Raw genomic sequence first — 43114 nt, 5'->3', positions numbered from 1 at the left:
GGATGGGTGGATTTTATTTTTTATGGAATACCTATAAAAATGCATATAATTACCATCCCTTTAGTAATAATTTAATGGATCCGTTCTTTTTCTTCTTGATTTCCTGTTTGTCTTTTTAATTCTTTAAGCTTTTTATTTCCTAATTTATAAACCATAGACAATAAAAAATACTGACTCCCATCTCCATAATTTTTATAGGTCTGTTTTATATTATGGGTAAATGATGTCCATTTGGCACGATTACTACCTGTAACATCACATCCTCGAAGTGATATTTGCAAATTTTTATTTATGAAAAATAATTTTAAAGCAAAATCTAAACTATTGTAGGAGGTTCCTTTATCCATCTGGTCCGGCCCCTTGGAATTATACCACCAATCAACAGCGAATGCTATTGTTTTATTTTTATTAAGATAAAAGGTATTATCAGTAGAAAAATATAATGTCCAACCTATGTTTCTTCTATTAGATATAAAACTGAGCGGTGATTTATATTCTGCATAGGAAATAGTACATTCATTTACACTTTCCCACCATTTGTATACGAAAAATGAATAGGAGGTTTTATAGCCTAATATTTCCGAATTTAAAGCATTTAAGGGCTTGTTTATTTGTATTCTATTGTCATTATTCAAAATTGTGACCTGCTCATAATCTCCTTCCGTTTTCGAATAGTAAAGTGTATGAGCAAACTCATTACATACATAAGACATTTCTATATTATGACTATAAGTAGGTTTTAGATCAGGATTTCCTGTTAAATAAGAGTAAGGATTCAAATAAAATCTAAATGGATTTAACGAATAAAAACGAGGTCTTTGTATACGTCTTCCATAATTTACGGAAATAGTTGCATCATCTTTTAGCGTATATAAAAGATAAGCCGTAGGGAATAACTTAACATATTTTTTTCTGTCTGTCTGATATAAAGTAAATGATTTTCCTTCTGTCCGGGTAAATTCCGTACGCACCCCTAATTTAAATTCCCATTTTTCTTTTATTTTTTTATTTACTGTAAAGTAAAATGATTGATCATTTTCTTTATAATCAAATTTATCTGTATTTTCCAGATTTAATACAGGATTTCCTGTGGTTACATCATAATAAAAAATATTATTTTTTGTTTTATTAAAAGATATTTTTGCTCCATAATTCATCTCCATCCAAGACAATGGGTGTTGCATATCTATAGTTAGTGAAAAATTATTAACCTCCTGTTCCCCTATATTTTCAAACCCATAATAGTTCCGTAAATTCCCATCTAAACTATAGTTGGTTTGCGAATAATTTTCCTTAGGACTTTTGTTATAAAAATAATCTAAATCAAAAGTTATTTGTTTCCCCTTGGTTGAGTCTATTTTATATATATCATGTAAATTTGCAGAGTGATAATTATATTTATCGGTAATGGTTGAAAGAGAATAAATATGGTTATAGTCTGATCTGTTAGATATTTTTGTAAATGATTTTTCTTGTTCTTTTGGAGTAGATTGCACATAATCATAATCATAGATAAACCCTACCGTATTATTTTTACTTATAAGATAATCTATACTCACTCTTCCTGAATAAGAATTTCCATCTTTAAGGTTTTTATCTAATATATTCCAATTTTCATCCGGATAAAAGTAATTGATATGATTAATATTTTTTACTTTTCTTTTATCATAATTTACACTTGAACTAAAAATAATTTTATTTCTATTAATATTAAAAGATAAACCATTACCATAAGAAGAATATGAAGCTTGCTTTAATTGTTGTCGAATAGACAAACTCCATGTATTTTTAAAAGCCTGTTTCAAATTAATATTTATTAATCCTGAGTTTCCTTCTGCCTCATATTTTGCAGGTGGATTACTAATAATTTCTACATTTTTAATATCATCAGAAGAAACCGATTCTAAATAAGTAATTAATTCCTTTCCTGAGAGAGAAATCATTCGATTATTTACCATAACTTTCATACTACTTTTTCCAATCAAAACCAAACTTTCTTCTTTCACTCTAATTTGAGGAGTTTTCTTTAATATATCTAAAGCTGTTTCCCCTGATGAAAATACTGAATTTTCCACATTAAAAACCATCCGGTCTACTTTGCGCTCTATAAGCTTTCTTTTCCCCGTTACGGTTATTTGCTGTATTTCTTTTTCTACTGCTACTTTTATCTCACCCAGGTCTATATCTTTTTTTACGTCCCAATTTTTTGCATATACTATTTTTCCCCATTGCTTTACTTCTATCGTATAATTTCCCGGTGATAAATGACTGAAGACAAAAAAACCGTCTTCTTCTAAAACGGTACTGTTCAAAAGAGAATCTTGCTTAGATACTATTACCTCTGCTAATTTATCAGAATTTGATTTTTCAAAGGTTACTTTGCCTTGAATTCTTAGGTCTTGGGAAAAGGATATTAAACAAAAAAACAACAATATAGATAAAAGTTTGATTTTCACAACAGATTTACTATTTATTTTAATAAACTTATACTATAATAAATGAAAATAAAAACATTTTATGCATTTTACTTATTTTTACAACTTATACTGATTCTAAATTTTATTAAAATAAGATAAATTCACAGATTTTCGTGCTTACAATTATTATATTCTTATTTTGATCTTGGAATATGTTGAAATATTTTATTTTGACTTACAATGACTGTTTGATAAATGAATGTTATTTTTGTATGAAATAACATTAAAGAGCAAATCAATATAAAAACACTCTTAAAATATTATTTTATAGCTCTATTTTTTTCTTCCTCATTACCAGATTTAAGAGTCTTAGATTTAAGTGTACTATTTCCTAAATTATATTTTATAGTAAACCTTATATATTGAGCATACTGATATAATGTATCTTGGGACTTATTTATTTTAAAATCATTCTTTATTTTTGCCTCAAAAGTTTTAAAAATATCATTGGCATTTAAAGCAAGTATCAACCTTTTATCCAAAAACATAGTTTTTATCCCTACTCCAAAGTTAGAATACGATGATATTTTTTTTGTTCCCATATATTGAGGCAACGCATATTGATAAAGTATGGTTAAGTTAATTGTTTTCCCCTTGTTTAGAAACAAATTGTTATTTATATCAAAATTTGCGCTGAAAATATTATTGGATTTGAATCCTTCTACCTTAGATTTATTTTCTTTGTAATATACATCCAAACTTAAATAACTTTCCAGCCACTTTATGGTTTTAAATGTATAATTTTGACTTAAACCTACTGAATTTTCCGTAACACAATTTTCCGCTTTTCTGAATATATACTCTTCCTTTTCATTTAAATAATAAGCATAATCAATAGCGTCTTTTGCTCGGTAAAAATATATCCCCGTATTCCAATTATTTTTCCACGAATAATTCAATTCCAAATTATCGGTATAAGAGGGGTTTAAGTAAGGATTACCTGATATAATATTACCTTTACTTATACGATTCTTAAATGGATTTAGAGTATTATAGGAAGGTCTATTTATTCGTCTGGTATAAGTAAGATTCAAGGTGTGATTTTCATCTGAATTATAGGTTAAATAAATACCGGGAAATAATTTCGCAGAATGATAGGTATGTTTTTCTTGGGTCAGTAAAGAAATTATTCTTCTTTGAAAGGTTTCTAACCGCAAACCCGCTTGGATTTCCCACTTTTCTGTTATTTTTCCTTTTCCGGACGCATACACAGCTTGCAAATTTTCTTTATATGCGAAAGAATCGTTCGTATCGTCTTGATTAGACGGATCATTAGAAACAAGGGTATAATAACCCGCATTATTGGTGGTTTTTGTGTGTGATGCTTTTACCCCATACTCCAACCTTATTTGTTTAAAATGCTGTTCTCCATCTAAACTTCCCGAATAATTGTAAATTTTAAAATTATTAACATCTCGAGAACTAAAGTCTTGGGTTGGAACATATATTTCAAAGTCCTCATAATCTTTAGAATATAAAATAAAATTTTCTTTACGATCATTTTTAAAATAATCCAGATTAAGTTTAATATTACTTCCTAATGTATCCAATTTATATTGGGAATGAACATTTACATAGGTATTATTTGTACTACTGGGACCAGCTGTATAAGTTTTTGTTAGTATAGAAGAAGTTGGCTTATTAAAATATTCATTAAGATGAACTCTGTACTGTACATCGTATGTGTTATATATAGATTGAAATCCTAAAGAAAATTGTTTTGTCCATTGATAATCCATACCCAAATTTCCATTGAAACGATTTTTCAATCTTGATTTAGCATAAAATTTCGAATGTATATTTTCATCTGAAAATATAATAAATGATTTATCTCTCTGAGCGTAACTTATTCCATTATAAAAATTGATATCCGAATTAATGGTTATTTTTTTATAATTCATGGTAAAGCCTAAATTTTCATTATAAAATTCATATTTGGATTGCTTATAGGTTCCTCCCAGATAACTGTTCCAGTTATTCTTTTTACTTGTTTTTAATACTATGTTTATTAACCCGGAATTCCCTTCTGCATCGTATTTTGCCGGTGGCGCGGTGATTACTTCTATGTTCTTTATGTTATCGGATGAAATGGATTTTAAATAATTAACCAAATCATCTCCTGATAGAGGTATGAGCCTGTCGTTTACCATGACTTTTAAACTACTTTTTCCTATTATGGACAGTTGGTCGTTTTGCACCAAAACGCGGGGCATTATTTTTAATACATCCAATGCATCTCCTCCGGTTGTTGCTGCTGAATTTTCCACATTAAAGACCATCCGGTCTACTTTGCGCTCTATTAATTTTTTATTCCCTGTTACGGTTACTTGCTGTATTTCTTTTTCTACTGCTACTTTTATCTCACCCAGGTCTATATCTTTTTTTACGTCCCAATTTTTTGCATATACTATTTTTCCCCATTGCTTTACTTCTATCGTATAATTTCCCGGTGATAAATGACTGAAAGCAAAAAAACCGTCTTCTTCTAAAACGGTACTGTTCAAGATAGAATCTTGCTTAGATATTATTACCTCTGCTAATTTATCAGAATCTGTTTTTTCAAAGGTTACTTTGCCTTGAATTCTTAGGTCTTGGGAAAAGGATATGAGACAAAAAAATATAAGTACAGATAAAAGTTTGTTTTGGCTATTACTTCTGCTAATTTATCAAACTCTGATTTTTCAAAGTTTACTTTGCCTTGAATTCTTAGGTCTTGGGAAAAGGATATGAGACAAAAAAATATAAGTACAGATAAAAGTTTGATTTTCATAACAGATTTACTATTTATTTTAACAAACTTATACTACAATAAATAAAAATAAAAACATTCTATGCATTTTACTTATTTTTATAATTTATACTGATTCTAAATTTTATTAAAATAAGATAAATTCACAGATTTTCGTGCTTACAATTATTGTATCTTTGTTTTGATCTTGGAATATGTTGAAATATTTTATTTTAGCTTACAATGACTGTTTGATGTGATTTTTATCATATTGGATGGGTGGATTTTATTTTTTATGGAATACCTATAAAAATGCATATAATTACCATCCCTTTAGTAATAATTTAATGGATCCGTTCTTTTTCTTCCTCATTACCAGATTTTATTTTTTTCATATTTAGTTTACTATTTCCTAGTTTATATACTATAGATATTTGAAAAAAATGATTAGTATCACCATACCAACTATAGGTTTGTTTTATACTGTTAGTAAAATCCGTGTATTTTGGTTTATTGGTTTGGAAAATATCTTCTCCTGTTAAAGTAATTTGCAATTTTTTATTTACGAAAAACATTCTAAAAGATAAATCTAAACTTTGATAGGAATTTATTCTACTTAGTTCGTCTATCCCTTTCGAGTTATAATTCCAATTTATATTAAATATAAAATTTTTATTCTTATCTAAATAAAAGGAGTTATCAGTTGAAAAGTAGAATAACCAACCGATATTGCGTATTTTCCCTATTTGTAAATTATCCGACTTATATTCAGAATATTGTATATTCATTTCATTAATACTTTCCCACCCATGAATTCCGGAAAATATATAAGATATATCCAGACTCGAAATTATTGAATTTACAGCATTTAATTGAGTGGATACTTGTGTTTTATCCATATTATTCAACAAGGTAACATCCGTGTATTCATTTTTTGTCCTTGAATAAGATAAAGATAAGGTTAGGTCTTTATAATCATAATTTAATTCTAAATTATGTGTATAGTATGGCTTTAAATCGGGATTTCCGGTTATATAAGAATAGGGTGTTAAATACTGTTTAAATGGATTTAAAACCGTAAACTTCGGTCGATGAATACGCCTTCCATAATTTAAGGATATCACACTTTCTTCATTATTAGTATAGGAAAGATAGGCAGTAGGGAATAATTTCCCATAATTATTTTTGTTTATTTGCTGTAAGGTTTTAGAGTTGCCTTTTACCTGAGTGAATTCTGTTCGTATCCCTAGCTGAGCTTTCCACTTATTGGTAATATCCTTAGATATCGTCATATATATACTTTCTGTGTTTTCTTGATATTTGAAATGATTGCTATTAGTCGAATCCGGTACTGAGTTATTTTTTATATCAATTGTATAATAAGAGATCTGGTTATCGACCCGATTAAAAGAAATTTTCCCTCCGTAATTAAATTTGATTTTCGAAAAAGGATGCTCCATATCTAGTGAAGTGGAATAATTTTTTAATTTTTGATCTAAATTATTTTTTATCGCATCTGTTTGATTAACAAACTGATTGTCTAAACTATATCTTGAATAAAATCTACTGTGAGGTCTCGTATTATAATTAAGATAATTCATATCTAGGGTTAATTGCCTTCCTAAACTATCCATTTTATATAAGATATGAAAATTAGCCGTATGAATTTGTGAATGATCTTTTTTAAAAGTAGGCGTAAAAATGGTGTTATACGCTTTATTCCCTTCCAATTCTGCCAATGACATTCGATTTCCTATGTTATTAGTTTGTGAATACGAATAGTTTCCCCCCAACGTAATTTGTTTATTTAAATTATAATCCAAATTTGCTCGAAATGAAGGTTTTCTGCTTTTATCTGTGCCTTTATAGTTATTTTTCCACAAGCCATCAGGATAATAGTAATGAATATGATTGGTGAAATCATAAAACATAAAATTATTAAATAAATTAAGCGATAACGATAGTTTATTTTTATTAAAATTAAAATCGGCACCCTGATTGTAAAAAGTATGATGCGATTGTGTTAAATTACTTTGAAAAGACAAATTCCATGAATTTTTTTTAGCTTTTTTTAGAAGAATATTAATCAATCCACTATTACCCTCCGAATCATATTTAGAGGGAGGATTCGTAATAATTTCTACACTTTTTATCTGATCCGAAGATATACTTTGAAGATAATTTATTAATGATTCGCCTGACAGTTCGATTAACCTGTTATCAATCATTATTTTAGTTAAACTTTTACCTATAATTTTGATATTAGGATCTTCAATTTTTACTTTAGGAGTCTTCTTTAATACATTTAAAACCGTACCTGATGAGGAGACAATTGAATTTTCCACATTAAAAACCATCCGGTCTACTTTGCGCTCTATAAGCTTTCTTTTCCCCGTGACGGTTATTTGCTGTATTTCTTTTTCCAACGATACTTTTATCTCACCCAGGTCTATATCTTCTTTTACGTCCCAATTTTTTGCATATATTATTTTCCCCCATTGCTTTACTTCTATCGTATAATTCCCCGGCGATAAATGGCTGAAGACAAAAAAACCATCTTCTTCTAAAACGGTACTGTTCAAAAGAGAATCTTGCTTAGATACTATTACCTCTGCTAATTTATCAGAATTTGATTTTTCAAAGGTTACTTTGCCTTGAATTCTTAGGTCTTGGGAAAAGGATATTAAACAAAAAAACAACAATATAGATAAAAGTTTGATTTTCACAACAGATTTACTATTTATTTTAACAAACTTATACTATAATAAATGAAAATAAAAACATTTTATGCATTTTACTTATTTTTATAATTTATACTGATTCTAAATTTTATTAAAATAAGATAAATTCATAGATTTTCGTACTTACAATTATTGTATCCTTATTTTGATCTTAGAATATGTTGAAATATTTTATTTTGGCTTACAGTGGCTGTTTGATGTGATTTTTATTATTGTTAATTTTTAATTTATATTTAACATATGATTTTTTCTTAACAAAAATAACAATGTAAAAAAACAGTATTTTTGCATAATGAAATTATTGAGTTACAATGTTAACGGCATAAGGGCAGCATTAAATAAAGGCTTTATTAACTGGTTAAAATCAGCAGATCCTGACCTGCTTTGTTTACAAGAAATAAAAGCTCAGACCGATCAATTTGATATTTCCTTATTCGAAAATTTAGGTTATCATTCTTATTGGTATCCGGCTGAAAAAAAAGGATATAGCGGCGTAGCCATTTTATCTAAAAACCAACCACTATCCGTAAAATATGGATGTGATAATCAAAAATACGATCAAGAAGGAAGAGTAATTCAAGCAAATTTTGAAAATTTTTCAGTCTTAAGCGTTTATCTTCCTTCTGCAACTAATACGTCACGCTTAGGATTTAAAATGGAATTTTGTGAATATTTACTGGAGTATATAAAAAAACTTGAAAAAAAATTCCCTAACCTTATTATAAACGGGGATATAAACATTTGCCATAAAGCCATAGATATCAATGATCCGATACGTAATGCTAAGGTTTCCGGATTTCTTCCGGAGGAAAGGGAATGGATGGATCGTTTCTTTGATCAATGTAATTTGGTAGATACTCTTCGAGTTTTTAATCATGAACCCAATCAGTATTCGTGGTGGACCTATCGTGTAAAAACCGCCCGAAGCAACAACAAAGGATGGCGTATTGATTATTCTTTGGTTACTACGCCTTTGCTGAAACATCTCCAAAGAGCCTATATTCTTACCCAGGCTGTACATTCTGATCATGCGCCTGTAGGAATAGATTTCGATCTGAATAAAATACAAAATCTTTAATTAAATTATCTAATGATGAAAAAAGCAACTTGTATCATTTCTCTTATGATTCTTGCAGCATCTTGTGTACCTCAGTCTAAATACGATGAATTAGAAAAAAAGTATTATGCTTCATTGCAGGGAGAAAGAAAAAGTCAAAAAGCAATTCAAGAAAAAGAAAACGCTTTGAAATCTTTATCTGACCAATATTCTACATTACAAGAACAACAGGATGCTCTTGCAAAAAAGAAAGCGCAGCTAGACGCTGAATATTCTGACCTTCAAATTGAATATGCTACCCGGCTTAAAGATATGGAAGATCTAAAAGCAAAAAATGCTCAAATTGTTGATCAAGCTCAAACTTCAGAACAATCTCGAAAAAAAATATTAAATGAATTAGAACAAACTCAAGGTCAGCTTCAAGAAAAAATTAAAAGAATCAATGAATTAGAAAGCTTAATTTCTCAACAAAAAGAATCGGTTTCCAAATTAAAAAATAAGCTACAAATCGCATTAAAAAATTATACAGGTAAAGGCATAACTGTTGAAGAAAAAGAAGGTAATATATATGTTTCCATGGAAAATAAACTCCTATTCCCATCTGCAAGTTGGACTGTGGAAGCCGAAGGTATTAAAGCTCTTCATGTCCTTTCAGAAGTTTTATCTAAGGATAAAAATTTAAATATTATTATACAAGGTCATACCGATTCCGATAAATATGCAGGCAGCGGCAATATTAAAGATAATTGGGACTTATCTGTTATGCGTGCAACCGCGATTACTAAAATCCTTCAATCGAAGGGAGTTTCCCCTAAGCAGATGACTGCTTCCGGAAAAGGTGAATATGCTCCTTTAGCCAGTAATTCCACTGCGGTCGGAAAAGCAGCAAATAGAAGGGTAGACATTATTATAGCTCCCAATTTAGGTGAAATAACAAAAATTTTAAATGATTTATAATTTTTAGCTTTTAATTATGCGTGTAGTTATCCAAAGGGTTTTAGAATCTTCTGTAAAAGTAGATGATCAGATTGTCGGCCAAATAGATCAAGGATTATTAATACTTGTGGGTATTGAGGAGACAGATAATCAGGAAGATGTGGACTGGTTAGCTAATAAAATTTGTAATCTTCGGATATTTAATGATAAAAGTGGTATAATGAATCAATCTATCTTGGATATTCAAGGAGATATTTTATTAGTAAGTCAATTTACTCTTTATGCTTCTACGAAAAAGGGAAACAGGCCCAGTTATATAAGAGCTGCAAAACCAGAATTTGCCAACGACATGTATAAAAATTTCGAGAATAAATTATGCCTTTTATTGTCCAAACCTATTCAAACCGGAATATTTGGTGCAGACATGAAAATTTCTTTAATCAATTACGGACCGGTTACAATCCTCATAGATTCCAAAAACAGAGAGTAAATAAATGAACCTATACTTATAAAATCTTTTTTGGAAAAATATTTTGTATATATGAACATTAGTTCATAAAAAAACCTGATTAATATATAATCAGGTTTATCTTTTTTTGTTTAAATAAAATATTTAAATATTTAAATTCAAATCCTTCATTTGCTGTTTATATAGGCCTCCTACTAATTTATCTCTAACGGCTTCAAAAGCATCAAGAGTCTTATCAATCTCTTCATCTGTATGTGAAGCGGTTGGTATTAAGCGTAAAAGAATCATACCTTTTGGTATAACAGGGTATACTACAACACTTGTAAAAATTTTATAATTTTCACGAATATCTTTAATTAATAAGGTAGCTTCAATGGGGTCTCCCTGCATATAAACAGGAGTTACACAAGTATTGGTTTTACCGATGTCAAATCCTCTAGCTTTTAACCCTTCTTGAAGTTTTTTTACATTATACCATAGCTTATCTTTAAGCTCAGGTTTACTTCTTAATAATTCCAATCTTTTTAACGCTCCTATTACCATAGGCATAGGTAAAGATTTAGCAAAGATCTGAGATCTTAGGTTGTATTTTAAATATCTGATTATTTCTTTATTGGATGCCACAAACGCACCTATTCCGGCCATCGATTTTGCAAACGTTGAAAAATAAACATCTATACCGTTTTGGCAGCCCTGTTCTTCGCCTGTCCCTGCTCCTGTTTTACCTAAGGTTCCAAATCCGTGAGCATCATCAACTAATAATCGGAAATTATATTTCTTTTTGAGTTCTACAATTTCTTTTAACTTACCCTGCTCTCCTCTCATACCAAAAACACCTTCGGTAATAACCAATACTCCGCCGCCAGATTCAGCTGCATTTTTTACCGCTCTTTTTAGGTTTTTTTCCAAACTTTCCATATCATTGTGTTGATAGGTAAATCTTTTGCCAAAATGAAGCCTTACTCCATCTACGATGCAAGCATGGCTGTCTACATCATAAACGATTACATCATTTTTGGAAACCAAAGTATCAATAATAGATAGCATTCCTTGGTACCCAAAATTTAATAGATAAGCCGCTTCTTTGTTTACAAAATCAGCTAACTGGTTTTCCAAATCTTCATGGTAATGGGTCTGGCCGGACATAGCTCGAGCTCCCATAGGATAAGCCATTCCGTATTGTACAGCCGCATCTGCATCTGCTTTTCTTACTTCAGGGTGATTTGCTAATCCTAAATAATCATTAATGCTCCAGATTATCATATCTTTACCCTTGAATTTCATTCTTGGGCTTATTTCTCCTTCTAGAACAGGAAATATATATTCTCCTTCCCCATAGTCCGCATATTTTGCAAGAGGACCGGGATTATTTTTTATTCTTTCAAAAATATCCATTTTTACAATTTAACCAAAGTTAGTTATATTTTTTCTACAGTTGCGTGAGATTCTAACCCATTTAATTTGCTGTTAACAAAACCTTGAGATGCCATCCATTCATCACTGAAAACTTTAGTCATATATCTGGAACCGTGATCCGGAAAAATTAAAACAGCCAAAGAGTTGTTATCAAAAGTATCTGCTATCGTACGTGCTGCTGTTAAACTTGCCCCACTGGTATACCCTACCATCATTCCTTCTTTAAGTGCTAATTCTCTTGTAGCATAGGCACTCGGTTCATCAGAAACTTTAACATATTGATCAATTACAGAAAAATCCAATGCTCCGGGAATTAAGTTTTTACCTAATCCTTCAATTTGATACGGCTTAATTTCATTAGGATCTACTTCGCCGGTTTCAAAGTATTTTTTTAACACTGAGCCCACTGCATCAACTCCAATCACTTTGATATCAGGATTTTTTTCTTTAAGAAACTGTGCTGCCCCCGTAAGAGTTCCTCCGGTTCCTGTACATCCTATAAGATGAGTAATTTTCCCTTGTGTTTGCTCCCAAATTTCCGGTCCTGTACTTAAGTAATGTGATTTTGTATTTTCTTTATTAAAATATTGATTAATATATAAGGAATTCGGTGTATTTGCTGCTAATCTTTTGGCAACTTCGTAATATGACCTGGGATCATTTGCCGGAACGTTAGCCGGGCATAAATAAACTTTAGCTCCCATGGCTTTTAGAAAAGATATCTTCTCAGGCTTAGTTTTATCGCTTACGGCTACTATGCATTTATAACCTTTTACAATACTTACCATAGCTATGGAAAAACCTGTATTTCCTGAAGTGGTTTCAACTATAGTTGCCCCCGGCTTTAATAAACCTTGTTTTTCAGCATTTTCGATAATATGAAGCGCAATTCTGTCTTTAGTTGAGTGTCCTGGATTATAGCATTCTAATTTTGCAAAAAAAGAACCTTTCATTCCTTCTGTTACTCTATTTAAGCGAACTAACGGCGTATTGTTAATTAACTCAAGAACATTATTGTAAGTTCCAGCCATCCTATTCTTATTATTAATTTTTATAATTAATTCAAGGGGCAAATTTATAATTTTTTTTTCTTACAAAAAATTTAACTCTACGAAATTTAACTCACATAAATTGATTAAAAATTTACGCCTTATTTTATTATTAAATACATATAAATAACTAATAGTTGTTATATATATATTCAATAATATTCTTATCTTGTTGTGATAATTCAATTCCTCTTCGTTTCATGGCCCTTTCTGCAACCTCAAAAACTTGTTCCAACTTATAAACGGAACTTTCTGACCTTCCACCCCATGAAAACGATTTGATTAAGTTCGGTGGAAAACCCGGTGTAAATATATTTGCTGAAACCCCCACTACAGTACCTGTATTAAACTGAGTATTAATAGCAGATTTTGAATGGTCCCCCATAATCATCCCTGCAAATTGTAATCCTGACTTAATAAACTTCTGTCTTGTGAAATTCCAAAGCTTAACTTCGGCATAATTATTTTTTAAGTTAGACGAATTGGTATCTGCACCTAGGTTACACCACTCTCCTATTACTGAATTTCCTATAAATCCCTCATGGCCTTTATTGGAATACCCAAATATGATTATATTATTTACTTCTCCTCCTACTTTTGAATATGGACCGACAGTAGTTCCACCATATATTTTTGCCCCCATATTGATTTTAGAACCTTTACCTAAAGCAAAGGATCCTCGTATCATCGCTCCTTCCATAATCTCAGAATCTTTTCCTAAATAAATGGGTCCTTCTTTAGTATTTAAAATTGCACATTCTGCTATTGCACCTTCTTCAACAAATATTTGTGAGGGGTCTCCTATAATTCTAATTGTATTTGATAAGACACATGACTTTCTGCCTTGTGTTATTAATTTAAAATCATATTTAATCGCTTCTGAATTGTAAGTAAATAAATCCCATGAATATTGTATATGAAAGCCTTTAAATTTAATTTCCTTTTTTTTACCAAATTTTTTTAATTGAAAATTTTCAAGGGTTGTTTTTGCCGCTATTAATGCTTCACCATCATAAACTGCCTCTCCAAATTCTAAATTTTTAAGTTGTAAAATTAATTCTTGATAAGGAAAATAGGTGGGATTTATAAATATATTTTGATCTTCAATATGAAGAGAATATTTCTCTGAGAGATATTCTTGTGTTAGATAAGAAATTTTTTCAGTTTGAAAAATTGACTTCCATCTTTCTGCAAATGTTAATATTCCCAATCTTAATTCAGCTACCGGTCGCGTTAATGTTAAGGGCAAAAGATCGGAATATTCTTTCCCATCAAAAAGAATAATATTCATTGTATATACTTTATTATTTTTTCAAATTTAAAAATTATATCATAAATTTTACTCTTTTATTGCATATTATATTTTTAAATAATTTTAGTATATAATAGTTTAAATTTAAAATCTTTGATATACTTGTTATTTACCTTACCTTTTATTTTTTTAATAGTTAACTTAAGTAATGATCCTTAAAATATTCTAATCCTTCGGACGCCCCTTTTTGTATGAATATGATATCATGACGCAAATTGGTTTCAACGGGTTTAGGATCTATTACAAATATTTTTGAAGTTACAGGAACAAAATCTAATAACGAAGCCGCAGGATATACTTGCAAAGAGCTTCCAATGATTAGGAAAATATCGGCATTTTGAGTAATTTCAATGGCTTTTTCCATTTCCGGTACCATTTCTCCAAACCAAACTATATGTGGACGTAATTGTCCTCCATCTTCTGCTAAGTCTCCCATATGAACATCTTGGAACGTTTCATAAATTAATGATTCATTGGTTTCGCTTCTTACTTTTGTTAATTCACCGTGTAAATGAAGTATGCGAGTTGATTGAGCTCTTTCATGAAAATTATCAACATTCTGTGTGATAATTGAAATATCGAAAATAGATTCTAATTCTTTTAGCAAATAATGTCCCCTGTTCGGATCATGTTTTTGTAGTTCTGCTCTGCGCATATTATAAAAATTTTGCACTAATTCCGGATTTTTATACCATCCTTCTACGGAGGCTACTTCTTGTACCTTATAATTTTCCCATAATCCACCAGAATCTCTGAATGTGCTTAATCCGCTTTCAGCACTCATACCTGCTCCTGTCAATACAACTAATTTTTTTTTCATATTTTATGCTCTCAATTAGTTAACTAGTAATTTTTTAATTGTAAATAATTCCAGCTTTTAAATTTTATTTTAGTCTTTCATAAGCAGTAAATCCACATAGCAAGAATCTTTTAAATTCCTCTTTATCCATATAACCGGCAACCGGAAAATTTAAAATTTTATTATCCGGGGTTACCAATACATAAAAAGGTTGAGAATTAGAGTTAAAGTTTTCTCTTTGAAAAGTAGACCATTTATTTCCTATTGTTTTTATTTTTCTTTTTCTTCCATCTTTTAAGTGCAATATTAGTTGCTCATTAACAGGTAATTCTTCCGAATCATCAACATATAAAGAGGCTATAATTAGTTGATCGTGTAAGATATTCCAAATGTCCGGTTCGCTCCAAACATATTCTTCCATTTTTCGACAATTTTCACATCCGTACCCCGTAAAATCAATGAGAATTGGCTTATTTTCTTTCTTTGCAAGTTGTATTGCTTCATCATAATCATGTAGGGTGGTAAGACCCAAAACTCCATTTTTTTGATTTTTTTGATAAACGCTTACTTGTAAAGGTGGAGTTAGCCCACTAAGTAATTTTAAATTCGGTTTTTCTGTAGGAAATAATCCGGGGATCATATAAATTCCAATCAATCCGAAAATAAAAGCTCCTATTTTTCTTCCGATACCGATTTTTGCTTGGGTATGGTCATGTGGAAATTTAATTATTCCTAATAAATATAATACTATCGATATAGAAATAAGTATCCATATCGCGATAAAAATTTCTCTTTTCAAAAAGAAAGTTTTAGCCACTAAATCTGCTTTTGATAAAAATTTAAATGCTAAGGCAAGTTCCAAAAATCCTAAAACAACTTTAATTGTATTCATCCATCCTCCGGACTTTGGCATCGTATGCAAAAACCGAGGGAATAAAGCAAATAGACCAAATACTAAAGCCCAGGCTAATCCACACCCTCCAAATGCCATGGTCAATTGGTTCGGATTTTGAATTGCATTGGCAAGTATACTTCCTAAAACGGGACCAGTACAGGAAAAGGAAACAATTACCAGGGTTAATGCCATAAAGAACAATCCTATCATTCCTCCCGATTCCGAGGCTTTGTCGGATTTATTAGCCATCCAGCTCGGTAATGTTATATCGTAATATCCAAAAAAGCTAAAGGCAAAGAGTATAAAAATCACAAAAAAGATAAGATTCAATCCTATATTTGTGGCAATTTGATTGAAAATATCAGAATTTATACCACTTACTAGATGAAAAGGCAACGTGAACAGTACAAAGATTAATACTATGAAAAAAGCATAAATCAATGCATCTTTTTTACCTTCTTTTTTACTTTTAGCATGTTTGGTAAAATAGGATATGGTTAATGGTATCATGGGATATACGCAAGGCGTAAGTAAGGCTACCAATCCTCCTAAAAATCCGAATGCAAAAATCCATATAAATCCCTCTTCCTTAATAATCTTCTCTCCACAATCTTTATTTATGGGCTCTGCTACGTTTAAACCAGGTATTATAATCTGATTCTTATTTCTTAGTCTACTGGTTTTTACCTCTTGGGCTGAATCATCTTTTGGCAGTGAAACAACCGAGTTCATTTTTGAATCCGATTTAGTCAGCTGTTTAACTGTATTTATTGGTAAGACCTGCGGTTTTTCTTTATTTATTGATTGGGGAGTTAATGTAAAGGAAAAGGTTTCTCCATCAGGTGCTAAACAGACTTTATCATTGCATATTTGATATTCGACTTCTGCTTCAAATACTACGGGTTTAGAACCTAAAACTTCGACTCGTTGCCGATATTCAACCTTATTTGAATAATAAATTAATGTCCCTTCAAATACATCGGAATACTCTTCAATCTTTTTACCTATTTCTTTGGTATTACCTATAAGCCGTATAGATGAATTTTTAGAATATGTAAACAATGTCGGGATTGCATTTTCAACTTTTATATCTTGGGAATATACATGCCAACCAGATTCCAGGATTGCAGTGAATACAGCTTCGTATATATTCTCTTTATCATGTCTTATTTCCGACTTCCACTTGATAGGATTCTTTACTTGAGCATGTGTTACTATTGTAAGAATAAAAAAAATCCAAATCAGTTTTTTCATGATAAGCTTTATCTTATAAAATTTTAATTTACGTATCAAATGTAATAAATTTCACAAATATAAACTATTGATTTTATCTTAATTTCACCCTACTTTAGCCTTTCATTTTATCTCAAAAATTTTACTACTATTTAAGATTTTTCTTAATTATTGAATGTTCATGTCATGATTTATAAATAGTTCATTATTGAAACAACAAACTTTATTGTAACTAATTCATTGCCATTTTATAATTTTTTTTACTAAGAAAAATAAATATAATTTATATTTCTTAATAAGGATCAATAATTAAAACGAAGCTTTTATCTGAATACTACCTGTGTGGACTGCCTGTGAATCTTCACTCTTGCGCCCATCATATATGATATTCAATGTAAATACAGAGCTAAGTTCACGCTGAAGATATGCTCTCCATACTTTATTTTTCCCACTTAACAACCCCTCCATCATTTGACTGGATACTAGGGAAAAATTATTTCCTGATAATTCATTTTTAATGTAGGAGAAACTACCGGTAAGAGCTGTTCTTTTCTCATCATTCCAATGAAATTCTACCCCTGCTTGTTTCCATTCTAGTCGTTCGTTTCCTAACTTGTTTTTTTTATATTGATATTTTACTAAGGCACTTAGGCTAATATTTTTTTGAATTTCGTAGGTTATTGATGGGTTTAAAGCCTTTGTTTCAATGGTATACCGTTTAGTAGCAAAAAGCTGAGACCTGCTTTTATCAGTTATAAAATTGTTTTGAAGAGATAAAATCCATAAGTCCCATGGTTTATAATTGAATAAGGTTTGAAAATTGATATTATTTCTTTTGTCTTTTCCGGTAAATATAAATTGTGTCGTATTATTTTCCATAAATTGGAACGTTCCCGTCCATTGGTGTATACTGATTCGATTAAATGATAGGTTCGAAGTAAAATTTTGTGTTTGAGTCAAAAGATCTTTACTAGAAAAAGGATTTAATTCAGCGGTTTTATTTTTTTTCTTATAGGATGAGATCGATTGAAAAGATGATTGTAAGGTTATTCTTTCCCACCAATTCGAATGAAGAAAGCGTGAAGGAAAAACTTGTAAGTTAAAAATGAATTTATTATTGTTTGATTTTAAATAGTTAATTTTATCTGTATACACCCGAATATATTGGGCCTGGTCACTAAACTCTGCCACTTCAAATTCATCAATTTCTTCTATACCATTCCCATTATAATCCGTCCATTTATAAATTCCTTTACCATCTGTTACTTTTATATATTTAAATTCCCTTTGAGCTTCCTGTCCGCTGGACAACTCATAAGCAGAATTTAATAATAACCCTTTTTTTAAAAATATTTTATTCCAGCGGATTGAACCCAAAATATAATTTTCATCTTTTCGATTTTTATAAAGAGCTTTACTATAATGAACCTTCCTGTAATGGATATCTAAGTATAAGTTCTGATTTTGGGATTTTATCAATTGGTTGTTTAAAATTACCCCATAAGAACTTGTAAAATTTTTCAGTTTACCAATACGTACTGAATCATCTGTCCTAGCATACAATTTTAATTTAGTATTTATTTTTGCGCTATCTATTGCAAAAGTGGAATATAGTTCATTCCAATTAAAACTGGATAAGGTATATTTTGATAATAAATTGTTTTTAATATTATTGAATTCTCCTTTATAACCGATTCCTGCTTTTACATTTCCTATTCGATGATTAATTTCCGTAACATGTTTGATAAAATTTGACTTTATACTGTCTTGTTGTGTGGAATGCAAATAACTTGTGTTTGTTATTATTTTGGTATTTTCATCAGTATATCCAACTAATATTTCATTTTTATAACCAGTATAATAATTTTCCTCATCTAAAAAATTTAAGCTATAATTTATTTTCCATTTTTCATATAAACTATTCTGCCATCCTAAACTTAATTTATTTTGATTTATACCGTTAAATTCTTGGGAAATGTTAAAATCCCTGTCAAATTCTACTTCATTTATCCTCTCTAAAATGTGAAAATTTTTCTGAATAAATGCATGAGATAAATTTAAATTGCTTTTCCAATCTTTTTTATCAATATTTTTATTCATATATAGCCTGCTTGCAAAACCATTGTTTTTATCATTTCCTATAGACGAAAATGTGTTTTCATCGTGGTTGCTTAATGCTACATTTACCCCTATATTACCTTTGTTAAATCTATATTCCGCATGAGTTGAAATGACTTGTGTTTTTTGTGGTGGAATTAATTTGGTGATCGGTTCGTACTCTCCCTGTAAGATACCATCAATCGGAGGTACATACTCGTATACTCGCCCATTTACGGGAAGTTGTACAATTTTGTAATTTCCTTTATTTGCTCCCATATAAGTAAATGAAAGCGCATATAATTCTTCTGAACTATCCGTTGAATATTGATAAATTTCTTCTTGTCCTAAATTTAATTTTTTATAAAGAATTTTGTTCGGATCGTATTCGGTTACTATTGCATTGGATACATACATTTGATCCCTTTCATTACCTGCCTGACTTAATACTTCTTTTTGAGCATTAGTTAAATCCTGATTGCTTTCTTTAGTATCCTTTTCAGAAAATATATGAGTACTGAAACTAAATTTTTCAGATTCATATCTACCTCCCGTATAGAGTAAAAAACGGGTATAAGTAGTTGTATTATAAATATATTCGACTACTATACGACTATTAGAAGATATATAAGTTTTAGGGGTAAAGGTAAGTTCTCCTGTATTATAATTAATGGTATAATCTTGGTCTTCTCCTCTTTTTAGTAAGGACCCGTTCATATAAACTTTTTCCGAACCGGAGATCACAATTATAAAAAGTTCCCCTTGCTTTCCTTTTAGTTTATAGGGTCCTTGATTTCCTTCTACTCCCGAAAATTTCATTCGGTTAAATTCTCCTCTGGATAGTGACCCTAAAGCGTACAAATCTGTAAATGAACTTTTATGCTTTAATCGCGTTCCAATTTGAATCCCGGTAATCTTACTTGAGAAATTGGCAAAATAATCTTGATCTTGAACCAAATCTAGATGCCCTGCCCTTATATAAGAATCATTATTGGATAATTCAATATAAATTTTATCGAACTCATCCAATCGTTGGGTATATCCGTCTGCTTGTATGGGAATATTATGATCGGAAATAGCAGCTTTTATCATAACTTCTTTGCTCAAATGTCCGGAAAGCTCTAAATCTAGTGAAGACTGCACTGAGGCGCTTTGATTATTACCAAAAGTGATTCCTCTTATTAATGTTCCCGAACTCGTCAAATTTTGAAAAAATTCATTCTTTTTTATAGTTTTTTCTGTTATTTCATATAGTTTCAACGGTTTATTGATTTTCACTATAAGAGACGTATCTTTGGAATAAATTTTCTTTTCCTTTTTTTCGGGAAATAGGTAATAACAAATTTTTAAGTCTTGATATACTAAGGATGGGTTAATAACTAATGCGTTTAAGGCGGGTTTGAATGAGTATAAACGAGGATTAATTTCTTCATTATTGCTATTCTTTATAGAAATTTGCTCAGGAATAATCGTTAATGAATCTAAAATTAGTAATGTATCTTTTACTAAAATTTCTTTACACCTGAAATTTGGATTTTTCCAAGTAATATCTTGTGCGTGAGTTATTAAACTCAAGCAAACTATAATTAGTATGAATATGGATCTATGTAGCAAATTTATAAATAAACTAAATTATACTTTTTTTTGATATACATGTTAAACGGTGAAATTTTATTCCATAAAATGAATGATTACTTTTTAGGTAGCCCGTCAATTTATTTGCAATATTATTAACTTTGAAAGAAAAAGTAATACCTGTAAATTCAATTACTTCATAATGTTCTGATTCTTTAAAATAATTTAATTAATGTGATATTTTTATATAGTTAAGCTATTTATTTAATACCCTAAATTACAACATCTTAATTTTCATCAAAAAAACGAAGGCGGTACATCATTCATTTAATTAACCATCTGTAAATAACGATAAAAACTCTAAGTAAACGTTCAACGGTTTAATTTTTGTATTTTATCATGTAATTAATATTGAATACATATGTCAAATTTTAAAGATATTATCCGAGGTGATAAAACCGTATTAATTGACTTTTCCGCTGAATGGTGTCAACCCTGTAAAATGTTAACACCAATTTTGAAAGAAGTAAAAGAAAAAATAGGGGATAAAGCAATAATAATAAAAGTCGATATAGATAAAAATCCAACATTGGCAAATACCTTTCGTATTCAGTCAGTACCAACCTTAATTATTTTTAAAAACGGAGAAATAAAATGGAGAGATAGCGGTGTGAGAGCAGCTCAAGAAATTATAGATTTGCTACATCAATACATTTAATAATCTTTTAGTATTTTATTGATTAAAAAATTTTCATATCCTTTTTGCAATAGGTAGTTATATAATTTTTTCTTTTTTAAAAATAGATCAGTTTCCTTAAGAACTTTCCATTTTTTCTCAGCTAAACCAGTTAGAGTTGAACAATAATCTGTTTCTTGTATTTCCTCTAATGCTACATTGATTAAACTACCGGGAATTCTTTTTTGTTTTAAACCTTGCTTAATTTTTATTTTACCCCATTTTTTTTGATAAAATTTTCCTCTTGCGTATGACTTTGCAAATCTTTCCTCACTTAAAAAATTATTTTGTATCAACCATATAAGTATTTCTCCTCTCTCTTCTTCATTTAAATTTGTAATTTCTTTCAATTTTTGTTCCACCTCATAATGACTACGATCCTGATAGACACAATAATCTGCTAATTTCTTTTTTATTTGAGGCAAAATAAGCATGATATACAATTAAAGCACTAAAATATAAAAAAGTTTTTTAAAATTTAGTTGAACTTAGTAAAACAAACTATTTTTTAAGTATTTTTATCACATTAATTTACATCTTATGCAATCATTTAAGACCTATTTTCATATATTTTTACTGTTAGCTTCCTTTTCTATTTCATATGCCCAAAATAATAACTCTTATATACCCGAAGAAATTACAGAAAATCAGCTAAATAAGTTAGACGAAGATCTTAATCTTGACGATTTTCAAAAATTCGAACTTCATGAATTCATATTAGAGAAAACTATCAAACTAAAAAACGCAATGGATAAAGGAATTGACGATGGAGAGCTACGCTTTTTGATGGAAAATCATAACAGGGAAATTGATTTTAAATTAAAGGAAGTATTATCTACAGAACAGTATAATAAGTATTTACAGCTAAAAAGGGATAGGGCTATCAATCAAAATCATAAAAAAAAGAAAAAAAAGAAATCATCTAAATAATTACTCTAAAATAGCTTATTCTATTTGATCTTAAGTTATATTTCTTATAAGTCAAATTTACTTAAATAAATTATAATTATTCTTTATAATTATTTATTATTTAATCCTAAATAATTATAAAAAATAAAAAAACTTTAATTCTTTGAAAAATTAATAATTTTTCAAAGAATATATTTAGACATATTTAATTATCCAATTTTCCATACATTTTCATAGACTACATTACTTATAGAAAGTGATTTTGCTACTATTAAAAGATTAATCTTCATAGGCTCATTATTTACAGAATCAAATTCCTCTGAAAATTCAATGCAATATCCTTTTTCAAATTTTACTTCCTGTAGTTTACTCATAGCATCTCTACGATAAAATACTATTTTTGCATCTTTCGTTTTTTCTGTAGATAACATCCAATCAACAAAATAAGATGCTCCTGTACTTTCAAGCGTTAAATGAATTTGCCCACCACGAATAGTGGCTTGTGGTTTACCTGTACTATCTACTCCTTGATTAAAACTGTATTTACATTGTAGAACATTATGAATTTTACCATCCATTTCTAATTTAGCTAAGAACGATGACATATTTTAAATTTTAATTAATTTATAATTATTTATATATAAAAAAGGGGAAATTATTAAAATCCGTTATAACTCAGAAAGTTATTAATTTAGGGATTTATACCCATTCATTAATATGTTCTCCTGTTCCCATTTTAATTGCTTTTGCTGAAATAGTAAAGGTTTCAGTTAATGGGTTAGTTCCGGAAGCGTCAAAATTCTCTTTATATTTAACCACATACCCATCTGTAAATGATAACTCTTTTAAAGTGGCATCGGAATCTCTTTTTATAAAGATTACCTTACCATCTTTTTTTTCAAAACTATTAGTCATCCATTCAAAGATATCAGTTTCTCCTGTTGATTCAACGGTTACTTCAATTCTTCCTCCTCTGGTTTGAGAAGATGGACGCCCGGTTGGGTCCGTTTCTTGGGCTAAAGAATAATTAACATTTAAAATGTTATACTTCTTACCAGCAACTTCTAATTTTGCTTTAAATGACATAATAAAAAAATTTAAGAATTAATGTTATAAATATTTAATATATTTTATACCACAAATTTATTTATCTTATTTTATCTTATCTTTTCACTTGTGTTAAATTTTTGTTAATATTTAACGTTGTATAATCTTCTACAGATTTTCCAATATCTAGTAATAATTTGAACTTATCTTCCTTATGTTTCAATTTTAACAAGTAAAGTATAAATTTACGCCTTTCTCTTTCCATAAGTTTTTATTGTTTTCTTAGAATCAATGATTTAATGGTAAATAATTAAATATTTTTAAATGTAAAGGAGTTGGTATAATGAGTACAAATTATATACGCTTAAAAAAAAGATTTACAAATCGATTATTCTTGGTCGTTGCTTATAGTTTGTTTAGGTAACTAAAATAAAAAGAGCTACAAATCTATTGTAACTCTTTGATTTTCATTTGCTCCTCCTGCTGGGCTCGAACCAGCGACCCTCTGATTAACAGTCAGTACCCTTTAATTACTCGTTTTTTATATTTTATATATATAGTTGAATATCAACGTATATCTATTTTTTTTTATTTCTTTATTTTGCTTATTTCAATACTTAATATCTATATTTGTGTGCAACTTGTGTGCAAGTTATTGTGGACACACAAATGATAATACTATCTTTCAATACGCCAGTAATGGGATCACCCTTGCAACAATCCTAGATAATAGACAAGCAAATGCCAAAGGAACATTTCCGATTAAAGTAAGAGTAACTTATCAACGAAAAAGGATCTATTTCTCTATCGGAAAATCTTTAACATTAGTTGATTGGGATAAGTTACCGGATACAAAAAGCAAAACACTTCTGGCTCGCATGGGTATGTAGCTCTCTTTTAAGCAGGTTAAAACAGCCCTTAAAAAACTAGAACAAAACGGCCATTTTTCTTTTGAACGGTTGAAACTTGCCATACAAGGCAGTGCTGCTTATAGTGGAAATACTTTAAACTCACTTTTTCATCAAAAAATCGAGACATTACATGAGAATAACCAAATTGGTGACAGGCAGTATTATCAGTGTGCATTAACACATATTGAACGGTTTGCAGGTAAAAATATTGTTTTATCACAAGTTACGGTGGAGTGGTTAAAACGGTATGAGCAAGATTCTTTGCTTCGCGATACCGATTATACTACTATTGGTATGTATTGCCGTGCAATCCGCCATTTGATGAATGGTGCTCAAAAAAAAGTTTAATTAAAGCGGTTGATTATATATTTGGAAAAACATTATATGAAATTCCAGCCGCTAAAAGCCGAAAGCTGGCTTTAACCATTGAATAGATTAAAAAGATTGCAAATTTTGACGACGGATTAGAAACCACTAAACGTTATCGGGATTTATGGTTATTTTCTTATCTGTGTAATGGGATTAACTTTGCCGATATGCTCCGTCTGAAATATAGAAACTTTCAACAAGGCGAAATATTTTTTACAGACAAAAAACACTCCGAATCTCCAAATAGAAAACGAGAGATTTCAGCGATATTGACGCCAAAAATTAATAAAATTATTCAACAATGGGGTAATGCTGCACATCATTCCGATAATTATTTATTTCCTTACCTAAAAGATGATGAAACCGCAGAGCAGGAAAAAACATTATAGCAAGTGTTATTAAATACTGTGGTAAACGGATGAAAAAAAATTGCTCAGGCTTTAGGTATTGAACAATCTATCAGTACTTATACAGCAAGGCACTCCTATGCCATCGTTCTTAAACGCAGTGGAGCCAATATTGCCTACATTTCTGAAAGTTTAGATCATAGAGATTTAAAAACTACTGAAAATTATTTATCTTCATTTGAAAAAGAAGAAAGAGCCAAAAACACCAAGCTGCTTATTGATTAAAGTCTCTCTAACTATTTAGTTATACAGATGCTCTAGCTCTCGACACATTAACTTATGGGGTATCGGTGTTTACCCTGTGCAGGGGAGTAGCCATGTATAGAGAATTATAATGACCGGTACATGACGGTTGTATTTTCGCCTTTAGGCAGGACTACAAACACTACCTTGCCGTTTTCAAGAACGGCTAAAAAAGGATATTTTTAAATATCTAAAAAAACATATTTTAAAAGGTAAAGAATCAATCCAGCATCAGATAAATAAAAAATAATTTCTACCCATAAAAACAGACACCAAACCATAACATCCACCTATTGGAAAATATTCTTTTCAATAATTATTCAGTGTTGTTTTGATACAATATTGCTTAACTCATCAACTAAACAATACATCAATCATTCAACTTACTCTCTCAAACATAAAAACTGACAGTAAAATAAATTAATAATCAAAAAAATAATTTATCTTGATTCTATTTTGTTCTGACGGTTTTTTGCAGAACAAAAATATTGCTATCATGAAAATATAATAGTGTACTCGAGTAACACGGCAAGGTGTGTTTTGAGGCGCTAAAAATATCTTTTAGCACTCAAAACTGAGAGTTTGTTTGGCTGCGAAGTCGTACAAAAATAGGATTGATAAATACTAATTTTATATTTAATATTGCAACCTAATATTTCATATTAATAGAAATAGTAATCCGTACATCTTTCCGTACATTGTGTTTTTTGTTTATTGATATTTTGTTATTATTTAAGGGGTTAACTTATATTTATTAATAGCGTTTCCCGATCCAATTTACTATCTATACACATCCCAAACAGTCCATTTTTTTACTATAACCTATTGAAATACCGATATTTTTTGTTCGGTTGTTGTTTATGGATTTCTCTATTTATCTGCATGAAGCTACAAATAATTCGTACATTCAACCGTACATTTTCTTTTTACAATCCATACATTACGCTTTTTTACCTTTTTCATTCTGCATCTTTCTATCTGTTTTTTGATATTAAGGGGGAATTATAATGTCTCTTACTGATACGGTTATAAAAAAGACTAAACCTAAAGCATTTACGTTAAAAGATAGTAAGGGATTAAGTTTATATGTCTCTCCAACGGGGACTAAAAGTTGGCATTTTCGTTATACGTTTAACGGAAAAGAAAAAAGAATTTCACTTAGTACTTATCCATATTTAAGTTTAAAAGACGCACGTATTTTATGCGAGAAGTATAAACAAGAAATTCATTTAGGTTTTGAGTCTTCTAAGCAAACAGGTAAAAATGGTCAAGCTGAATGTTGTTCATCTGCATCCAATCAGCAGCAGGAACCGAGTATCACCTTCGGTGAATTTGCTTTGCACTGGAAGGCGTTTAAGTTTCAAAAACTGTGTAACAAAGCAGACAAGCGGCAAAGTACGGCTATTCAAATTGACCATTATTTAACTAAAGACTTATTGCCCGGATTAGGGCATTTGCCATAAATGGCTATTAAATAGCTGGAAGTGTTAGCCGTACTCCGAAAGATTGAAAGTCGCAGGGCTTTATCTATTGTTGAGAAGTGTAAAAGCTGGCTCAATGAGATATACCGCCATGCGATTGCTGAGGGGTTAGTGTGATTTAATCCGGTGGCAGACATTGATGTGGTGTTACTGCCCTGTCTACCGTCTAAACATAATCCGTATTTAAAGGTGCATGAGCTGTCTGAATTATTATGTGCCTCTACCCACGCGAGCAATAGCTATTATTAAAGAGTTACTGACTTATGAGTTTACCGGACAACTGTACTTATTACCGCACCGCATGAATCCAACGGATTGTATTAGCGAGAATACCTTGAATCAAGGGTTAAAAAGAATGGGATATAAAGATAAACTAACGACACACGGCATACGGGCAACTATCTCAACGGCACTTAATGAAGAGGGTTACCCCAGAGAGTGGATTGAGGCACAGTTATCTCATGTAAACCCCAATCAGGTTCGGCGGGTGTACAAATCATGAGGAGTATATTGAGCAACGTCGGCAGATGATGCAGGAATGGGCAGACAGGCTGGATAAGCTAAGAACTGGGGCAAAGTGTAGCGCACTCAAGTCTGCATAGCTAACGCCTCGCTACGCTTCGTTGTTGAATCCTGCACAGGTAAGAAAACAAGTTTCATACCTGTGCAGGATTGGCTCTAAGGAAGGAAAAAGTCGATTCTTAAAAGATATGGATCCATATCTTTAAAGGACAATGTTGATAAAAATATCATTTTCTTTCTTACATATACCATTCCTAACCCAAATATGACTTTAAAATTTTAGCTACATAGTACGGTGGCAGAAGTGGAAACACCTGCAATGTCTTTGGGCATAGGACACCTAAGCTAGGTAGTTTTATTCTTCCTAGACCCAAATAATATGAAAAACTCAGATTTTTCAAATGAAAAAATTAACCCTAAAAACTTCCTGACTTTTTTACATGCTTTAGTAACGATTCCTAATTATGAAAATTTAGGCTATACATTAACCTCAATTCGTAACATTGCACAAACTGCTTTACTTGCAGAAAGCAAATGTAAGAAGCTAACGCTTTGTCATGACCCTCTAGATTTATAATAATCTTTTTGCGCTTATTAAGGTGCCGGTGCCTCAAGATGAATTAGAATTGCTCGATAAACTCAATAAGTAAACATAACCCATTCAGCTTTTATAAGTTGGCTGGGTTTCTATCAATCCGATAGCATTTCATTTTCTGTTCCGTCTGTAGGGAGTTTTTTCCAGATAAATCCTTTGCAGGTACGGTTGGGGCGATTAAGCGCGTTGTTTAAATTACCAGAGGATATACCGTATTTTTTAGCTGCATGGGTTATGCTGGGATAAGTGGCAATAAGTTCACCCGTTAAAATGTATTGGGCAATGGGTATCAGCCTGCCTTTATATATTTTTGCGTAGGTTTCTTTGGGGAGTTCATTTATTTTGGGCGGAGTAAGGCGTCCGGCTTTGATGTTTCGGATATTGAGTTCTTTAAATGTTTGAATGTACAGGTTGCTGACTTCATTATTAAAGGGGTCTTCGTCCCGGTGCGCTACAACCACCCTTTCTTTGAATTTATTAACATCTTTTACAAAAGTGCGATAGACCAGCCGCGCGACACTTCCTCTATGTGTAACAAGTTCAGTTTTAATACTACAAGTTAAATGATAAGAAGGTTTACCTGTGAATCTGTTAATATGATTTTTGGGCGTGTATTGTTTAATAATCTTATCTGTTTTTACAAATCGGCGTACACGCTTTGTGCCTTCCCGATAAAAATTTAGCTCACGGGCTAAGGATTTAACCCGCCCTAAATTGGATATTTGGTAATACCCTTCAAAATCGGGAATATCCTTCCAGATTTCTCCCTCCATATCCGTTAGGTTCATATTTTGATAAGGATATTTGTGATTTTGTTGCATAAGGTTATGGTTTTTAATTTAACATTTATTATTTTACTATCATACCTGTATTGATATTAAGCAACTTAGTAAGGGCATCTTGACCATTCATTAAGTAATAGGTGCTGTTTGTCGTGAACAGGTTCTCACCAATACGGTAAGGAAAATGGGTTATCTGTGGTTTTCTATTATCGTTACAAGAGGTAATCATTAGTAACAACATAAATAATATAATGATACGAATTTCAGTATGATTTTTAATCTAACAAAAACCGACTTGGCGGTGTGGATGGATGGTTGTCTTTTTTATCGTCTGGATTATTAGGGCGGATATTATTTTTTTTGGCATACTCCTCCCATAATTCTTGTTCTTTGATTTTCCATTCTGCTTCAGTATGTTTTTTCCCTTTATGAATTTTATAAACATTGGGATCTTGTGGCTTACCCAATTCTTTAAGGTTACTACTGGTTTTTATTGGGTTGTATTTAAGTTTTCCGGTATGAATACCACGAAGTAACAAGGTTTTGGGAATAAAATATAATTCTTGTCCATATTCCCATTCGTCTATTAGCTCTTCTTGGCAGTATTCGTTTAGCAGACAAACACCATTCCCCATTTTTATCATCGGTTTTGTTTGGTATATATCCAGCCCTAAACCAAATTCGCCCCAGTTCGCAAAGTATTCCGGTGCTTTTTCTTCATATTCGTCCTCATCATAGTCGTGATCTTCGTCATCCAACGCCCCCTCGACCATTCTTATAAGTTCGGGAATAAATTTATAACCTGTTTCTTTCCATTGGTAGATACCTTTCAAGGTGGTTGCAGGTAAGGCATCTATCTCTTTTTTATTGGCCGGAAAAAAGAATTGGGCATCGAGTATTTCAATAATGCACTGTAATTTTTGACCTACGTATTTCTGCATAGGTAAACCCCGACGCTCTTTAAGGGTAAACCGCCTGCCTGCATCAGATACGGCAATAATTTGATGAGCATAGATTTTCTCGTCTTTTTCCAGGGTAGGAGTAACTTGTTTTATAGTAAGCGCTAATGCATTAAATAGTGGGGATTCTTGGCTCATTTTTTATAAATTAAAAATCGCTGGTTACAAATTCATTCTCGGTAAAATGTAGTCCTTTTAATTGATGCGAATAAAATATGTCCTGTATTTGGTCGGTTATGAGTACCGTATAAGGCAACTCTGGTATACGGAACAAAGGGCAAGTGATTTTTTGCGGATCTATGCTAAGATTTTCATATTCCAAAATTTGCCCGCCGGGCAAGGCTGTATATACTGAGTTTTCTTTATCCAGACAATCGGTGGTTTGAATGATGTTGAGCAGAAAATAAGTACCATCATCACTTTTTAAAGGTAATACTTCGACCGAATCATCGAATAAAGGGTGGAGTAGCTCATAGGCGCGTGGGCTAATGATATAAACGCCAATATCATTTATATCATTAAAATCCATATCTATTTTAGGCTCTTTTTTTAATACTAAAAATTCTTGCCACTGTGCTTTTACCGATAGGTTGTTGGTGATTTTTTCTTCGGCAAGGAGCAGGAATTGTTCCTGCTCATCTTGTATGGGAAAGTCTAAACTTGTAGCATTATCGCCGTCTATACTGAGTTCGTATATTGTCATGGCTTACGGTTTAAATACTAGCATTTTAAATATGCCAATTTTCAACTTTAGTAAATTTTAATCCAGTAGGGTTTACAGCCATTATGGCGTCAACTACTGATTTATGATATAGCATCATAGTTAAATCCTCAGCCAATTTAAAAATTAACCTTTCCTTTAATGGAATGTCCTTTAGATGATTTTCATCAAGTTTAAATTTATCAATGAAATAAGATCTTTCTCCTTTATCATATTTAGAATTTTCTTTATCCATTGCTTCTATATTATTATAAATATGGACATAGTAATAATCTTCATAAATATCTCCTTTGTTACTAGTAACTGTTGCAGGTATTAATTGTATACCCAATATATTCATTGGAGCTAATACTTCTTTTATTTTTTCTGAAATAACCGAATCAGGTTGAGAAAAATAATCACCAATTACTGGTTTGCTAAAATAAGGCTCACTAAAAGTAAATTCCATTACCTCTGGTTCTGGTATTTTTTCATCTTCATAATCATATAGATATTCTTCCGTATGTTCAGAATCTTCATCACACATAATTAGAGGATAAGTGTTACTAGAATCTCGTTCTAATACATAATAATCAAATTCATTTGTCATTTTTGTTAATCTTTATAATGTTTTTATTCAACTTTTTCTAATGGATTAATAAAAACCCCACCTCTTTCAATAAAAGGTTTAGTTTTTGCTAAAGGATTTTTGTATTTTTTATGTTTACAAGTATATGCCCCGTAAACTTCTCTTAATTTTTCTTTATTATTATAAAAATCGCCCTGTATTTCTTGCACATTTTTACTCATATCTAGATTAAAGTTAAATTTAGAATTTAACTTTTTTCTTTTTTCCGGCAATTTATTAGAATCCAGACAACCGAATCTACCTTTTTGGTAATCAAAGCCATCAGAAGTAAGCGTCCATTGAAAAGTCCTTATAAGTCTATAAACTTTTTGACTTGCTTTATCCATATCATTAATAAAACGTTTAGCTTCTTTACGTAAGGTCTCTATATTACATAAGTTTTTTCTTTTAATATCCCTAATTACTTTAAATAACATTTTTTTTGTGCTTTCTGCATAATTGGCATCTTTTAATTCTTGTGCTTTATCTACTACAGAAACAACAATATCTTCTTTACCTTCAGTATTTAAAACGAACGCTACATCATGCCCTCCCTTATGTAAAGGTACTTTAAAAGAGCAAGCAACTTTCATTAATGTTGGTAATAATACACCATTTTTATAATGATTAACATTATATCCTAATAAATAGATATATTTTTGAATTCTTCTGTCTTTAAAATGGGCTGAACAAATTAAATGATGTGCTTCTATGCCACAACGTCTCGTATTAAATTTCGTTTTAGCCGCAGCTATTGCATTTATTACTATATCTTCTTTTTCAGATTCTAAACCTGAAAGATAGAAAAAAGGATGTTCATAAAAATGCTCTTTATTATAAACTTTTTTTATGATGTGCCATCCTAAATCTCCTCCATTTCCTACATATATTCCTACTTTTTTTAACTTAGCATGTTCCTCATCCAATTTTTTTTGGCATTTTGGACATTTTAACGGCTCTTTTTCATTATTACTAATGCCCATTTTTACTGCCCTGTTTTGGTTATACTTATTTTTCCGGCTGCTCTGGGGCAGATAAGGTATGAGCTGCCAATCAATACTTTTTTGCCGCCAATGGTTTTTTTGGCGTAGGTGCCCCTCCACGGTCCGGTCGGGATAAAGGTGCATAAACAACCCGGAGGGGGTACGGCTTTGTAGGGTTTGCAAGTGCCAAAGGTAACCAGTGGCGGCATCATATTAACGTTGGTGCAGTCTAATGCGGTTGCAACGCGTTTATTTTTTATGTACACGCTAAAATTGGAGGTGACTTTTAATGAGGCTGATTTGTCGCCCATACTACATTTTATGGTCGCACCGTCTATTACAAATTCGTTATTTTTTCCCATAATTATTAGTGTTTTAGTTTTCTTTAATTTTTGAACCTTTGATCACGGCTTTACTTTTTCCTTCTACAAAAGCTTGTTTACTCGTCATCATGGCTTTTTTCTTACCATTGATTTCTATATTGTTATCCGACACCATTTGCACCTTTTTCTTTGCCTGTATATGGGCATTGCCTTGTGCGTTAAGTTTCATAGAGGAACTGGTTCCAGAAAACAGATCAAGATTTTTCCCACCTTTTGCGGAAAGGGATTTACCAGCAATAAATTGGGTGTCTTTGGCAGAAGATAATACGGAGGTACCGGCAGAAAATAATGTAGTATTAACGCCGGATTCGCCACTAATGGTTGCTCCGGCAGTAATGTTTACGGCTCGTTTTGCCATAATGTTAATATCGGTGGCAACTAAATTTATAGTTGAATTAGCCAATACGTTAATGGTGTTGGCAGCGGTATCTATCTCAAACAGATTGTTTTCTTTATCAAATACCTTTATTTTTTCTTTATCTTCGGTATCATCCAGCTTAATAGTATTGCCGGAGCGGGTTTTAAACACTTTGAAGTTGTTTTTTGCGGTATGCTCACCACTCATCTGCTTTCCATTATAAAGTGAACCGGTAACCAGAGGGACTTCGGCGTTGTTACCCCTAAAGGCGATTTGTACTTCGTGCCCTATTTCGGGAATGATATGAAAGCCTTGTTCATTACCACCATGTCCTTGTATCATGCGTATCCATGGGGTGGTTTCGTTGGTAAGCTTTTGCCAGTAAAACTGCACTTTAATCCGATTTTGTTTGAGTGGGTCGTTATTATCCATGACCACCGCACTCTGGTCTTCAGCTTTGGGATAAGCCTGCATGTCCCAGTAAGGGGCAATTTCCTGCTCTCTGGGTATGGCGGTAAACTGGTTGGTGTAGCCTTTAGCGGTATAAGTGTGCTCTATCTGGGTAATTAAATAACTTTCTATGGGCGTACCTGCTGCCTTTTGCCGTTCAAATTCAGGGATGTGAGCCAACATTTTGGCGATGTCGCCTAATCGTAATTTTGCGTGAGTAGTCTGGGCGGTGATAACGACTAGATTTTCCAGTGCTTTTTGATGCGCCGCCAGTTTTTGTGCCTGCATGGTACTGTATTCTTCGGACAGAGTATCGTAATAGACCGCTGTGGGTAATCGGGTATAAATTTTATGGGCTTTATCCACCGCTTTTTCCTGAAACAGATTGACATGAGTTCCGGCGGGTTTACTTTGCTCGGATTGCACTTTGGCAACCTGGGGGTTGTAATTTTCATAGGTTAGATGCTGAGGAGCGACGCCAACATCAATACAATACTCCAAATAATCCCTTCCTTCTTTTAATTCGACTTTTTTTTGATTTCCGCTACCAAAAATAAGCTGGGAACCATTCCAGAATAGAAATTCCCCAAATCGCCGGGCAAGCCTCTGAATAAATTCATAGGCGGTTTCGTTATAGCTAACGGTGTAGGGGATAATCTCTTTTTTATTGGGCTGGCAGATAAAGTCTATCTTAGAGCCGGTATATTCACTGAATGTGGCTTGTAGAATATCTTGCAGGGTTTTATTGTGGAAGGTGCGGCAGGTTTTCTGACTGTCGAGCAAGGCACTGTACGATTTACCACTAATAACGACAAAGGGGTATTTGTTATTTTTTTTGTAACTCACATGGGTAACAAAACCGGTAAAAAGGCTCTCATCGCCGCCTTGCTTTCGGAATTGCACGGTAATATCCGTACCCAAAAGTTTAATGGAATTTTTTAAGGGGTAGGTAATTTTATCGCTAAAAGCTTCACTGGGGCAACATAGTTCAAAGGTGGTATGTTGCAGCAGGGACTGGCGGATATGAATGGTAATGGCGTGTTTTTTGGCTATTTCCTGCCCATTGATAGTGACTAAGGCAAAGGTAGAAGTTGATTCGCCATACCCGCTGCGGTGGTAGGTACTCATAAATAAAAGGTTTTATAATAAAAAATGATTAAATTTTATGTTGGGTTTGCCGATTTACATGGTCCAATCGTTTTGGTATTCCAGATGATTGAACTTTAAAGAGCGGGCAACGAGCGTCAGGGTGATTTGCATCGGCTGATTGTCAACGGCATTAAATTTTTCTTTAAATTTAATGCAATAGGCTTTTTTTAACTGTATTTCAAGTAATTTACTGATAGCATCACGTCTGAAAAAGGTAATTGTGCCGTCTTTTTCTTTATCGGGTGCCATAATCCACTCTAAAAAACTGACATTACCACGACTTTCAAGGGTTAATTTAATCTTTCCACCGCTTACCTCGCCCGAGGGCTTAGTGGTGGAATCGGTTGGCTTTTTAAAATTGTAGTTGCATTTTAAGACGGTATAGGTTTCTCCGTCAATTTCTAATTTTGCAAGGAACGATGACATAAGTAAAATTTATAGAATTAGTATTCGATTGATTTAACTTCACAAGTTCGCAATATACGTCATTTTTTTAAAATAGTTGTAAATAAGGGTTATTTTATGCTTAAAAAGAATAAGGTGATTTTTATCGTATCTTGTTTCAGGATTAATATTTGGTGTTTTTTATATGCCGCTTTTTACTTATATCTGATGTTTTTTATGTTGGTTGTTTATTTTAGGGTTGAGATATAAAGGTTCATTTTTATGGAATGAACTTGATGGTTTTTATGCTGTTTGTTTATGGATTGATTTGCTTTTTTATGAATTAAAAAAATATGTTTTTAAATGTGTTACTCAAAACGACAGGGTATAGTTTGTCTCACCGTTTTAAAATCGGAATCAGTCAACCGCCGCCATGTACCGGTCATTATCATTTCCTATTACATGGCTACCTACCTGTTCGGGATAAAACCCGAACCCTCTTGTGAGTGAAAATGGATTTTATATTGCAGAAAAGTTTAATTGGAGGAAATTAAAAAATGGGACAGGAATATAATAAAAAATATCTGTGTGCAAATTGTGTGCACAGGGTATAAAAAAAGAGTTACAAAAGATTTGTAACTCTTTGACATTCATTTGCTCCTCCTGCTGGGCTCGAACCAGCGACCCTCTGATTAACAGTCAGATGCTCTAACCGACTGAGCTAAGGAGGAATTTTGTGAGTGCAAATATAGAATAAATTTATATATGTTCCAAATATTTTTTATTTTTTTTTCATACCCTAAGCTAAATACATTAGTATCAATGAAAAAAAATTATTTTTTTTAATATGTAATCTTATAAGAAGTATTTTTTAATATAAAATAGTATTTTTGTTGTTGCCTAAATTATATAAATATTATGGAAATATCTATGTTACTTGTATTTCTTTTAATTTTACTGCTCTTTATTGGAGCGTTTATGTTTATGCTTACTCGCTTTTTACAATCTGAAAAAGACAGAAGAAATTTTGAATTACGTTTAAAATATTCTGAAAATATAGTACCCCATAAACTACAAGCTTATGAACGAATGACTCTCTTTTTAGAAAGAATACGCCCCAGTTCTTTAATACGCCGTGTCAATCCAACGGAAGATATTAAATCCTATGAATTTACTTTAATAGAAACTATACAAACAGAATTTGAACATAACTTGGCTCAACAACTCTATATAAGCCCAAATTCATGGAAAATAATCTTATCTGCAAAGAATGCAACCCAATTGCTCATAAAAAATACCATTGAAGCTAAGAAGGAATCCTCTATAAAAGAGATACAAGAGGAAATCATTAAACAATCTATGGAAGATGCTTCTCCTTCCTCTACCGCAATATTATATTTACAAAAAGATATCCAAAACGGAATCTAAAAATATTGAGCATGAATATAAAATCATTAGCTGAAGAAGAAAGACCCAGAGAAAAATTACTAATCAAAGGCAAACAAGCCTTATCGGATGCTGAGCTTCTTGCTATTATTTTAGGAAGCGGATCAAAATCGGAAAGCAGTATTACCCTTGCTCAACGTATATTATCCTCCGTAAATCATAATTGGAATGAATTGGCAAAACTTTCTATACGAGATTTATGCAAATTCAACGGAGTAGGAAAAGTCAAAGCAATTGAAATTATTACTTCTCTTGAAATTGGTAGACGAAAATCCTTACAACAGGCACTAAAAAAAGAAAGTATTTCTTCTTCTAAAGATGCTTTTAATATTCTTCAACCTATTATTGGTGATCTGATGATTGAAGAATTTTGGGTTATTTATCTGAGTAGATCCAATAAAATATTAAGTAAAGAAAAAATTTCTCAAGGGGGGATAACAGGTACAATGGTAGATAATAGACTTATTTTTAAACATGCCTTAGAGCTCAATTCAGTTTCACTAATCATATCTCATAATCATCCTTCGGGGAACATACAGCCCAGCAATTCTGATATGCAAATAACTCAAGAAATTAAAAAAGCAGGAAGCTTATTGAATATCATACTTATAGATCATTTAATTGTTACTCAAACTTCTTATTTTAGTTTTGCTGATGAAAATTTATTATGAGTGATATCAATTCCTATGATTCTAATATATGTTCCTGTATTCAGCGAAAGAATTAAGTATACCTTTTCTTTTATTTTCGAAAAAATTTTAGGAATTTCTTTCCGACTCACGAACTGCAGTAATAATTTTATTTATGAATCATCACCAAAATTTTCATATTCTTTTTCTAGTTTAAAAAACGAAATTCATTTTTCCTCTTGTAATTTATTATTTGAAACTGATATTAAATCGCAAAATCTGATTGAAATTTTAAATGATCCATTTGCAACCACTTTTTTTTTACTTTCAAGATATGAAGAATATTTGCCTTATCAAGAAGATATTCATCATAGATTTTCCTATAAAGCTTCATTGGTTAAAGGAAAAATCGATCCGTTAATTCCCTGGATTGATACCTTTGCATTCGATTTATTTAATCAACTTAAAAAAAAATTCCCATCTCTAGTTTATAAAAATCGGAAATTTACATTTATAAATACTATAGATATAGATCATGCTTGGTTATATAAAAATAAATTTTGGTTTAAGAATTTTAAATCTCTAGGAAAAAAGGGACTAACTTTCCGATGGAAAGATTTTTATCACCAAATCTTAGTTTTATCAGGATTAAAATTGGATCCCTATTTTATTTACCCTTACATTAAACATTTAAATATCCCTACTTTTTACTTTATTTCCTTTGGATTAGGAGGTAGATGGGATACTAATCATCATCCAAAAAATATAGCTTACCGTAAGTTGATATGTCAATTATATAATCAAGATTATAGTACTATCGGGCTTCATCCCAGCTATGAATCCAATAAAGATTTTACCATTTTGAAAATGGAAAAATTAGCTCTTGAAAAACTTTTACAACAAAAAATATCCTTTTCCAGACAACATTTTATAAAACTTCATTTACCCAACACCTATTATAATCTTATTAATTTAAATATATCAGCAGATTTTTCAATGGGTTTTCAGGATCATATTGGATTTAGAGCCGGTACTTGTACTCCTTTTTATTGGTTTGATTTAAAGAATAATAAAATTTCCGAATTAAAAATTTATCCGTTCTGTGTGATGGATGTAACTCTTAAAAATTACATGAAACTATCTATTGAGGAAGCAGAAAATAAAATATTGAATTTACTTGATTCGGTAAAAAAAGTAAACGGAACTTTTATATCTATTTTTCATAATGACAGCTTATCCAATTATGGAGAATGGGAATTATGGAGAAACGTATATGAAAAATTAATTTTCAAAGCCAATGATCTACAAATATACCCACAAAACCATTGATAAAACGAAGTATTCCGTTTGTTTGCATCAATGCTTGAATTACAGAATATATGCTGAATTATGGTATTTATCTATTGTTTCTCCTGATGGTTATGATGTCTTGGTTTTAAACGATTATGAAGCGGTAATGCCAATTCCCTACCAAAAAAAATTGGGATTTAAATTTGTAATTCAACCTATTTTTTGCCAACAATTAGGTATATTTTATAAAGAAAATATATCTGTTGAAATATTCAATCTTTTTTTATCTTTTTTAACAAAATATAAAGTCAGAAGCTATTGTTTTAATGAAGAAAACACACCATATTTTCCTTCTGATTATTTAAAAAGAGATAATCAAGTATTGAATTTAGATTGCGATTATTTAACCCTTTTAAATAATTATAATACAAACAAAAAAAGAGTTCTTAAAAATTATTTATTATCCAATATTAAAATTGAAGAAAAATATACTGGTTCTATTGTTACAGGATTACTCGGTAAAAATCTGAATCGAATATTATTAGCATCTCAACTCAATATTTTAAATACACTTTTACAAGAATTGGACCGTAAAAAAGTGTTGAAACAATATACCCTTTTTAATAAAGAAAATATTCCTATTGTCTATTTATGGCTTATTTTTTCCAAAGGAAGAATCATAAATTTATTGTCGGTACGAATCAAAGAATCTGAAATTAAAAATTCTTATGCCTATCTTATAGACACAGTAATAAAAAACTATTCAAATCAAAAATTAATTTTTGATTTCGAAGGCTCCATGATTGTCGGAATAGCTAATTTTAATAAAAGTTTTGGAGCTACAACAAATCATTATGTATTTTACAGAAATTTCAAATGGTTTGATAAATTTAAAAATATTAACATTATTTAATAAATCACTCTTATTATATAATTATTTAGAATAGGTGCAAATATTTAAATAAGAATCCTTATCTCCGTAAAGTTAAAAATAAACAGAATAAAAAATGGTTTGAAATGATCAAACTATTTTTTATTATTTCCAAAACTTTGAATTCTACTTATGAATTGGTATCCAATAAACCGGCCCGTTTTAATAAGGCATCGGATTGAGGCCTTCTCCCTCTGAAACTTATATACAATTCCATGGGGTCCTCAGTTCCTCCTTTACTTAATAAACTTTCAAATTTGTTGGCTGTTTCTTTATCAAAAATCCCTCTTTCTTTGAAGAAATCAAAAGCATCCGCATCTAATACTTCAGCCCATTTATATGAATAATACCCTGCAGCATATCCACCTTGAAATATATGTGAAAATGAAGTACTTATACACGTATTTTTAATGTGAGGATATAATTGGGTTTCTTTAATCATTTTTACTTCAAAATCTTCTATACCTTCTTCAGAGTTTAATTCATCGGTATGATAGGCCATATCTAAAAGACCTAAGCCAATTTGACGAAGTGTTTGATACCCTTGCATAAAGTTTGCAGAAGCTACAATTTTATCAATTTTTTCCTCGTCTAACATCTCTCCTTTTTGATAATGAAGAGCAAAAGTTTTTAAAAATTCCTTTTCAAATACATAATTTTCCATAAATTGAGAAGGTAATTCAACAAAATCCCAATACACATTGGTTCCTGATAATGACTCAAATGTTGTATTAGCTAAAATACCATGCAATGCATGTCCAAATTCATGGAAAAGCGTGGTAACTTCACTAAATGTCAATAAAGAAGGCATGTCTCCGTTAGGTCGAGAAAAATTACAAACTATGGATATATGTGGCCTAATGTTATCGCTTAACGTTTTAAATTGTCCCTTATAGGAAGTCATCCAAGCTCCTGCCCTTTTCCCGGCTCGTGGAAAAAAGTCAGTATACAACAATGCCTGATGCTTCCCTTTGTCATTTACTACTTCATACACTTTAACTTCTGAATGATATTTTTGAATATCTTTCCTTTCTTTAAAAGTCAACCCGTATAATTTCTTTGCAACATCAAATGCAGCATTTAAAACCTGATTTAATGGGAAATAGGGTTTAAGCTCTTCTTCTGAAAACGAAAATTTTTCTTGTCTTAATTTTTCAACATAATAGGCATGATCAAAAGGCATAAGCTCTAAAATCCCATCTCGTGAAGCTATATTTTTTAAGTTTTCAATTTCTTTTTGAGCAAATGGCTTGGCTTGATGTAACAAATCATATAAAAAATCATATACAAGTTTAGGACTAGAAGCCATTCTTTCCTGTAAAATCAAATCTGCATAGGTATTGAAACCTAGCAATTTAGCTTTCTTACTTCGTAATTCAACGATTTTATGGATAATCTCTTCGTTATTATACTCATTATCTTTACATGCTCGCTGCATGTAAGCAGTATAAATTTCCTTACGTAACTCTCGGTTTGTTGTATAGGTAATAAAAGGCACATAACTTGGATAATGTAAAGTAAAAACCCACCCTTTCAAATTTCTGTTTTCCGCTTCTTTCCTGGCCATTTCCTTAATAGATTCCGGAATTCCTTCCATATCCTTATTTTCGGATATATGAAGATAATAATCATTAGTCTCCTTTAAGACATTTTGACCAAATTTGACGGATAAAACTGCTAATTCATTAGAGATTTGACGAAGATTATTTTTATCCTCCGGAGATAATAGAGCTCCATTTTTCGAAAAATCCTTATACGTTTTATCTAAAAGTCGAACTTCTTCTTGGCTTAGTTTTGATTTTAAGGTAGTTTCGTAAACAATTTTTATTTTATCAAATAATTGCTCATTAAGTATAATATCATTGGCATATTCCGTCAGCATTGGAGATATTTCTTCTGCCAGGCTCTGCAAATAATCACTAGTTTCAGCTGAATTTAAATTAAAGAAGGTAGAGGAAATTACAGTAAGTTTTTTTCCGACATTTTCTAAAGCTACTATAGTATTTACAAAATTAGGTGGATCTGTATTTTGAACTATTTCATCAATTTCTTTCCTGGCATCATCAATGGCCTGTTCTATCGCTGGTCTAAATTCTTCTTGTTTAATATTTTCGAAAGGAATACTTTCGTAAGGTGTATTAAATTTTTCCACTAATAAATTATTATTCATAATTTTTTTTGTAAAATATGTATTCTGTCGAATTTTTTTTCTTTATACAGTCTAAATTATCAAATTTTAGGTAATTAAAAAACTATTCAAATTTACAAATATCCACGGATTCTCCTATAGATAAAAAAGTTAAACGTTTTCCTTCTGCTAAAAACAAATGTTTTGCTTTATCCTTATTAACTTTTATGGCAGGAAAAGTGTCGTAATGAGAAGCAATAGCATTTTTAGTTTTAACAAATTTCGCCGCAACTACAGCATCATATCCTCCCATCGTATACGTATTACCAATAGGTAATATGGCTACATTGATGTATCCATAGATAAACGGAAGAAGTTTCATGTCTGTAGTAAGAGACGTATCACCAGAAAAGTAAATTACTTTTCCGTCCATCTTCATTAAGTAACCACAAGCCAATCCTCCATAGGTTCCATCTGGAAAAGAAGAACTATGTAAAGCCGATACCATTTTTATTTTACCAAAATCAAATTTCTTAACCCCTCCAATATTCATGGGGATAACATTAAAACCCAATTTTTCATAATAAGCACAAATTTCCGGATTGGTCAAAATTTGAGAATTATTGTTTCTAGCAATGGTCTCCACATCCAATATATGATCATAATGGGCATGGGTCAAAAAAATATAATCTGCTTTAATTTCATTAACATCTATATCTTTCGCTAATTCATTACCTGAAATAAATGGATCAATCAAGACTGTAGACGACGAGGTTTTAAATCCAAAACATGCATGTCCGTAATATATTATTTCCATGACTCTATCCTTAAAAATTTAATCTTCTTCAAATGTAATAAATAATAATTATCTTTGGAAAAAATTAAGCAAAAAACATTTCCTATGAAAAGACTAATTCCGATACTATTTTCACTTTTTATTTCAATAATTACTTATGCGCAACAAGTGGATTTTGGAGCAAAAGCAGGAATGGCATTTGGGTATAAAGGCAGCTTAAAACAGACAGTAACCAATAGTAAGGAAAGTAAAGCCACAGATAATATTGGATGGCACGCCGGATTTTTTAGTCGTATAAAATTTATTGATTGGTTTATCCAGCCTGAAATTTATTTTTCATCGATGAAAACTAATTTCGATTATAGTGATGATGGTGAATTTACTGCACATTCTAATCGTTTGGATATTCCTATTCTATTGGGTTCTAAATTTTTAGAAGTTACCCGGTTATATGCGGGTCCTGTTTTTTCAATTTCTTTAAATGAAGATATTTCTTTAAAAGGAATAAGAAAGACTAAAACAGACGATTTTTCACTTGCCGGTCAAGTAGGGGGCGGATTTGATTTAGCTAAACTTACTTTCGATGTGCGCTACGAATTCGGGTTTAATAAAAGTCAAACTAATTTTGTTAAGAAACGTACCGGTGAAGCTTTTAAATTAGAAAAAAGACAAAATTCACTGGTAGTAAGTGTAGGATATAAATTCTAAAGTTTGAATCCTTCTCTCTTATTTTTACTTATATCCTCATTATAAAATTGATATGAAAAAATTATCTTTTATATTATTCTTGTCTTTTTTAATACTTACATTTTTTTCATGCAGAGATGATTATAATTATGAGTCTGCTTCTAAACCGCTTAGATTTTCAAAGGATACGGTCATGCTAGACACAGTATTTTCAACTGTTCGATCAGAAACATACGTGCTTAAAGTCTATAATCAACAAAACGATGATGTCGTAATTCCTAGGATTTATCTCGAAAAAGGTTCGAGTTCGCAATTTAAAATTAATGTTGACGGAAATCCTGGAAATTCTTCAAATCTAAATAGTTTTCAAAATATCCCCTTACGAGCCAAGGATAGCTTATACATTTTTATTGAAATAGCACCTCAA

42 protein-coding genes and 1 tRNA gene (1 of these 43 only partly in view) are annotated in these 43114 nt (G+C 31.1%); 19 read left to right on the top strand and 24 right to left on the bottom strand.

Features of this window, described 5'->3' with window-relative positions; translation table 11 throughout:
- Window positions 1–71: 71 nt before the first annotated feature.
- The 3 genes from ASC36_RS04120 to ASC36_RS04110 form a co-directional block, all read right to left on the bottom strand.
- The gene (locus tag ASC36_RS04120; RefSeq protein ID WP_141656195.1) at window positions 72–2456 is read right to left on the bottom strand and encodes an outer membrane beta-barrel family protein; all 2385 of its coding nucleotides are present in this window, start codon (window positions 2454–2456) and stop codon (window positions 72–74) included.
- 281 nt (window positions 2457–2737) lie between these two features.
- Window positions 2738–4981: an outer membrane beta-barrel family protein gene (locus ASC36_RS04115; protein ID WP_055425223.1), complete on the bottom strand. Its 2244-nt coding sequence runs from the start codon at window positions 4979–4981 to the stop codon at window positions 2738–2740.
- A 568-nt stretch (window positions 4982–5549) separates the two neighbouring features.
- Window positions 5550–7931, bottom strand: a complete 2382-nt coding sequence (locus tag ASC36_RS04110) for an outer membrane beta-barrel family protein (RefSeq protein ID WP_141656194.1) — start codon at window positions 7929–7931, stop codon at window positions 5550–5552.
- A 307-nt stretch (window positions 7932–8238) separates the two neighbouring features.
- Between ASC36_RS04110 and ASC36_RS04105 the strand changes: the two genes are divergently transcribed.
- The 3 genes from ASC36_RS04105 to dtd are packed head-to-tail and all read left to right on the top strand — an operon-like array spanning window position 8239 to window position 10429.
- Complete coding sequence (locus ASC36_RS04105; protein WP_055425221.1) at window positions 8239–9024, top strand: exodeoxyribonuclease III; 786 nt, start codon at window positions 8239–8241, stop codon at window positions 9022–9024.
- Window positions 9025–9036: 12 nt separating this feature from the next.
- Window positions 9037–9960 carry an OmpA/MotB family protein gene (locus tag ASC36_RS04100; protein WP_073961206.1) on the top strand — a complete coding sequence of 308 codons (924 nt, stop codon included), beginning with the start codon at window positions 9037–9039 and terminating at the stop codon, window positions 9958–9960.
- A 16-nt stretch (window positions 9961–9976) separates the two neighbouring features.
- Window positions 9977–10429, top strand: a complete 453-nt coding sequence (gene dtd, locus ASC36_RS04095; protein WP_055425219.1) for a D-aminoacyl-tRNA deacylase — start codon at window positions 9977–9979, stop codon at window positions 10427–10429.
- Window positions 10430–10552: 123 nt separating this feature from the next.
- Here dtd and ASC36_RS04090 read toward each other — a convergent pair whose 3' ends face one another.
- The 6 genes from ASC36_RS04090 to ASC36_RS04065 all read right to left on the bottom strand — a co-directional run bounded on the left by ASC36_RS04090 (window position 10553) and on the right by ASC36_RS04065 (window position 20784).
- Entirely contained in the window at window positions 10553–11803 is a 1251-nt protein-coding gene (locus ASC36_RS04090; RefSeq protein WP_055425218.1) for an aminotransferase class I/II-fold pyridoxal phosphate-dependent enzyme, read from the bottom strand.
- 23 nt (window positions 11804–11826) lie between these two features.
- On the bottom strand, window positions 11827–12855 hold the full coding sequence (locus ASC36_RS04085) for a PLP-dependent cysteine synthase family protein (protein ID WP_055425259.1): 1029 nt from the start codon (window positions 12853–12855) through the stop codon (window positions 11827–11829).
- Between the two features lie 148 nt (window positions 12856–13003).
- The gene (locus ASC36_RS04080) at window positions 13004–14164 is read right to left on the bottom strand and encodes a GlmU family protein (RefSeq protein ID WP_055425217.1); all 1161 of its coding nucleotides are present in this window, start codon (window positions 14162–14164) and stop codon (window positions 13004–13006) included.
- Between the two features lie 157 nt (window positions 14165–14321).
- Window positions 14322–15005, bottom strand: coding sequence for an SIR2 family NAD-dependent protein deacylase (locus ASC36_RS04075; protein ID WP_055425216.1), 684 nt, complete (start codon window positions 15003–15005; stop codon window positions 14322–14324).
- Window positions 15006–15069: 64 nt separating this feature from the next.
- Window positions 15070–17133, bottom strand: a complete 2064-nt coding sequence (locus tag ASC36_RS04070; RefSeq protein ID WP_055425215.1) for a protein-disulfide reductase DsbD family protein — start codon at window positions 17131–17133, stop codon at window positions 15070–15072.
- Window positions 17134–17421: 288 nt separating this feature from the next.
- Window positions 17422–20784 carry a hypothetical protein gene (locus ASC36_RS04065; RefSeq protein WP_055425214.1) on the bottom strand — a complete coding sequence of 1121 codons (3363 nt, stop codon included), beginning with the start codon at window positions 20782–20784 and terminating at the stop codon, window positions 17422–17424.
- A 421-nt stretch (window positions 20785–21205) separates the two neighbouring features.
- Between ASC36_RS04065 and trxA the strand changes: the two genes are divergently transcribed.
- On the top strand, window positions 21206–21502 hold the full coding sequence (trxA, locus tag ASC36_RS04060) for a thioredoxin (RefSeq protein WP_055425213.1): 297 nt from the start codon (window positions 21206–21208) through the stop codon (window positions 21500–21502).
- Here trxA and ASC36_RS04055 read toward each other — a convergent pair.
- A complete protein-coding gene (locus tag ASC36_RS04055; protein ID WP_055425212.1) occupies window positions 21499–21954 on the bottom strand; it encodes a regulatory protein RecX in 456 nt (151 codons plus the stop codon). The genes trxA and ASC36_RS04055 overlap by 4 nt on opposite strands.
- 106 nt (window positions 21955–22060) lie before the next feature.
- Between ASC36_RS04055 and ASC36_RS04050 the strand changes: the two genes are divergently transcribed.
- On the top strand, window positions 22061–22450 hold the full coding sequence (locus ASC36_RS04050) for a hypothetical protein (RefSeq protein WP_055425211.1): 390 nt from the start codon (window positions 22061–22063) through the stop codon (window positions 22448–22450).
- Between the two features lie 188 nt (window positions 22451–22638).
- On the opposite strand, the gene tssD (ASC36_RS04045) is transcribed toward ASC36_RS04050, so the two are convergent.
- Together tssD (ASC36_RS04045) and tssD (ASC36_RS04040) are read right to left on the bottom strand one after the other, a co-directional pair.
- Window positions 22639–23034 carry a type VI secretion system tube protein TssD gene (tssD, locus tag ASC36_RS04045; RefSeq protein ID WP_055425210.1) on the bottom strand — a complete coding sequence of 132 codons (396 nt, stop codon included), beginning with the start codon at window positions 23032–23034 and terminating at the stop codon, window positions 22639–22641.
- A 94-nt stretch (window positions 23035–23128) separates the two neighbouring features.
- On the bottom strand, window positions 23129–23515 hold the full coding sequence (gene tssD / locus ASC36_RS04040; RefSeq protein ID WP_055425209.1) for a type VI secretion system tube protein TssD: 387 nt from the start codon (window positions 23513–23515) through the stop codon (window positions 23129–23131).
- A gap of 593 nt (window positions 23516–24108) precedes the next feature.
- Here tssD (ASC36_RS04040) and ASC36_RS10490 point away from each other — a divergent pair.
- The 8 genes from ASC36_RS10490 (at window position 24109) to ASC36_RS04020 (ending at window position 27986) form a co-directional block, all read left to right on the top strand.
- Window positions 24109–24366: an Arm DNA-binding domain-containing protein gene (locus ASC36_RS10490; protein WP_167336870.1), complete on the top strand. Its 258-nt coding sequence runs from the start codon at window positions 24109–24111 to the stop codon at window positions 24364–24366.
- A 69-nt stretch (window positions 24367–24435) separates the two neighbouring features.
- Window positions 24436–24735 carry a phage integrase SAM-like domain-containing protein gene (locus ASC36_RS10485; protein WP_082435397.1) on the top strand — a complete coding sequence of 100 codons (300 nt, stop codon included), beginning with the start codon at window positions 24436–24438 and terminating at the stop codon, window positions 24733–24735.
- 188 nt (window positions 24736–24923) lie between these two features.
- Window positions 24924–25145: a hypothetical protein gene (locus tag ASC36_RS10480; protein WP_082435396.1), complete on the top strand. Its 222-nt coding sequence runs from the start codon at window positions 24924–24926 to the stop codon at window positions 25143–25145.
- Between the two features lie 39 nt (window positions 25146–25184).
- Window positions 25185–25388 carry a tyrosine-type recombinase/integrase gene (locus ASC36_RS11210; RefSeq protein ID WP_082435401.1) on the top strand — a complete coding sequence of 68 codons (204 nt, stop codon included), beginning with the start codon at window positions 25185–25187 and terminating at the stop codon, window positions 25386–25388.
- Window positions 25389–26413: 1025 nt separating this feature from the next.
- Window positions 26414–26869, top strand: coding sequence for an Arm DNA-binding domain-containing protein (locus tag ASC36_RS04030; RefSeq protein ID WP_055425208.1), 456 nt, complete (start codon window positions 26414–26416; stop codon window positions 26867–26869).
- A 21-nt stretch (window positions 26870–26890) separates the two neighbouring features.
- Window positions 26891–27004, top strand: a complete 114-nt coding sequence (locus ASC36_RS11205) for a hypothetical protein (protein ID WP_394331987.1) — start codon at window positions 26891–26893, stop codon at window positions 27002–27004.
- Between the two features lie 76 nt (window positions 27005–27080).
- Entirely contained in the window at window positions 27081–27389 is a 309-nt protein-coding gene (locus tag ASC36_RS04025; protein ID WP_055425207.1) for a tyrosine-type recombinase/integrase, read from the top strand.
- 399 nt (window positions 27390–27788) lie between these two features.
- Window positions 27789–27986, top strand: a complete 198-nt coding sequence (locus ASC36_RS04020; protein ID WP_055425206.1) for a hypothetical protein — start codon at window positions 27789–27791, stop codon at window positions 27984–27986.
- 113 nt (window positions 27987–28099) lie between these two features.
- Here ASC36_RS04020 and ASC36_RS04015 read toward each other — a convergent pair whose 3' ends face one another.
- The 10 genes from ASC36_RS04015 to ASC36_RS03975 form a co-directional block, all read right to left on the bottom strand.
- Complete coding sequence (locus tag ASC36_RS04015; protein ID WP_055425205.1) at window positions 28100–28825, bottom strand: NUMOD4 domain-containing protein; 726 nt, start codon at window positions 28823–28825, stop codon at window positions 28100–28102.
- A 28-nt stretch (window positions 28826–28853) separates the two neighbouring features.
- Window positions 28854–29015 carry a hypothetical protein gene (locus ASC36_RS10640; protein WP_156332309.1) on the bottom strand — a complete coding sequence of 54 codons (162 nt, stop codon included), beginning with the start codon at window positions 29013–29015 and terminating at the stop codon, window positions 28854–28856.
- Window positions 29016–29061: 46 nt separating this feature from the next.
- Window positions 29062–29883, bottom strand: coding sequence for a hypothetical protein (locus ASC36_RS04010; protein WP_055425204.1), 822 nt, complete (start codon window positions 29881–29883; stop codon window positions 29062–29064).
- A 10-nt stretch (window positions 29884–29893) separates the two neighbouring features.
- Window positions 29894–30448 carry an imm11 family protein gene (locus ASC36_RS04005; protein WP_055425203.1) on the bottom strand — a complete coding sequence of 185 codons (555 nt, stop codon included), beginning with the start codon at window positions 30446–30448 and terminating at the stop codon, window positions 29894–29896.
- 25 nt (window positions 30449–30473) lie between these two features.
- Window positions 30474–31055, bottom strand: coding sequence for an imm11 family protein (locus ASC36_RS04000; protein ID WP_055425202.1), 582 nt, complete (start codon window positions 31053–31055; stop codon window positions 30474–30476).
- A gap of 23 nt (window positions 31056–31078) precedes the next feature.
- Entirely contained in the window at window positions 31079–32056 is a 978-nt protein-coding gene (locus ASC36_RS03995; protein WP_055425201.1) for an AHH domain-containing protein, read from the bottom strand.
- Between the two features lie 2 nt (window positions 32057–32058).
- Window positions 32059–32367 carry a PAAR-like protein gene (locus ASC36_RS11200; protein WP_394331988.1) on the bottom strand — a complete coding sequence of 103 codons (309 nt, stop codon included), beginning with the start codon at window positions 32365–32367 and terminating at the stop codon, window positions 32059–32061.
- Window positions 32368–32431: 64 nt separating this feature from the next.
- Window positions 32432–34375, bottom strand: coding sequence for a type VI secretion system Vgr family protein (locus tag ASC36_RS03985; protein ID WP_055425199.1), 1944 nt, complete (start codon window positions 34373–34375; stop codon window positions 32432–32434).
- Between the two features lie 54 nt (window positions 34376–34429).
- Window positions 34430–34822 carry a type VI secretion system tube protein TssD gene (gene tssD, locus ASC36_RS03980; RefSeq protein WP_055425198.1) on the bottom strand — a complete coding sequence of 131 codons (393 nt, stop codon included), beginning with the start codon at window positions 34820–34822 and terminating at the stop codon, window positions 34430–34432.
- Window positions 34823–35437: 615 nt separating this feature from the next.
- Window positions 35438–35511, bottom strand: a tRNA-Asn gene (locus ASC36_RS03975).
- A 187-nt stretch (window positions 35512–35698) separates the two neighbouring features.
- Here ASC36_RS03975 and ASC36_RS03970 point away from each other — a divergent pair.
- Genes ASC36_RS03970 through ASC36_RS03955 form a run of 4 tightly spaced genes read left to right on the top strand, consistent with a single transcriptional unit; the run spans window position 35699 to window position 39058 of the window.
- Window positions 35699–36208, top strand: coding sequence for a DUF7935 family protein (locus ASC36_RS03970; RefSeq protein ID WP_055425197.1), 510 nt, complete (start codon window positions 35699–35701; stop codon window positions 36206–36208).
- 11 nt (window positions 36209–36219) lie between these two features.
- The gene (radC, locus tag ASC36_RS03965) at window positions 36220–36897 is read left to right on the top strand and encodes a RadC family protein (RefSeq protein ID WP_055425196.1); all 678 of its coding nucleotides are present in this window, start codon (window positions 36220–36222) and stop codon (window positions 36895–36897) included.
- A 15-nt stretch (window positions 36898–36912) separates the two neighbouring features.
- Window positions 36913–38184 carry a polysaccharide deacetylase family protein gene (locus ASC36_RS03960; protein ID WP_167336869.1) on the top strand — a complete coding sequence of 424 codons (1272 nt, stop codon included), beginning with the start codon at window positions 36913–36915 and terminating at the stop codon, window positions 38182–38184.
- Entirely contained in the window at window positions 38153–39058 is a 906-nt protein-coding gene (locus ASC36_RS03955; RefSeq protein WP_055425194.1) for a hypothetical protein, read from the top strand. Before ASC36_RS03960 ends, ASC36_RS03955 begins: the two co-directional genes overlap by 32 nt.
- 148 nt (window positions 39059–39206) lie before the next feature.
- Here the strand turns inward: ASC36_RS03955 and ASC36_RS03950 are convergent, their stop codons facing one another.
- Window positions 39207–41246, bottom strand: coding sequence for a M3 family metallopeptidase (locus tag ASC36_RS03950; RefSeq protein WP_055425193.1), 2040 nt, complete (start codon window positions 41244–41246; stop codon window positions 39207–39209).
- Between the two features lie 82 nt (window positions 41247–41328).
- Window positions 41329–42021 (bottom strand): metal-dependent hydrolase, encoded by a 693-nt coding sequence (locus ASC36_RS03945; protein WP_055425192.1) that lies wholly within the window; start codon window positions 42019–42021, stop codon window positions 41329–41331.
- 84 nt (window positions 42022–42105) lie between these two features.
- Here ASC36_RS03945 and ASC36_RS03940 point away from each other — a divergent pair, with 84 nt between their 5' ends.
- Together ASC36_RS03940 and ASC36_RS03935 are read left to right on the top strand one after the other, a co-directional pair.
- Window positions 42106–42708: an outer membrane beta-barrel protein gene (locus tag ASC36_RS03940; protein WP_141656193.1), complete on the top strand. Its 603-nt coding sequence runs from the start codon at window positions 42106–42108 to the stop codon at window positions 42706–42708.
- Window positions 42709–42760: 52 nt separating this feature from the next.
- Window positions 42761–43114, top strand: the 5' portion of a protein-coding gene (locus tag ASC36_RS03935) for a right-handed parallel beta-helix repeat-containing protein (protein ID WP_055425190.1). Its footprint extends 1056 nt past the window's final position; the window shows 354 of its 1410 coding nt (coding positions 1–354); the start codon lies at window positions 42761–42763; its stop codon lies off the right edge, out of view.

Source organism: Apibacter mensalis (genome assembly GCF_001418685.1).
Classification (GTDB): domain Bacteria; phylum Bacteroidota; class Bacteroidia; order Flavobacteriales; family Weeksellaceae; genus Apibacter; species Apibacter mensalis.
This window is presented reverse-complemented; position numbering and strand designations above follow the sequence as displayed.

Coding starts and splice junctions, on each gene's coding strand:
- ASC36_RS04105 (WP_055425221.1), top strand. CDS start 8,239: ATGAAATTATTGAGTTACAATGTTAACGGCATAAGGGCAGCATTAAAT.
- ASC36_RS04100 (WP_073961206.1), top strand. CDS start 9,037: ATGATGAAAAAAGCAACTTGTATCATTTCTCTTATGATTCTTGCAGCA.
- dtd (WP_055425219.1), top strand. CDS start 9,977: ATGCGTGTAGTTATCCAAAGGGTTTTAGAATCTTCTGTAAAAGTAGAT.
- ASC36_RS04090 (WP_055425218.1), bottom strand. CDS start 11,803: ATGGATATTTTTGAAAGAATAAAAAATAATCCCGGTCCTCTTGCAAAA.
- ASC36_RS04085 (WP_055425259.1), bottom strand. CDS start 12,855: ATGGCTGGAACTTACAATAATGTTCTTGAGTTAATTAACAATACGCCG.
- ASC36_RS04080 (WP_055425217.1), bottom strand. CDS start 14,164: ATGAATATTATTCTTTTTGATGGGAAAGAATATTCCGATCTTTTGCCC.
- ASC36_RS04075 (WP_055425216.1), bottom strand. CDS start 15,005: ATGAAAAAAAAATTAGTTGTATTGACAGGAGCAGGTATGAGTGCTGAA.
- ASC36_RS04070 (WP_055425215.1), bottom strand. CDS start 17,133: ATGAAAAAACTGATTTGGATTTTTTTTATTCTTACAATAGTAACACAT.
- trxA (WP_055425213.1), top strand. CDS start 21,206: ATGTCAAATTTTAAAGATATTATCCGAGGTGATAAAACCGTATTAATT.
- ASC36_RS04055 (WP_055425212.1), bottom strand. CDS start 21,954: ATGCTTATTTTGCCTCAAATAAAAAAGAAATTAGCAGATTATTGTGTC.
- ASC36_RS04050 (WP_055425211.1), top strand. CDS start 22,061: ATGCAATCATTTAAGACCTATTTTCATATATTTTTACTGTTAGCTTCC.
- tssD (WP_055425210.1), bottom strand. CDS start 23,034: ATGTCATCGTTCTTAGCTAAATTAGAAATGGATGGTAAAATTCATAAT.
- tssD (WP_055425209.1), bottom strand. CDS start 23,515: ATGTCATTTAAAGCAAAATTAGAAGTTGCTGGTAAGAAGTATAACATT.
- ASC36_RS10480 (WP_082435396.1), top strand. CDS start 24,924: ATGCTCCGTCTGAAATATAGAAACTTTCAACAAGGCGAAATATTTTTT.
- ASC36_RS04030 (WP_055425208.1), top strand. CDS start 26,414: ATGTCTCTTACTGATACGGTTATAAAAAAGACTAAACCTAAAGCATTT.
- ASC36_RS04025 (WP_055425207.1), top strand. CDS start 27,081: ATGAGCTGTCTGAATTATTATGTGCCTCTACCCACGCGAGCAATAGCT.
- ASC36_RS04020 (WP_055425206.1), top strand. CDS start 27,789: ATGAAAAACTCAGATTTTTCAAATGAAAAAATTAACCCTAAAAACTTC.
- ASC36_RS04015 (WP_055425205.1), bottom strand. CDS start 28,825: ATGCAACAAAATCACAAATATCCTTATCAAAATATGAACCTAACGGAT.
- ASC36_RS10640 (WP_156332309.1), bottom strand. CDS start 29,015: ATGATTACCTCTTGTAACGATAATAGAAAACCACAGATAACCCATTTT.
- ASC36_RS04010 (WP_055425204.1), bottom strand. CDS start 29,883: ATGAGCCAAGAATCCCCACTATTTAATGCATTAGCGCTTACTATAAAA.
- ASC36_RS04005 (WP_055425203.1), bottom strand. CDS start 30,448: ATGACAATATACGAACTCAGTATAGACGGCGATAATGCTACAAGTTTA.
- ASC36_RS04000 (WP_055425202.1), bottom strand. CDS start 31,055: ATGACAAATGAATTTGATTATTATGTATTAGAACGAGATTCTAGTAAC.
- ASC36_RS03995 (WP_055425201.1), bottom strand. CDS start 32,056: ATGGGCATTAGTAATAATGAAAAAGAGCCGTTAAAATGTCCAAAATGC.
- ASC36_RS11200 (WP_394331988.1), bottom strand. CDS start 32,367: ATGGGCGACAAATCAGCCTCATTAAAAGTCACCTCCAATTTTAGCGTG.
- ASC36_RS03985 (WP_055425199.1), bottom strand. CDS start 34,375: ATGAGTACCTACCACCGCAGCGGGTATGGCGAATCAACTTCTACCTTT.
- tssD (WP_055425198.1), bottom strand. CDS start 34,822: ATGTCATCGTTCCTTGCAAAATTAGAAATTGACGGAGAAACCTATACC.
- ASC36_RS03970 (WP_055425197.1), top strand. CDS start 35,699: ATGGAAATATCTATGTTACTTGTATTTCTTTTAATTTTACTGCTCTTT.
- radC (WP_055425196.1), top strand. CDS start 36,220: ATGAATATAAAATCATTAGCTGAAGAAGAAAGACCCAGAGAAAAATTA.
- ASC36_RS03960 (WP_167336869.1), top strand. CDS start 36,913: ATGATTCTAATATATGTTCCTGTATTCAGCGAAAGAATTAAGTATACC.
- ASC36_RS03955 (WP_055425194.1), top strand. CDS start 38,153: ATGATCTACAAATATACCCACAAAACCATTGATAAAACGAAGTATTCC.
- ASC36_RS03950 (WP_055425193.1), bottom strand. CDS start 41,246: ATGAATAATAATTTATTAGTGGAAAAATTTAATACACCTTACGAAAGT.
- ASC36_RS03945 (WP_055425192.1), bottom strand. CDS start 42,021: ATGGAAATAATATATTACGGACATGCATGTTTTGGATTTAAAACCTCG.
- ASC36_RS03940 (WP_141656193.1), top strand. CDS start 42,106: ATGAAAAGACTAATTCCGATACTATTTTCACTTTTTATTTCAATAATT.